The following is a 55,636-nucleotide window of genomic DNA, read 5'->3' on the forward strand; positions in this document are numbered from 1 at the left end:
TGATTGCAGGGGCGTAGCCTCCACGACCTTCTGCGTCTCCACACTCGAAACCGTATCGCCGCGCTCGTCCTTATAGGTGCTCATGGGATGTTCCTCGTTTACACCTCTTGTAACCAATGGGGTGCTGAATGTTCCACCGCCTTCAGTAGCCTGCGGAATCCGACATCCGTCCGATCTCCTCGAGAAGATCGTCGGAAGATGAATACGCCCCTCCAGATGGTGCGAAGACAGTAGTACAGCGGGCAGTTCTACGCTCTGAGAGCCGACACTCGCGAACTTGGCGATAACGCGCGCGCATCTCTGCGATATCTATCTCGCCGTCGATCCAACGCTGCGCCAGCATCATGAAATCTGCGTCACCGTCGATTGGGCTGCCGGATGCGCCGGCCTTCTCGATCAGATGTTGCATGAAGGCTTGCCGGTCGGTCGTGGTCATGTCTCTCTTTCAATTTCCAGATACAGTCCGATTTCGATGTTGAGCACCGGCGGCTTCAAGCAGGTTGAGAGGCTGAGAATGCAACGCGTCACAGGGCGATAACGCTTCGCTCGAGGACAGCCTCACTTGAGACCGGTCGCTGCGGTCTGCGATCACTTCATAAGGCCTGCGGCCCGAAGGGCTTTCTCGATCGTCTGCTGGATTCCCGTTCCATTTTCTGAAGCATATGGCGATTGAAAGGTACTCGCGGGCGGCTCGTGCGACTTTCCGGGATCAAGGTTCACCCGTTTTTCGAAGGATGCGATCAAGCCCCAGGAGCGGGCGATGTGCTGGGTCGAGGAGATTCCGACATCCAGCATATAGGGGCCAGCTTTGCCATAGCCCGATGGAACGTCGATCGGCGTTCCATGTCCCATCCCACCCAGCTGGTAGAGCTCAAGAGCTTCCCGCCCGTCCGCACCTTTCCAGACGGTCCTTTGATGGCGGTTGGTCCGTTCGGTTACGGGCGGGTGCTGCACCCCATGCACGCTGCGCCACTGCTCAATAATAGCAAGAGCATTCGCGGGGACGACCGTATGGTCGTTGGTGCCTTGCCAGACCGATATCGACGGCCAAGGTCCCGTATGGGGCGACGCAGACCGAAGAAGCGCTTGGAGGCCATCCGGTCCCGGTAGGCCATGGCCGCGCATGCGGTCAAACGCTTCCGAAACCTTCGTCGCAGTACCGTAAGGAAGGCCCGCAATGATTGCGCCACCTGCAAAAAGCTCCGGATGCGTCGCGAGCATGACGTTCGCCATCGCTCCACCTGCCGACAGCCCGGTGATGAAGATGCGGCTCCGATCAATGTCGTATTGCGAGGTTACAGTTTCGATCATCTGACGGATGGTAACCGCCTCTCCCTGGTCACGCCGGAAGTCGCCGGGCTCAAACCAGTTGAAACAGGTGTTGGCATTGTTGCTCCGCGTCTGCTGCGGGAATAGCACTGCGAAGCCATAGTCGTCTGCGAGGCGAGACCATCCTGAGCCCTGGTCATAGGCACTAGCGGTCTGAGTACATCCATGAAGAACCACGACCAGTGGCGCGCGCGGCATGAGCCCCTTTGGGATGTGAATTTTCGCCTCGAGGCCACCGCGGTTGGAACCGAACGGTCCGAGATCGGTCAGCCTGTCATCGAACAGCGGGGAGGGACCGTGGGCCGAGCGCAATTTGCTCAGTCGTTCAATCGTGTCGGAAATGGATCGCATCTGGTGCTCCTAGCAGCCTGAGGCGAGAACCGCCCGATCCCCAACGCACCATGTGCCAGAAGGTTGCTGCGCTGCACAAATAATTAACGGCAAAAGCATTATTTTTGTCCGTGAGCAAGCGCCCTAGAACTTCGGCCACGAACCCAGACGAGGGCCTGTCACTCCTCGGTCAGTTGAAGGGCGAACCTGCGGGGGCGGCAGAATGGGAGTTCGGCTTAATGCAGAATCTTGGCCTGCAGTATGGTTTCCATTTGGCCACTGGGCGATGGTCGACGGAACTTAAGGACCCCCGATCGATGCAACTCGGCCAGACCTTCTTCGATCGGAATGTTGTTTGCCGTCAACATGAGCTTCACATCATCAATGGTCTGGGATTGCGAGCCGATGGCAACGGCATCGTTTTCCAGGCGTGTCAGGTAGTAATGCATGCCGTTCGTGCTCATGTCAGCAATCCCGTGTTTGGCGATGCGGTCCGGCGGCATCATACGATAGTCGGCTTGATCGAGGGAACCGATGTCGCCCGCTCTTCTGCCTGCTGGTCGCCGACTTCAACCGGGAGCGTCCCTTCGGGTTTGAGACCATCGACCGCCTTCGGAAGATCGCGCGATACCTGATGAGGATTTCTTCCTGCGACGGCCCGGTTCGTGCAGCAATGTCTTTGAGAACACCAGGACCGAGAGCCTCGGACAGCGTTCGGTATCGATCTCGGAATGTGGGCCATCCTGGACCCACGACTTCGCCGTCTCGCCATGGCCGGTTTGGCTAAACTGGTCGAGCAGGCCACCGAGCCCGCCGCTCAGGATACCACCTGCGCCGGCGGTTCCCCGAAGCAAGTCGCCAAGGCCTTCTCCCCCCGAGTACCACTCAGTCCATCCAGCAAATCGCCCGTGCCGCCCGACTGCCGTGCAGTCGCTGGATCGCTCGCGGACGTTCCACTGGGAACCGCGCTGCGCCAGGGATTCCCAGCGAGACCCTCGAGCATTGCAGCTATTTTGTCCCGGTTTTTGAAATCCGGCGACGGCGAGGACGCTGAGAAGTGCGGTCATTGCGCTGCGCGACATAATGATCTCTCGTATTTCGTGAACTGCTCATCAACTCGATCGGCGGCCGCATGTTCCGTCAGGAGATTAATGTTGGGGATTTCAAAAGTTTTCCCGCTGGGGCCACGGCGATTGGAACCTTCACGACCTTCGAAAGTTGTCTGACCCGAGGATCATTTCAGCGATCCTGCAAGGAGATAACCATGAAGAATATGCTCATCGCAACGGCGGTCATCGCTTTTTCCGCAACGTCGGTATTTGCACAAACCGCGACCCCCACGCCGAATCCGGATGGCGACACTCCTGCAGTTGCGACGCCTTCCGACCAGAACGCCACCGCACCTGTAGAAGGCGCGAACAGCTTCACGGACAGCCAGGCCAAGGATCGTATCGTCGAAGCCGGGTATTCCGACGTCACAGAGCTGAAGCTCGACGACAAGGGCGTCTGGCAGGGTAAGGCCACGAAGGACGGCAAGGCGGTGATGGTGTCGTTGGACTACCAGGGCAACATCGTCGCCAAGTAAGCGCAACCAAGAACAACAACAAGGAGAAACACCATGACGAAGACAGTCACAGGACTATTTGACACCTATTCCGATGCGACATCCGCAGTCGACCAGCTTAAAGCCGCGGGCATTTCAGATAGCGACATCAGCATCGTCTCGAACAATGCGGATGGCGGCTATACGGACAACGAAAATGATGTCGGTGACGACGCCGGCACTGGCGCTGGCATTGGTGCTGCAGTTGGTGGCGTCGGCGGTCTGCTGACAGGTCTCGGCATCATGGCCATTCCAGGTGTCGGCCCGGTCGTTGCCGCGGGCTGGTTGGCTGCCACGGCTGCCGGTGCTGTCGCTGGTGCGGTTGTTGGCGGAGCTGCTGGCGGCCTGATCGGGGCGCTGACGGATTCAGGTGTCGATGAGCGCGATGCCCATGTCTATGCGGAAGGCGTCCGGCGCGGCGGCACGCTGGTCACCGCCAAGGTTGACGAAGGGCGCGCCGCCGAGGCCGAGGCAATCCTGCAGCGGTCGAACTGGGTCGATCTGCCGGCCCGACGGAGCGCGTACGAAGGACAGGGCTGGACCGGCTTCGATCATGCGTCCGAACCTTATAGCCAAGCGGAGATCGACGCAGAGCGCGCTCGATACGCGGGCCGTGCCTCTTCGGTCTAATTTTTCCAGGGTTCAGGGCCGCCATGCGGCCCTGAACACCGATTGCTATCTGCGTGGCGGAGGTGTTCCAGCTCTTCTTTAGTTTCTGAGCGTCAATAACACTCTACGGTGGCAAGGCATGCCTCAATCATACCGGAATTAAAAAGGCATCGGTGCCACATAAATTGGCTTGCAACCGTTTTGTCATAGTCCACATCGATAGGCTTGGAGCCGATGGTGGTGGTAATCTGGCCGCATCGGAAGAACAGTCTCCTTTTGGATATGGCGCGTGTTCGCAAGGCAGACTGCGGCAGCGCGAGTCAGGCTGTGCTTGATAGCCGTCTCACTCCTTCAGTTCTGAACCCATGGTTGACAGATTTTCAACGCGGCAATCTGGGCAAACGAACACACCAATCCGGTATGGTCTCGAATCTAAATCGGTTCAATTCATCTTTTCTTCGTCAGCCTGATTGGTATCGTGTCCGGCGTATGGTGCAGAATTGAGGGTGGATCGCGCCAAGGCAGACGCTTTGCAGGAAGCACCGAAGCTGCTGCAGAAGCCGCTGGAGTGCTGGCTGACCTAGCCACCCACCGCCTTCACGTAGCAGAGACTTGCGTTTCGAAGCAGGGGCCTTGCGAACCGCCGAACAACTGATGGGTGCTATCCAAGGCGTGAACGCTGCAGTCGATTACATGACCGTCCGTGTTGATGGTATCGTAGAGAACCACGCCAACAAGCCACTGCCGCGACGCACCACATAGAACCATGATAACTTGCCGCCAACTATGGCGGACCTAACCCCCTATCCCTAACCGGGCAGGCGGTCCTTTATTGTTTTGCGTTTGGTGCAGGCGCCGACGAATCCAAAGCCGAAACGAAAAACCCTCCCGCATTTCTGCAGGAGGGTCTGGGTTATATGTCCAGCCGCTTGGGTGTTCCGCCTCCAAGCTCATGCTAATGTTGCCATCAAGCGGTTAACGAAAGGTTAACGGCGTCAGTCGATGACCTCAGTTTCGCCATCCACCTTCGTCCACGTCAGCGACCACTCGTCAATGCTGCCTTCGGCGTGGTGATAGGTGCCATGGTCGGACACTTCCGCGTCCAGCGTGACGAACTCCGGCGGCGCGACGCCGGTAAGATCCATGACGCGCAAATAATCGCATAGCTCCGCCAAGTCCGTGACATGCTGAACGTCCTTGCGGCCGGGCACTTTGATGGCCCAAGCATAGACCGTCATGGCTTTTCCCGCCCACCCACATACGCTTTGACCAACCCATCGCCTGCCGGGAACGCATCGAAGTCGTTAGCATCACCGCTGTCTGCTGGTGGCGGGTCTTCGGCCAGGTCGCGCCCAGGTTTTTCAGCACTTCTTCCATGGCGGTGATCGTCTCGATCGTGCCCCAGCCGTGTGTGGTCGCACGATCTAGTATTTCCTTTAGCGGCCCATCTACCGCCTCCTGACATGCAAGATGACGATCCTCACGGGTTACCGAGCACTTGGATTCTTGAACCATCATGCTGTCCTCCATGTCGCTGGAAACCAGACTGGGGTCGAATTGTTGCTGTTGGAATAGGGGCAGTCGACTTGATGAAAGTCAGAAGCGTCGGCGCTATCGCTAATCTCTTTGAATAATGAGTGCCGTCTCGCTGTTGGCCGAGCGGCGCCATTCACCTTACCAAATAACCCTAACGCGGGGTAAGTAACATTAGGAATATAAAATATGCCATGGTGCTCACGTCGAGCAGAAACGCTCGGTGCATTTGAGCACCAAAGCATTTAGGCCCTCGCTGGAAACTGCGGGGGCTGTCTTTTAATATTCTTGTGAAACGGAAGCCGCGGTTAGCGCGTGTTGATTTGGAAGTGAACGCGGCGCCACCTTGCCACCCCGCGCGTTAATTTCGCGGGGTGGCCACGTCTTGCAAGCTATTGCTTCACAGCCTGTATGCTGGGGTCCATAATTTCTTGATCGAGATGCTCGACCGCCTCGACGGCAAGCTCTTTAGAGGCTGCATAGCCTTGTTGGATACCGAATCCGCTGACGTCAGCTCGGGGTCTGTTTGACCACTGCCAAGCCCCTTCAGCTCCCAGCCTTCCTTCCAACGTCACTCGCCCAATTATCCTCTCGCCGTCATACCCAACAAAATCATAGTCGGGCGTAAAGTAAGTTGGTAGCCATCGATAGTTATGTTGCGCTGTCTTCGGTGACATCGCTCTCCACTCCTTCCCCTGAGAAATTAGTCCAAGACCGCCCGGCCCCTAATCGACTAAGGGCGGCAAAATGCGCCTCTCTGAAGCGGAAAGAAAGTGGTTTTGTTAACTAACTTTGGCTGCAGCATTTTTTAGCTTCTCAGCCGGAACATGTTTGGCTCAATTGCGCGCCTTCTTTCGCCCATCTCCATAGTAGCCGGCCAAGTGCTCCAGCCAACGCTATTGGCCCTTAATCATTTCTTTCGTCCCATCCAGCACAATCTTTAGCGTCCGGATCATGTCGGCGGTCTCCAACAGGACTTTTTTGGCGTCTTCTTCAGTACCATGTTCAGCTCGTAGGGCAGCAATCTCCAGGTCACGGAGCATATCGCGCCGATACCCGTGCCGGACGCCGTTTCCAGCCGCAGCTCTCGTATTATATGGAAGGCGCGAAGCAGCAAATTTATCCGTTCGCCGGCCGTCAGCTCTGACACCTCGTTCGCGGCCCGGAGGAGTTCCGCAATGAAAGGCTTTTGCCGACCTCTCCAAGCGCCACACAGCAAGTGCCAGTACATCCGTGGTCAAATGCTGTGGGCGAGTTCTGCAATTGGATAGGAGCGCCTCTTAGCCGGTTGAAGGCATTGGTCGCCGAGGTGGGGATGATACCCGCAACTCATTGTTGGGCAGAAGCTCGATGATCTTGTCTTGGTTCAAGCCAACGGGACATTGAGGATCTCGTTCTCACTGAATCCCTTTACAGCCATCGGTACGCCCACAGCAACGAGACTTGTGGCTTCAGTCCCCAGTCCTGCCAAGATATCGATCAGCTCCGTCCTGATCTCGTTGTAACGGCTCATCTCAATCCTGCGCGATCTGCATATTAAGGGTGACGCGTCGAATCTGCAGCGCGTCTTCGAGAGCACTGATCGCGTCGTGCTCGCCCATGCCTTGAGCCATCAAACTGTCGATCGCATCGGCCACCAGCAGCGATGCAGCACTTCGGCTTTCCCACTGTCGATCAACACACTCAAGATTGTTCGGCATGAGTACTCTCCTCTTCAACGTCCCGTTCAAAGCTCGGCTGCCAACCACGCGTGAAACCGATCATCCCGATCTGGGTGACGGCCAGCTGCTTTTTTAGAAACTTGATATCTGCGAGCAATGTTCCGATCGTGGCGCCTACGTCCCCATGATGGAAGGAAAGCGCTGCGGCAATTTCATCGACCGGCCCGGAATATTGGATGTCGCACGCGGCGGCGCTGATCGTAGGCATGGCTTCTCCTGCCACTGTGCATAACCCAGTGAATATCGTGTGGATATCCTGTTGAATGAGCGGCCGCATCGACAGTGATGTTCTTATTAAGTTCTCATTATGTTCTGATGGCGATGAGAGTCAAGAAGGCCAGCCAAGCATTCGTAAAATAGGTCCTATGAATAGCATCAACGCCACGCCGACGGCGAGGAAAATCAGCGCAAGAAGGATGATCTCAGGAAGGGCGGCTCGGCATGGAGATCAGGATAGGGCACTAGACGAAATTGGCAACTCGAGGATGGAAGTCAGCCGCAACGTGTAGGAGCAGCCAGCTTCCGCGTCGCTCCGCCTTAGCGACGAGAGTAAGTGTATTTCGCTGCGTTCGGATCGGCAATTAGGGGAACATTTCGGCGGGAGCGAGGTTCATAGGCGAAGGAGATCAACATGCAAATCCCCCCACCAAAGCATGCGCCTGGCGAGATGCAGCGCACGATGGAATGTGAAGAATACATCCACCCTTTAGTGAGCGCAATAGTATCTACAGCCGTCGCCTCAGGCTGGACTTCTGATGAGGCTCTGATCGCTGTGGAAGAAGTCGTTAAGGATATCAGGACGGGAAAACCCGCCGGTTAGCTTCACAATAAAAAGCCGCCATCCGTTGCCAGATGGCGGCGAAATATGACCACTGAAAACGCTCACAATAAGAAATTGCAATATGGATTGCCTGCTTTTCTCCCAAGAATGAACATATTACACTGCAATTTTAGGGGTCATTCAAGGAACATTTTTGGGGTTGTTGTTCATTTGTATAGTATTTGATGGCGAAAACGGCGACTGGCGAGGGCGTTGTTAACTTTTGAAGTGGCGCCAAACTTCGCGTCATGCTCCCGCTCAATTCTGCAGATCCGTTTCTTTATCCTGCCCCTTTACGTCGATCTCATTTAGCCGAGCGTCGATCGCGCGCTTGTCCCGTTTCCGCGTGCAGTGATTGGCGGTGGCATCCTGTGAGTGGACAGCAACAGGCTGAAGGTCGACTCGCCGATGCCGCAATAGTCAGCCGCCTCTTTGCGGCCAATGCAGGCGACAGATCACAGTACGCCGTGGTCTGTGATTTTGTGAGAAGGCGGGCTCATCTCTTGCCTCACTTCACGTGGTTGCCTGTCGCGCCTTCGGTGCAAAAGCTGCGTGACAATTGTGGGGTCACCACGGACTGCCGGGCGATGTTATTGCCGGAGGCCCTCCATAACTGACGTTCACGTTCGGCGCGCTGACCGTCCCCAACATTAACGACGGGTTCACATCGGGTTCATAACCCCAGGCGCATGGTCAGTTATCACCTTGAAAGGATGACCATGAGAAAGATGATTCAGACCGTCGGCGCCGCTGCAATTGCCATGGTAGTAGGTCTCACGACCTTCACGCCAGCGTCAGCCGCTCCATTCGTTCCCGCAAAGGCTCAGGTAACGTCTGACGTACAAGCCGTTCAAGACCGCTACGGTGATGATGACGCGCCTCGCTGGAAGAGGCGCCAGAACGACGGCCAAGATCGGGTAGAGCGCCGTCACGACAGGCGCAGCGATCGTTTTGATCGACGATACGAACGCCGCCACGATCGCGCCGAGCGGCGCCAAGAACGCCGCGGATACTGGAATGGACACCGTGGCTATCGTGAGCATCGCCGCGGTTACCGCCGCCACAGCGACGGCTACTACTATTCGCAGGATGTGTTCCAGCTGTTCCTTCGCTAGGTACCATTGGATTTGAAAAAGCCGTCATCTGAAAGGGTGACGGCTTTTTTGTCACACTTCCGTGCATCCTTTTGCCTGCAGTCGCGTTGTCTCGCAGCGAAGATATGGGAGCAGGGACATCATGCGCAGAAGTATCAAAAGACCCGGTAAGTCGAACCTCTCGGGCCATGAAAATGATCTAGAGGAATATTTCGCGGAGTTCGAGGACGAAGAGCCTAATGCACCTCAGCCGAATCATCCCAGTATTGGTCTATCCGACGCTGAAGAATTTCGCCGGCTCACCGCTTATGTTGCCCATCTCCGAGAGGAGATTGCTCGATTTCAGCAGCCCCAGCCCCCATCAAAGAGACCGCTGCCCAATTCAGTAAGAGCGATTTTCGCCGTCACGGTCATGGTCGGATTCGCTTCAGTTTTGGGTATCATTGCGCGCCGTTTGTCGCGACTTGGTTAGGCTGGCCTGCATGTTGTCGCCAGGCGCGCGTCGCGGTCGCCAGCAAACTTGCCGTGATCCTGCATCGCAGGTGGAGCGACGGGCAAGACTTCCGATTCGGAAAACAGGCCGGTATCAAGATCGACCCCGCCGCAGCTTGATGACGAACAACCGGAGAGGAAAAGTCGGATCGTTCCCGTGGGGACGATAAGCAAGGTGATATGAGCAAGTGATCTCGTTAAAAGCCTCAACCCAGAGGGCGAAAACCCAAGGTCGTGAAATTGGGACACCCTGTCGTCTAGACACCATCATGCGGCGGCCCCCTTACTATAGAAGGGGAGCCCCGACACTATAAAGGGGAGCGCCGACCGCGAAGTGAAGTGAGTGGCCTGCGGGGCGGTATCATCCGAAATTTAGATCGGGAGCAGCTTGACTTCAACGACCCCAATCAGACAAGCATCTTGGGCAGCTATCACCGAAGTCCGAAGAACGACAAGATAATGATGACAATCACGACAAGTCCAACGATGTAAACGATACGGTTCATGACGGGTTCCTTTCTATCTGAACGTGTCAAAACGCACAGCTAAGTCGTTGGTTCCTTGTGGTTGAGCCATCGGCGGGAGGCCCAGCAACTTAGGCGTCGGCTAAAGTGCACCCATTTCCGAAACCTTAGTATCTTTAGGCAAACCTTCTCGTTGTAACGAGATTGTGAGTACGGGAATCTAGCAATCGCCCAACATGCGCAAAGTTTGCGGGAACAACCTTGCTTTCAGCAAGTTTACATCGCGCGATCGGCCGCAATCCCGTGGCTGGTCCGGGAGGAGACAAACCATGTTGAAAATTATACTCGCTGCCGCCCTGCTTGGCACTGCCTTATCCAACGCAGCGATCGCTCAGGACGCCACGATGAAGTGCGATGAGGCGTCCATGATGAAATTGGAAACCGACACCACCGCCATGACTGACGCGGCCAAGAAGGATACGGCGATGAAGGAAATGGCCATGGCCAAAGAAGCTATGGCTGCAAAGGACATGGATAAATGCGCAACTCACATGAATAATGCCATGACAGGTAAGTCTTCGATGTAATCCGATGGATGGAAACGGCGGCGACTGCCCTCCATCCCATTCGCGTGTCGACAACGTGTTAGCTGCAATGAAAAAAGCCACACCGCAGTTTCGGGCAGCGGTGTGGCAAGGCGGGATATCTCATCCACGTATATGATGACACTCGAATATATTGGTTTCAACAAAGATACGGTGGCAACCGTCAATCCGCCACGACGCTCTCCTTGGGGTCGATTGTGCCATCCTGATCCGTCACGGGTAAGCTCGCGACGTAGACCAGAACGATCTCAATTGCGGAAATGGCGAGGACGACGAGAACTGCGTGATTGCCATTTCTGACCATAGCCGGCTCCTTGGAGCGCAAACGGCCGAAACTGGCACTAGTTCCATTGAGGTGGTGTGCGTCAGGGCTTCCTCATCAAGAAATACCCGCAGGCCGCACCATGAGCTATTCCCATGCCGGTCGCGGCATCGGCGAGTAGGGCGGTGGAAATCGCGGCCCCAATCGCGACGCCTATGACCATGCCAGGAGTCATCTCATACCTCACGACAGCTCAAAGACCAGCGGTCGGGGGCGACCGCTGGTCCGCTTACCGCTGCCGGATCGTCGGCGACGGAAGCTGCCGGCGCTGAAGGGGTCTTCGCAGCCGGTTCGTTATAACGCGATGGCAACTACGGAGTTCCGAGGGCGCGCCGAATCAGGGTTTATGGGCCATCGATCCCTTTATGCCTGGGCTAAGTGCGGCCGTCGCTCGATGCGTTTCCGTCGTCCCAACAAGCAGGACAGGGAATGATTTATGCGCGCGATATGGAAGTCCATCATGTTCAGTATTTTTGCTGATTTCTGATCAGGGCATCAAAATCCGAACCGACAGACCGCCCTCTTTTCGGTTGCTCAGGTTCAGCGTTGCACCGATTGCCCGCGAAAGCTCCTGGACTATTGCAAGTCCCAGACCCGTGCCGCCGGTCTCCCTGTTTCTCGAAGTCTCGATGCGAAAGAAAGGTTGAAGGACGTCTTCGAGATGTTCTGGAGGAATGCCGGGACCTTTGTCTAGTATTTCAATTGCTATCGAACCGCCGTCCGTTCTTTCGATGCGAACCTCGGCGGCTGCACCGAATTTCAGGGCGTTGTCGATGAGGTTTGTGAGGATGCGACGCAGGGCATGGGGACGCGTAACCAAGGTGATGCCGGACTTTCCACTCAACTCAACAGCTTTGCCGGTGTCCTGATAATCATAGACGAGGCTCTCGATGAAGGAATCGATGTCGATGCGGGAGGGCTTCTCATCATTGCCATGCGCACTGCGCGCGTAGCTCACCCCTTCGTGAACCAGCCGCTCAATCTCGGTCAAGTCCTTCAACAGCTTATCCTTTTCAAGGGAATCTTCCGCAAGTTCCGCCCGCAGTTTCATTCGGGTGATCGGGGTTTGCAGGTCGTGGGAAATCGCCGCGAGGATCTGAACGCGCTCCTGGAGATACCGGGCAATCCGGTCGCGCATCGCATTGAATGCGTTGGCGGCGTAGGCGACTTCGCGGGGGCCCCTCTCGCTGAGCTTCGCAACGCTCTTGCCGGGATCGAGTGCATTGACGGCATCGGCCAGATTGACCAGCGGGCGGATAGCCAGCCGGACAGCAAACCAGGTGCACAGAACAAGAAGGAGGAGCTGCGCCAAAAGCACATAGGGCAACCATTTTGCCAGCGGCATTGTCGTTGGATAAACATCGATTGTCAGCGGCGCGCCATCGCTCAGTGTTACATGCGCCTGCATACGTTCGTCGGCTCCTGGGATCGACACAACCGTTACGGCAAACCGGTCGCCGACCGCCTTACGGATGGTATCGGCCATTTCTGCGCCAAGCCCCGTCACGTCGGGGACACCGGGCACGCCCGGTCCCAACACATAGCGATAGGTCCTGCGATCAAGCTGGCCCACCCAGTCTGGCCGTTCGCTCGCCGGCAAACGGTCGAGCAGCGCGATGGCCGTGGTCACATCCTTGTCGAGATTGTTGAGCAGCATCGCCTCCACCATGACGTAGCGCTCGAAGAAGAGGACACCAAAGGACAGTCCGTTGGCGATGATAAGCCCTGCCAGGAAGATCAGGAACAACCTTGATCCGAGCGTCGTTGGCCAGGAACGAAACGGCTGTCGCGGGGCCGACGAAACGCTCACGATCTCGCCTCGATGATCTGGACCGGCACGGAGAACACGTAACCTTCGCTGCGGACCGTCTTAATATAGTCCGGTTCGCGGGCATCGTCGCGTAGGCGCTGGCGAAGGCGACTGACCAGAAGGTCGATGGAGCGATCGAACAGCTCGGCATCGCGGCCCTGGGTCAGGTTCAAAAGCTGATCCCGGTTCAGGACGCGCTGCGGATGATCGACGAAGACGCGCAGCAGCCGGTATTCGGCGCCGCTAAGCGCCACGATGGTTCCCTGCTCGTCGAGCAGATGGCGGTTCGATGTGTCGAGTTGCCAATCGCCGAACCTCAGCAACTGTCCGGCTTCGGTGATCTGCAGATTGGGAGGAAGCATCCGGGTGCGGCGCAGGACCGCATTGATGCGGGCAAGCAACTCCCTCGCAGAAAATGGTTTTGCCAAATAATCGTCGGCGCCCATTTCCAGGCCGATAATGCGGTCGGTTTCGTCGCTACGCGCCGTCAGCATCAGGATGGGGGTTGCCTTGTGCTTTCCGGCCCGCAGCTCCCGGCAAAGCACAAGCCCGTCATCCCCCGGCATCATCACATCGAGAACAATCAGATCGACCGAGTCGGTTTCAAGAAAGGCCCGCATATGCCGGCCATCGGCGGCAACGGTGACGCGCAGACCGTTCTTCTTGAGGTAGCTCGAAACCAGCTCGCGGATTTCGCGATCATCGTCGACGATCAGGATGTGGTCGGTATGATCCATGGCTTCGCACTTTCTGTCGGGGGCCTGGCATAGCTTTAGCAGCATAGTCCCGTGGTTGGTCGAGGTGCAATTTCGGAAGAATTGTAAGCCACTGTATCAGCATTTCTGCTCGATACATTGCCTGACAAAATTGTCGTCCCAAGCCGTCCGCCCATCCTTCACCCAGGTGGAAAAGCGTGTGAATGACACGCGTCTCTGTCGCCGCCGCGATCCCTGCGGTGGCGCGAACCTGAAGGAAATGTCGCAATGACAGCTTCTTTCTCTCGCGATTGCCGGTCTTGCGCTCTCTGCCGCGATATCCTTTTCCGCCGCCTCGGCTGCCGAGGTGAAAAATGACGTCATTGCCCATGGTGCCTTCGCTGCCGGTTCAGGATGGCGTAATGTCGCCGACGCCTGACAAAAAAGGGCTACAGGGTGACCGTTGTTCAACAGCCTCTGACATCCCTCGAAGACGATATTTCGGCCGTCAAACGGGTGCTTGCACTTCAGGACGGGCCGGCTATCCATGTCGGATGGAGGCATGGTGATCAGCGATGCCGGCCATGCGCTGGCCCAGAGCAAACCACATGATCAACATGAAGAAGGGCGGATTTCTCGTAACCAAGGACCATTTCTTCTATTTGGATACCGAAGCGTTTCCAGAACTTTTCGCTGCGGATCTGCCGAAGGCCGATGCTGAATTTCTGGCGCGGTCGCAGGTCTTTGCGTCGCGGAAGGCGTTCACGACAGAGGCAAGTGCTCCGGCCTGGAAGGCCAAACCAAGCTGGGCACTCGTTGCAACGGAAGACATCTGGTGCTCGGCACGGGCGCCGGTGGCAAACCGGTGCGGTTCCAGGTGACGGTCGACGGCAATGTGCCAGGCGAAAACCACGGCATCGACGTCGATGCCGATGGCAACGGCACTGTCTCGCAAACCCGGCCCTATCAACTCGTACGGCAGGCGGCCAAGGTCCAGGAGCGGACCTTCGAAATCCGCTTTCTCGACTCGGGCGTCGAGGCCTTCGTCTTCACGTTCGGATGAGAGGCATCGGCGGTTACAAGCCTCGCTACCGGTGACAAAGGCCTGCCGGCAGATCCTGCGTCTTTGCAGGCAGGCGTCTCATCGGGGTTTGGCACCAGACTGTATCAGCCCACCGCCTGACACACTGGCTTACACTTTCGCTCAATCCGGACACATGCGCGATACGTCCCGCTCGCCTTATGCCTTCCATGGCTGGTGAGCAGTCATTGCGCCACGGCGCAAACGTTCAAAGGAACCCATGTGATGAGCCAGATCGAAAAAGTTCTTTACACCGGCAAGACCCACACCACCGGCGGCCGTGAGGGCGCGTCGCGCAGCTCCGATGGCAATCTCCAGATCAAGCTGTCGTCGCCCGGTACATCCGGCGCCGGCAACAACCCGGAGCAACTGTTCGCAGCCGGCTGGTCGGCCTGTTTCATCGGGGCCATGGGTCTTGCCGCCCGCAAGATGAAAATTACTTTACCGGCAGAGACTGCCGTGGGTGCGGAAGTCGATCTGGTCAACGTTGATGGCGCCTACTTCCTGCGGGCCCGCCTCAACGTGATCCTGCCCGGTCTTGAACAAGACGCAGCCCGGGAACTGGCTGAGGCGGCACATCAGACGTGCCCGTATTCCAAGGCCACACGCGGCAACATCGATGTCGTGATCACCATCGTCTGACCGAGCGCTCTCTGAACCGGTCACGCGCCGCCTGGGAGGTACGGGGAACTTTTCGCCGCCGGGCGTCAGATCAGCTCTTCTGTTGCTGCGGTGAAGCCGATTCCGGGCGTCGGGTCTGAGGTTTTTAAACCCTGCAGAAGTGCTTTGCGAAAAGACTTCGGCAGTCACCAGGTCAATCGAAGGACAGCCGCCATGCGTTTTTTCATTATGAGCCTTGTCGGGCTAGCCGTGCTGGCCTCGCCATGCGCATACGACACCGATCCGCGGCAACCGCCGGTCTCGTTTGCAAGCGATACCGGCACTGCCTCGCCCAAAGTGCCACTTGCGTTTTGTGCCCAGAAAACAGGTTTCATCAGCGCGTTCTCTGGTGATGTCTCGTGGAACACCTAACCTGTGGCCAGGTATCCGTGCCCTGGCGGCAACCCGCCAAGTTAACGCAAGCCCCGCAGAAGTGTCGGGATAAGCTCCGATACTGTGGGATGGATCGGGACCGACCATTGGAGATCGGTGTATCGGGTTCCGGCACTCATCGCATCAATGATCCCATGGATCGCTTCGTCGCCCTCTATACCGAGGATGGCGGCTCCGAGAATTTCTCTGGTATCGGCATCGGCGACTACTTTCATGAAGCCCTTGGTTTCGTCACGTTCCTTGGCCCGCCCAACGCGAGCCATCGGACGCGTGGAGACAAGGACGTTGCGGCCAGTGGCGGCCGCATCTCTTTCGGTCATTCCAACCCGGCCAAGCGGGGGATCGGTATAAAGCGCATAAGCCGAGATCCGGCTCGACACCTTGCGGTCTTCGTCATCCAGAAGGTTGGCGGCAACAATCTCGAAGTCATTGTAGGACGTGTGGGTAAAGGCTCCGCGCCCGTTGCAGTCGCCCAGCGCCCAGATTCCGGGGACATTGGTGGCAAGCTTGTCGTCAACCACGATGTAGCCGCGGCCGTCTACATTAACGCCCGCAATGTCGAGGCCGAGATCGTCCGTGTTCGGCTTGCGACCGGTCGCCACGAGAACGTGACTGGCGTCAATGTCGATGCCATCCAGGGATATCCTTGTCCCGTCGCTATGACGGGCAAAGGCGATGCGTTTAGCGCCCGTGCGGACAGAGATATCCTCTGCCTCAAGAATTTCCCGAAGGGCTTCGGAGACGTCCTCGTCCTCGCGCGAGGCGATGCGGGCTCCGCGCTCGATCACGGTGACTTGCGATCCGAACCGCCGATACATCTGCGCGAACTCCAGGCCGATGTAGCTTCCGCCGATAATCGCGAGGTGGCGGGGGAGGGTGTCGATGTCGAGGATCGTCGTGCTGGTAAGGCAATCGATGTCTTCGATTCCAGGCAGATCAGGGATAACCGGGCGAGCCCCAACGTTGAGGAATATTCGTGGGGCGGTCAGGGTATCACCGTTGACGGCGATCCTGTCGGGGGCCGCAAACCGCGCATGGCCATAAATAATGACGATGCCGTCCGTAGTGCCGAGCCACTCCGCCAGCCCATTGCGGGTGTCCATGGTTATTTGGTGCGCGCGTCGCCTGACGACTTGCATGTCGACGGAGATTTCGCCCACAATCGTCACGCCAAACGCGGCGGCGCGCCGGCTGACATGGGCCGCGCGGGCACTGGCGACCAATGTCTTGGTTGGCATGCAACCGGCATTGACGCAGGTTCCGCCGAGAAATTTTCGTTCGACAAGCGCAACCTTCATGCCGCGCTCAGCCATCCGGGCTGCGAGAGAGGGACCGGCTTGGCCAGCACCGATGAAAATTGCATCGAACCCTTGCATCAAACTGCTCCAAACTAAGCCGTTCCGTGGTCATCGAGGCTGACCGAGCGAAGGTACCACATGGGCCTGCTCCAGCACACGTGGATGCGATCAACACGATGTCATCCCACAACACTCCCCAGCAAGCTGCCCATGGCTTCCGGATCTTGTCAACAAGTGTCCTGAAACGATGGATACATGACATTTGAGACAGAGAAGCAGGGCGTTGATATCAAGACTGAAAATCAACCTCGTGGAGATTGCTATGACTGAGAATACAAGGGCGCCGCACTGACCACCGGATTCCTCTGGTATCGGCGCTATTTATGCAGGTCGCGCCGGGGATATGACCTGATCCTGGTGGCTCGCAACAAGGCCCGCCTTGACGCGCTGGCCGAACGTCTTGTTGACGAAACAGGCCGCGCCGTTGAAGTCGTCGCGGCAGACCTTGGAAACAAGGATGACCTCGGCCGGATCGAGAAAGTACTTCGGACCGACGCCAGCATCACCACGCTGGTCAACAATGCTGGTATCGGCGCGACAGCACCACTGCTCTCGTCCAATATCGACAAGATGGAAGAGATGATCACGCTGAACGTCAGCGCGCTGACGCGGCTGACGTATGCCGCGGTGCCCGGCTTCGTAAAGCGTGGCTCAGGCTCGGTCATCAACATCGCCTCTATCGTCGGTATCGCGCCTGAGCGGCTGAACGGCGTATACGGTGGAAGCAAGGCCTTTGTACTGGCCTTTACTTTGTCGCTTCAAAAGGAGCTTGAGGACCAGAATATCCGGGTGCAGGCTGTTCTCCCAGGGGCTACGGCGACCGATTTCTGGGGCATCGCCGGTACGCCCCTGGAGCATCGAGATCGTCATGTCGGCCGAAGATATGGTGGATGCCGCGCTTGCCGGCTTCGATCTCGGCGAACGCGTGACCATCCCGTCGCTGCCGGACATTGCCGACTGGGAAGCGTACAAAGCAGCGCGCCAGAAGCTGATGCCAAATCTCTCCCGCAGCGGGCCGGCCGCCCGCTATCGAGTAACGCGATAACGCACCTGCTCGCCGTCGCGGCGTTCCGCCGACCTTGAAAACAAGGAGAATGATCATGTCGAGACCACCGTATTGGCTGGAGCGATCGCAATCGTTCTTCCCACAGTCATGGTCCAGGCAGAAACGAATGATCCGGAGCGGAGCGCCGTCCAGCTTGCCCAGGCTTCTACAAAGGCTGCGTCCAAAGCTCAGCCGGCTATTGACGAAGCCGCCCATCCAGTTTCCAATAAACGTCGTGTCTTTTTGCCATGGCTTCATCAAAGCTCCGTTTCTGGTGACCATCGATTTGACCAACCTCCACTTCACATGGGAGGCAGAGGGCTGCCCGCCGTGGCGCAAATGTGATAGGTACGGCCGTTTCGGATAAGGGTGGTGCACCATGCACAAGATCGGCTACGTCGTCTTTCCGGGGTTTCAGCTCCTTGGTTTGGCAGCCGTAACGGCCTTCGAGATGGCCAACCTGCAGCTTGGCGAACCTGCCTACGAGATCGAGCTGCTGTCCGAGCCCGGCGGCGAGTCGTCGGCCGGCTTCGGCGTCATCACAAAGCCCTTCAACGATACGACCTATGACACCGTCATGTTTGGGGCGGGTACAACGATCGAGCCGATGACGCCGGGGCTTCTCGAATTTGCCCGCCATTCCCTGCAAACCGCGCGGCGGCTGGCCGCCCCTGTACCGGCGCCTTCATCCTTGCGGAATCCGGGCTGCTGGAGGGACGCCGCGCCACGATGCACTGGCTTTTTGCCCGTCAGCTTCGCGAGCGTTTTCCGGCCGTCACGGTAGAGGAGGATCGCATCTTCATCGTCGGTGGCGCAGTGTGGACGTCGGCGGGAATGACGACAAGCATCGATCTCGCTCTCGCCATGGTCGAGAAGGACCACGGCCATGACGTCGCTCGATCGATCGCGCGCAAGCTCGTGGTTTATCACCGTAGGGCCGGGGGGCAATCGCAGTTCTCGGCGTTGCTTGAACTTGACCCGAAGTCGGACCGGATCCAACAATCGGTCAATTATGCCAAGGCCAACCTGCGTCGTGTTCTGTCGGTAGAGGAGCTGGCCGATGCGGCGGGTTTGAGCGCCCGCCAGTTCAGCCGGGCCTTCCGGTCAGAGACGGGACAGTCGCCCGCCAAGGCGGTGGAGAATTTGCGCGTGGAGGCAGCGCGGCTGCTGATGGAGTAGGGCCGCCACTCCATGGACGTGATCGCAGAGGAAACCGCCTTTGCCGATAGTGATCGCATGCGCCGGGCGTTCCTACGCACACTCGGACAGCCACCCCAGGCGATCCGGCGCAATGCGCGCGAAAGCGCAATGGCATCCTCAATCGGAAACGAGGCGCCTCTTACGGCGCTGGACAATTGGCAATGAGGGAGGATTTGTAGCTCAATGTATCCTTCGGGCCGAATGACACATCGGCTTTCAATTCTGCTCGTCCAGAACACGATGGAGATACTTGAGGGCTGTTTTCTGCCTTTCGTATAAGAACTCGGAGAAAAGCGATGACAGAGGAAATCAACCAGACACGGCGGAGCTTCATGGGAGCAACGGCGCTGGCCGTGGCAGCCGCGCAGTTTGCAGCGATCGGCGCTGCTCAGGCGCAGTCGGGCGGCCAAGCGGGCTCCAGCGTCCTTGCGGTTGCGCCAGGGACGAACACGTCCTTCGCATCGCTCAGGCAGATCGATGCGGGCGTCTTGAATATCGGCTATGCCGAAGTGGGAGCGAGCGAGGCACCCGTGGTCATTCTGCTGCATGGCTGGCCCTACGACATCCATACCTATGTCGATGTGGCGCCGCTCCTGGCGACGGCCGGCTATCGCGTGATCGTTCCTTATCTGCGCGGCTATGGCACAACGCGGTTCCTGTCAGACGAGACGCCGCGCAACGGCCAACAGTCCGCGATCGCAGCCGACGTTATTGCCTTGATGGATGCGCTCAGGATCGAAAAGGCCACCATCGCCGGCTGTGACTGGGGCGCACGGACCGCCAATATCGTCGCAGCACTCTGGCCGGAGCGCTGCAAGGCCATGGTGTCCGTCAGCGGCTATTTGATCGGTAACCGTGAAGCCAACAAAAAACCGCTACCGCCGAAGGCCGAATTTGCCTGGTGGTACCAGTTCTATTTTGCCACGGAACGTGGACGCGAGGGCTATGCAGAAAACCGCAGAGAATTCGCCAGGTTGATCTGGCAACTCGCATCGCCAAAATGGAGCTTCGGCGACGCCACGTTCAATCGTAGCGCGGCGGCATTTGATAACCCGGACCACGTCGACATCACCATCCACAACTACCGCTGGCGCCTCAGCCTGGCGGAGGGTGAGCAGAAGTATGACGATCTGGAAAACCGGCTCTCCAAGTTGCCTGTCATCGGCGTGCCAACGATTACGTTGGAGGGAGATGCCAATGGCGCACCCCACCCGAAACCAGCGGCCTATGCCAAGAAATTCTCAGGCAAGTATGAGCATCGGTTGATCACCGGCGGCATCGGTCACAACCTGCCGCAGGAAGCACCGCAGGCGTTTGCTCAGGCGGTGGTAGATGTCGATAGCGTCTGACTGCCGGAAGAGCAAAGTTATAGAGCGTATCGCAATTCTATCTGGGTCCGATAGCCTCCAAGGCAAATCATATACCGGACGTGGGAGCCCGCTAACATTGCTTTGCGTAAAGGTTGCGGTCATTCGATACCGCGTTCCACTTGAAATCGTCTTCAGCAGACATAACCTTCCCTTGAGCTTCAATTGACACACAGATTCCTATGAGCAGCGCGATGGGCGATGGATGGTCGTCTGATCGCAAGCAAGCCACTGCCATTAGGTAGCAGGGTAGCATCGCCTTAACATATAAGGCGGGATTTACCGGCATAAACTCGACAGATTCACGGCGTTGGTGCGGCAGGAGGCCGTCATTGCTGAAAGCTTTGACGCGCGGAAGTAGAAACTTTTTCAAAAGCGGTCAGTTCGTATAATTGCGTGATTGCGGCCCCCATCCTGTCAAATCGGTCCATGGTCTAGGCGCGGCAGAACGTGACGTGCGAAAAGATCGGCCTCGGCAGCGTGTGGATAGCCTGACAGGATGAATGCCTCGATCCCTTCGGCGCGGTAGGCCTCCAGTTTTGCCAGAACTTGATCGGGATCGCCGACGATCGCCGCACCGCAGCCGGAGCGTGCGCGGCCGATACCGGTCCAGAGGTTGTCCTCGACATAGCCCTCGTTGCCGGCCTGTTCGCGCAGTTCGGCCTGGCGCCGGACGCCAACCGACTGGCTGTCGAGTGATTTCGCCCGGATGACCGCTCCAGTGGCGTCATCGAGTTTCGACAGTAGGCAGTCGGCAGCCAGTCGCGCTTCGGCCTCGGTTTCGCGCACGACGACATGCACGCGGTAGCCGAAGCGGAGCGCGCGGCCGCGCTTTTCTGCTCGGCAGCGAAGATCGGCGATCGTGGCACGGACGGTTTCCATTCGATCCGGCCACATCAAATAGATATCAGCACCTTCCGCTGCTGCGTCGCGGGCATCCTCCGACAGGCCGCCGAAATAAAGCTGCGGGCAGCGTCCCGACAGCGGAGCGATCCGCGGCGGATCGACCTTCAGCTTCCAGAACGCGCCATCGTGATCGAGCGGCTTTCCGTCAAGCAGCGTGCGCAGGATCGACATCGCCTCGATGGTGCGGGCATAGCGCGGGCCGCTTGGAAGGGTTTCGCCCGGCATCTCGCTGGAGATGATGTTGACCGACAGGCGGCCATTGGCGATGCGGTCGATGGTGGCGATCTGGCGTGCCAATTGCGGCGGCCAGTTTTCGCCAATGCGAACCGCCATCAGGAGTTTGATCCTGCGGGTTAGGGCGGCCATAGCCGACGCAAAGGATGTCGTATCGATGCCCAAGGCATAGCCGGAAGGCAGCAAAATATTGTCGAAGCCACCGCTTTCGGCTTGCAGGACGATATCGCGACAGTGTTCGAAGCTCGATTGCAGCCTCGGATCAGGAACCCCGAGGAACTCGTAATCGTCGTCACAAAGGGCAGAAAACCAGCTTACTTCGCATCCGGTGGTCATGAAGTGATATCTCCGGTCTCGTCGGCGCATTCTTGCGCAACGTTTTTCTATCGGGCCTGTCTCTTGCGCAAAGCGTTTTGGGTATCATCTCGTGCATAGATGTAACGACGGTTTTGGGCTTCCCCCGTTTCGTAGATCAATTTTCGAGGCCGAGTTGCCCTGCGACTAGATTGTTTTTGCTCAGCTGCTTTGCCGGTGAAGCAGCGTAAAACGGGTATCGATGACCGTGGGCGTTCTGTCGCCACCCTGGGCGATGCGCTCGAGGATGAGACGGGCGGCTTCGGTGCCGATCAGGTCTCCCGGCGGGCGGATGGTGGTGAGCGAAGGATTGGATGCGGCGCTGAAGCTGAGATCTCCGAAGCCGACGACAGAGAGTTGTCCGGGGATGTCGATGCCGAGCCGCTGGCATTCGAAAATCACGCCCAGGGCCACATGGTCGTTCGAGCAGGCGATACCATCCACCTGCGGAAATTTCCGCATGGTTTCGCCCAAAAGCATGGCGCCCACTTCGGCACTTGAAGGCGCGGGATGCTGGATGATTTCGGCGGTAACACCCAGGGTCTTGCGCGCCTCCTCCACAAACCCCTCGGCGCGATGCGTCGCTCTTTTGTCTTCCTGCAGGCGGGCGCCCAGAAAGACGAGGTTGCGGCGATTTCGCTGGACGAGATGTGCGGCGGCCGAGCGTCCAACCTGTTCGTGGTGGAAGCCGACGGCCATCTCGATTGGCTCAGAGCCAAGCTCCCAAATTTCGACGACCGGAACGCTGCTGTCGCGCAAGAGCTTTCTGGTGGCGTGGCTGTGGGAAAGGCCCGTCAGAACGATTGCAGCGGGTGCCCAGGAGAGCGCCATGCGCACAAGGTTTTCCTCCTCGCGCTCGCTGTATTCGGTATGGCCGAGCAGGACCTGTAGCCGTTCCTTGCCGAGTTCAGCCTGCATCGTGGCCACGGTTTCGGCAAAAAAGGCATTGCGCACAGAAGGCACAATGATGCTGACTGCGCGCGATGAGGCGGCCGCAAGGCCGCCGGCCATGAGGTTCGGTACGTAATTGAGCGCGTCTATTGCTTTGGCGATCGCCTCACTTGCCGCGGCCGAGACCGCATCCGGCTTTCGCAGATAAAGCGAGACCGTGGAGGGTGATGTCTGGGCCCGCGCCGCAACGTCCATCATGGTCACGCGCTGCATCTTGCGGCGTTTGCGCGTCGGCTTCGCGGTTCGTCCGGTATTCACCATTCTTCCTGTCTGTATAATAGCGCTATTATTCACAGGCATCATAACGCATGGTTTTCCACCGGACAATTCCTCCTTTCCGAAAAAGGCCTACTTCACTGAAGTAACTTGATTTTCCAACTGATGAAAGAGTTTGATCCGGGCTCGTCAGCGCTTCAGCGGGTGATTTTAGAGGCGCACGCTTGCCAAAATCGAATCGTAGCGCTATTATAACTGCAAGAAATAACGATCGGCACTGGATGGGTTGCCGCTTTCGGGAGGTTGAAATGGCGGGAGTGAGCCTGCGGGCGCTGGACAAGAGTTACGGCGCCCTTCGGATCGTCAAGGGAATTGATCTGGAGATCGCCGACGGCGAGCTCGTGGTTTTCGTCGGCCCTTCGGGCTGTGGGAAATCGACCACCTTGCGCATGGTGGCCGGTCTGGAGACGATCACCGGCGGCGAGGTCATGATCGGCGATCGTGTCGTCAACCGGTTGGCGCCGCGCGAGCGCGATATCGCCATGGTCTTCCAGGATTACGCGCTCTATCCGCATAAGACGGTTCGTGAGAACATGGGGTTCAGCCTCAAGGTGCGTGGGATTGCCGCCGGAGAGGCTGCGACACGGGTCGATGAGGCCGCCAATATGCTGGGAATTTCCCATCTGCTCGATCGCCGGCCGGGCCAGTTGTCCGGCGGCCAGCGGCAGCGTGTCGCCATGGGACGCGCCATCGTGCGCCGTCCGCAGGTATTTCTTTTCGACGAGCCACTGTCCAACCTCGATGCGAAATTGCGCGGTCAGGTCCGCACCGAAATCAAGAAGCTGCATCAAACGATCGGCACGACGATCATCTACGTCACGCATGATCAGGTTGAGGCCATGACGCTCGCCGATCGGATCGTCATCCTGCGCGGTGGAGAGATCGAGCAGGTGGGGACGCCGGACGAGGTCTACAACCGCCCGGCCAGTGTCTTCGTCGGCGGTTTCGTCGGATCGCCCGCGATGAACTTTGCGAGAGCCAAGGCTGAGGGCAGCGATCTGATATTTGCCAATGGAGACCGTTTGCCTCTGTCGGCGATCCAGGCTCGCACTGACGAAGGCCGGGACTTCATCGTTGGCATCCGACCAGAGCATTTCACCGCGAACCCATCCGAGGTGTCGCTGACCTGTCACGTTCAGGTCGTCGAGCCGCTTGGCTCCGATACGCTGGTCCATTTCGCCGTCGGCAACGAGACGCTGACCGCCCGGATGCCGCCCGAAACGCGCATCAAGGCCGGCGAAACGCTGAAGATCGGCCTGGATCCCGCGAAAATTCATCTCTTCGACGCCGCAACGGAACGCGCCGTCCATTGACGACCCCGCGCGGGGAGGATGCCAAGGCCGCGCGACCAAACACCCAAAGGGAGGAAAATCATGATCTTTAAGAATTTATCCGGTGCATTGCTCTGCGGCACGATGCTGGCTTTCGCGATGCCGGCTTCGGCCGAAACGGCGCTGAACGTCTACATCTCCAGCCAGCACCAGCCGGACGTCTGGCGCAAGGCGCTCGACAAGTATGAAGCGGCCAATCCCGACGTGAAGGTCAAGATCGAGACCGGGGGCAACACGTCCGAAGCGCAGGCACAGTATCTGAATACTGTGATGTCGGCCAAGGATACCTCGCTCGACGTCCTCATCCTCGACGTTATCCGCCCGGCGCAGTTTGCCGCTGCCGGCTGGACCAGCGATTTCGCGGATAAAGACATGGCGTCCTACCTGCCAGCCTATGCAGGCGCCAACACAGTCGATGGCAAGGTGATCGCGCTTCCGGCCTTCGCGGACTCTCAGTTTCTTTACTACCGCAAGGATCTTCTGGAGAAGTACGGCATCGAGCCGCCCAAGACCTGGGACGAATTGAAGGTGGCTGCCAAGAAAATCGCCGAAGGCGAGGGCAATGCCGATCTGCAGGGCCTGTCCTTCCAGGGCAAGGCGATCGAGGGTGCGGTCTGCACCTTCCTCTTGCCTTACTGGAGCCAGGGCAAGATGCTGACCGACAACGGTCGCCTGACCTTCGATCGCGATGCGGCCATCAAGTCGCTCAGCCTCTGGAAGAGCTTTGCCGATGAAGGCGTTGCCAAGAAGAACATCGCCGAAGTCGGCACTGACGATACGCGCAAGGAGTTCCAGGCCGGCAACGTGATCTTCGCGGTCAACTGGTCCTATGCCTGGGCGCAGTCGCAAGGTGCTGAATCCGCAGTCGCCGGCAAGGTTGGCGTTGCCAAGCTGCCGGCCATGACGGGCGGCGAGCAGGCGACCTGCCTCGGCGGCTGGGAATGGGGCGTGTCCGCATATTCCGAGCACCAGGATGAGGCCAAGAAGCTGGTCGAATACCTGTCGTCTGAGGACGTTTCGAAGTTCATGGCCATCAATGCCTCGCTGCTGCCGACCTATGCCAGTCTTTATCAGGACGCAGAGGTGACGAAGAGTGCGCCGTGGTTTGCCAATGCGCTGCAGGTGGTACAGACCGCCAAGCCGCGTCCGGTGACGCCGCGCTACAACGAAGTCAGCGAAGTTATCCGCACCACGGTCAACGCGGTTCTCGCAGGCGTCACGACGCCGGAAGATGGCGCCGACCAGATCGAGGCACGCCTGAAGCGCATCCTGCGGTGAGGAGCCCTTAACTCCTTGCTCAATCCCCTCCCTGTGCTGCTGGGAGGGGAGACCTTCTCAAGAGATGTGACGAGCTGCCTTTCGGCGGTGCAGGGCAAGGAATAGGCCTTGCCGTCCAGACCTCTCAACGTTTCGGAACGAAACCATGGCGACGACAACCACATTCAAGGCAACGGACATACAGGAGGCCCCGCCTGCAGGCTGGACACGCTGGCTCGATCTCAGCGACCGTTCGCTGGCCGTGCTGCTTCTGGCGCCGGCCGCGATCCTTCTGGCGCTGATCATCGTCTATCCGGTCTGCCGGCTGGCCTATACGAGTCTTTTCAACCTGTCCCTGACATCGGGGTTGCCGGCTGAATTCGTGGGGCTGGAAAACTACCGGTTGATGATCGATGATCCGGTCTTTTGGGAAACCACCTGGAATACGGTTCTGATCACGCTGATCACTGTTCCTGGCGCTTTGCTGGTCGGGCTCTGCCTTGCGCTCATGGCGAACCTTCCGTTTGCGATGCAGTGGCCCGTCCGCCTGTCGCTGTTGATCCCATGGGCGCTGCCGCTGTCCTTCGCCGGTCTGATCTTCGCCTGGTTTTTCCATTCGGAGTATGGCGTCGTCAACGACGTGCTGAACCGTTTCGGGTTTGAAGGCATCATCTGGTTCAACTCGCCGAACTGGGCCTTCGCCGCGATCTGTCTCACCATCATCTGGAAGACGTCGTCCTTCATGGCGCTGATCATCCTTGCGGGCCTGCAAACCATCCCGCGCTCGCTCTATGAAGCAGCGGACGTGGACGGCGCCGGGCGCCTGCGGCAGTTTTTCGAAATCACGCTGCCGCTGCTGAAACCGTCGATCGTCGTTGCACTGATCTTCCGCACCATCACCGCTCTGCAGACCTTCGACATTCCTTACATGATGACGGGTGGCGGGCCGGGCACGTCCACCTCGACGCTTGCCATGTACATCCACCAGAACACCGTGTCCTTCCTCGATCTCGGCTACGGATCCGCGCTCGCCGTCGTCATGTTCGCGCTGTCGATGTGCGTGACGGCGGTCTACCTCCGCATGATCCGGACCAAGGAGTAATCACCATGAGCACGCTAACCGCCCCCGGTTCGACATCCTTCCTGTCCGGCAAGCCGTTGCGGTTCATCGCCGCCGGCATCCTTCTGGTGAACGGCATGTTCCCGGCGCTCTGGATCCTGTTCACCTCGCTGAAGACCGAGGCCGAGCTGACCGCCAAGCCGATCACCTGGATTCCACACGCGCCCACCGTGCAGAACTATGTGCAGGCCTTTTCCGACCAGCCGTTGCATGTTTTCCTGTTCAACAGCTTCATGGTGGCGCTGCTTTCGACCGCGCTGACGCTGCTCGTTTCGGTGCTGGCAGCCTATGCGCTCGCCCGGCTCAACCTGACCTATCGCGGCCTAATCCTGTCGCTAATCATCGCGGTCTCGACATTTCCGCTGGTGACGCTGCTGGTGCCGCTGTTCGAAATCATGCGGACGCTCAATCTTTTGAATAGCTGGACGGCGCTGATCCTGCCCTACACGGTGCTGAGCCTGCCCGTCTGCACGCTGATGCTGGTCTCCTTCTTCGAGGGCATTCCGCGCGATCTGGAGAATGCCGCGATGATCGACGGCTGTACGCGCATGGGAGCGCTGTTCAAGGTGGTGGTGCCGCTCTGTGCGCCGGGCGTGTTCACGGCGGGGATACTTGCATTCGTCAACGCGTGGGACGAATTCCTGCTGGCACTGTCCTTCAATTCCAATCCGTCGCTGCGCACTCTGCCGGTCGGCATCCAGCTCTATCAGGGCGAGTTCGCCTTCCCCTGGCCGGTGATCTCTGCAGCGCTGGTCGTCGGCATCGTACCGGTGGCCATCCTCATTGTCATCTTCCAGGAGCGCGTCGTCTCCGGCCTGACCGCGGGCGGCATCAAGGGATGAGCGACGTGAAGAAAAGACGCGATCTTTCGGAATTGCGCAGCCAGCGCTGGTTTGCCTCGGACGACATGCGCGGCTTTGCCCACCGGCAGCGCACTCAGCAGATGGGTATGCGCCGTGACGAGTTCATGGGCCGGCCGGTGATCGGCATCATAAACACCTGGAGCGAGATGAGCCCCTGCCACGCCCACTTGCGCGATCGGGCGGAGGCGGTAAAGCGTGGCGTTTGGCAGGCCGGCGGCTATCCGGTCGAGATGCCCGCGCTCTCCGTCGGCGAAGTCATGGTCAAACCTACTACCATGCTCTACCGCAATTTTCTGGCGATGGAATGCGAGGAGCTTTTGCGTTCGCATCCGGTCGATGGAGCTGTGCTGCTTGGCGGCTGCGATAAGTCCACGCCCGCGCTGCTGATGGGCGCGATCTCCATGGACATTCCGGTGATCTATTGTCCGGCGGGGCCGATGTCGAACGGCCAGTGGCGTGGCATCAAAACCGGGGCAGGCACTCACACCAAGAAATATTGGGACGAGCTGCGCGCCGGCAATATCACGCAGGACGACTGGGTCGATCTCGAAAGCCGGATGACCCGCTCGGCGGGCACCTGCAACACTATCGGGACGGCCTCGACTATGACCTCGATTGTCGATGCGATGGGGCTGACCTTGCCGGGCGCATCCTCGATCCCGGCGACGGATTCCGGCCATCCGCGTATGGCATCCTTATGCGGCGTGCGGATCGTCGAGATGGTTTGGGAGAACTTGAAACCGTCCGATATCCTCGACAAGGCGAGTTTCCTCAACGGTTTGGTCGCCTATATGGCACTCGGCGGCTCAACCAACGCAGCTGTGCATCTGGTCGCCATGGCGCGGCGCGCCGGTGTTGATCTCTCGCTGGACGATATGGCGGCTATGGCCGGCAAGGTGCCGGTCGCCGTCAACGTGTTTCCGTCCGGTGAATACCTGATGGAGGATTTCTACTTCGCCGGCGGTCTCCTCGCGCTTTTGAACAAGTTTTCCCGGCACCTCGATCTGACCCGACCGACGGTCAATGGCCACACGGTTGGTGAAAACATCGCCGGGGCGGAGTGCTGGAACGATGATGTCATTCGCGACGAGGACAAGCCGGTAGTGCCCCTGTCGCGCGGCAAGACGCTGGAAGTTTTGCGCGGTAATCTGGCGCCGAACGGCGCGGTGATGAAGTCCTCTGCCGCCAATCCGAAATTCCTCAAGCATGTCGGCCCGGCCATCGTCTTCGACAATCCCGGCGTCATGAACAAGACCCTGGACGACCCTGATTTGGATATCACCGAGGATACGGTGATTGTTCTGCGCAATGCCGGTCCAGTCGGTGCGCCCGGGATGCCGGAATGGGGTAATTTGCCGATCCCCAAGAAGTTGCTCAAGCAGGGAGTGCGCGACATGGTGCGCATCTGCGATGGCCGCATGAGCGGCACGCATTACGGCACCTGCATTCTGCACGTCTCGCCCGAGGCCGCAATCGGCGGACCACTGGCATTGTTGAAGACCGGCGACCTGATCGAACTCGACGTAGCGGCAGGGACCATCAACATGAAGGTCGATGAGGCGGAAATCGCCCGCCGACGGGCCGAGTGGAAACCCGCCCCGCCGGTCTATCAGCGGTCTTTCGCGGCACTTTACCAGCAACATGTGAGCCAGGCCGATCAGGGCTGTGATTTTGATTTCTTGAGCGGAACGGCCGTCGTGCCGGATCCCGCGATCTATTGAGGAGACAACAATGACCAACCCTTTCAAGGCATGGCTTGCCGAAAAGGACCGGGCAACACCGCTCGGCACATGGCTGATGGCCGCGGCACCTGCAACGGCCGAAGCGCTCGGTTATGCCGGGTTTGATTTCCTCGTCGTCGATATGGAACATGTGCCGATCGAGGTCTCGGATGTCGCAGGCATTCTACGTGCCATCGGCTGCACGCCGGCCGAGGCGGTGGTGCGACTTGCCTGGAACGATCAGGTTCTGGTCAAGCGCGTCCTCGATGCAGGCGCCCGCACCGTCATGCTACCGTTCGTGCAGACCGCGGAGGAAGCGCGTGCGGCCGCATCCTACACCCGCTATCCGCCGCAGGGCATTCGTGGCGTCGCCGCCGTTCATCGCGGATCGAAATTCGGCACGATCCCGGATTACCTTAGGCGGGCAAACGGCGAGGTCTGCACCATTGTGCAGCTCGAAACACCCGAGGCGATCGAGCGGCTGCCTCAGATTGCGGCCGTCGATGGTATCGATGCGCTGTTTGTCGGTCCCGGCGATCTGTCCGCCGCCATGGGCCATATCGGCAATATCGCCCACCCCGAAGTACAGGCGCTGATCGAGAAGGCGGCAAAGGACGCGCGTGCGGCCGGCAAGCCGGTCGGCATCGTCGGTCCCAATCCCGACATGGTGAAGCGCTTTGTCGGATACGGATATGATTTCGCAGCCATCGCTTCCGACATCGCGATGATGACCGGCCGCGCCAATGACTGGCTGGGTGTCCTGAAGGGGCACGCGGCTCCTGTTGCCGCCCCAGCCGCTGCCTACTGAGGATATTATCGTGCAAACCGGCTTCAAGCTCGTTCTCGACGCAAAGACGTCTCTCGGCGAATGCCCCTTGTGGTCGGTGGCCGAGCAGGTGTTGTATTTCGTCGACATCAAGCGCTGCCGCATCCATCGTTTCGACCCTGCGATGAGCGATTTGAAGACCCTCGAACTTCCAGAGGAAGTCGGCTGCATCGGTCTTGCCGAAGGCGGGGGCTTCGTCGCGGGCCTGCGGTCGGGGATATGGCTGGTGGATGCGGATGGCAACCCGTTTCGCAAGCTGGCAGACAATCCCGAGGACCAGGCGATCAGCCGCTTCAACGACGGCATGGTCGATCCGATGGGTCGGTTCATTGCCGGAACCGTCGATGAAAGCCGCGAAAAAGGCATTGCAGCTCTTTACCGGTATGACCGCAACGGACTGGCGCGACTGGCCGATGATCTCCTGACGTCCAACGGTGTCGCGTTCTCGCCCGACGGAAGCCGCCTCTATCACGCCGATACGCTGCGCTACACGCTCTACATGTATGATTACGCTCCGGAAACTGGGACCGCATCCAACCGGCAGGTCTTCGCCCGGTTCGGCAGCGACACTGACAAGGGTCGCCCGGATGGCGGCGCGGTCGATCTCGAGGGCTGCTACTGGACGGCGCTGTTCGAGGGCGGGCGGGTACAGCGCTACAGCCCGAACGGCGCCTTGCTCACTGAGTATCCGGTGCCAGTCAAATGCCCGACGATGGTCAGTTTCGGCGGTGCGGACATGCGCACGCTCTATTGCACCAGCGCCAGTGTCGGCCGGCCCGAGGCAGAGCTTGAAGCCTTCCCGATGACCGGCGGCCTTTTTGCAATGCGCACCGATGTTGCTGGGCTGCAAAAACCCCTTTTTAATCCGGAAGCCTGATCCATGCCATCCACCTATGACACTGTCCGCTATGCATCTCTTCAAGGCCGCACCGTGCTGATCACCGGGGGCGCTTCGGGGATCGGCGCTGAAATGGTCAAGGCATTTTCAGTGCAGGGCGCGAATGTCTCCTTCATCGATATCGACGCGGTCGAAGGGGGAAAGCTTGCAGCAGAAACCGGTGCCACCTTTTCCGCCTGCGATATCACCGACATTGCAGCCTTGCGAGTTGCCATTGCCGGGATCGAGCAGGCGTGCGGCGGCATCGACACGCTCGTCAACAATGCAGGCAAGGATGATCGTCACGCGCTGGCCGATGTCGAGCCGGACAGCTGGCGCCGGGCGCTGTCGCTCAATCTCGATCATCAGTTCTTCGCCACGCAGGCCGTCAGTCCGCGCATGGCGGAGAAAGGGTCGGGGTCGGTGATCATGCTTGGTTCGATTTCCTGGATACGCGGGCGTCCAGGCATGGTCGGCTACACGACGGCCAAGGCGGCCATCAACGGCATGACGAAAACGCTTGCCCGCGAACTTGGCCCTTCCGGAATACGGGTCAACTGCATCGTGCCCGGTGCGATCGTAACCGACCGGCAAATGAAGCTTTGGACCTCTCCGGAGCAGAACCAGCAGTTCATTGACCTGCAGGCGCTGAAATTCAGGCTGGATGCGACCCATGTGGCGCGCATGGCGCTGTTTCTCGGTTCGGACGAGAGTGGCGGCTGCACAGGCTCGAATTTCATCGTCGATGCCGGCCTGACCCAGAATTGACCCCGTCGATGCAAGACTCGAAAGACATAACCATGAAACTCGAAAAGACAGAAACCGGATTCACGCTGTCGATCAACGGACGGACGATCCTCGATCATAGTACAAGTGCACCCTGCATCTTTGCTGGGATCGGGGAGGAGCGCATGGATATGTATCGCGGCAACTTCGAAATTGAGGATTATGTTATCGAGCGTAGCCGGCTTGCACATGCGAGTGTCGATGGAAACCGGATCGCTCTTTCGGAAAAGCCGGGCCAGAAGCCCCGACTGGTGCTGACAGTCACAGGACGCTCCATCGAATTCGAAGCAATGGACCCGTTGCTCAATCGGCTCTGGATTCGTATCGCCGCTGATACCGACGAGCACGTCTGGGGCGGCGGCGAGCAGATGTCCTATTTCGATATGCGCGGCCGCCGTTTCCCGATGTGGACATCCGAGCCTGGCGTCGGGCGCGACCGGACCAGCGAGATCACCTTCAAGTCTAACGTCAAGGATCGGGCGGGCGGAGATTATTTCAACACGAACTATCCCCAGCCGACCTATGTTTCCTCGGCGCTCTATGCGCTGCATGTGGAGACATCGGCCTATTCCGTCTTCGATTTCCGTCGCAAAACCTTTCACGAGATTGAGGTTTGGGCGATCCCTGAGCGGATCGAACTTTTCGCCGCGCCGACATTTGTCGAACTGGTCGAGGTGTTATCGGACCGTTTCGGCCGGCAGCCGCCGCTTCCCGATTGGGTCTATAACGGCGCGATCATCGGCCTCAAGGATGGGGAGAATTCTTTTCTACGGCTTCAGAAGATGCGCGATGCCGGCGTCGCTGTGTCGGCGCTCTGGTGCGAAGACTGGGTGGGGCTGCGCCAGACCTCTTTCGGCGCCCGGCTTTTCTGGGACTGGCAGGCCAGCGAGGATCGTTATCCCGGTCTGCGTCAGAGGATTGCCGAGCTGAATGATGACGGTATCCGGTTTCTAGGCTATGTGAACCCTTATCTTTGCGTCGATGGCCCTCTGTTTGAGATCGCCGAAGCGGCCGGATATTTTGCGACGGATGCAGCCGGCAAGACCGCGCTCGTGGATTTCGGCGAGTTCGATTGCGGCGTCGTGGACTTCACCAACGTGGCTGCTGCGGAATGGTTTGCCGAGGACATCATCGGCAAGAAGATGTTGGACTATGGGCTTTCCGGATGGATGGCTGATTTCGGCGAATACCTGCCAATCGACGTGCATCTTTCGAATGGGATCGATGCCAAGCTGATGCACAATCAATGGCCTACCCTTTGGGCCGAGGTCAATGCGAAGGCGGTTGCAAGCCGCGGCCAGACCGGCGAGGCGCTGTTTTTTATGCGTGCCGGTTTCACCGGCGTCCAGGAACATTGCCCGCTGCTTTGGGGCGGCGACCAGTCGGTGGATTTCTCCCGTCACGATGGCCTCGTCACCGTGATCTGTGCGGCGCTGTCTTCTGGTTTGCTCGGCAATGCCTATCACCACTCGGACATCGGCGGCTACACTAGCCTCTTCGGCAATGTCCGCACACCGGAGCTTTTGATGCGGTGGGCCGAGATGGCGGCGTTCACGCCCGTCATGCGCAGCCACGAGGGGAATCGCCCGCGCGAAAACGTGCAGATCGATCAGGAGCCGCAGGTGCTGTCGCACTTTGCCCGGATGACGCGGATCTACACGCATCTTGCCCCCTATCTCAAATCCCTGTCCGAAGATGCAGTTGCGCGGGGTTTGCCCGTGCAGCGGCCGCTCTTCCTGCATCACCAGGACGATCGCGAGACCTATGCGATCCAGGACAGCTACCTCTACGGCGCCGATATGTTGGTCGCGCCGGTCTGGGAGGCCGCGCAGGCGGATCGTGTGGTCTATCTGCCCCGGGGCGAGTTTTGGGTTCACGCCTGGACGGGCGAAACCTTTGCCGGCGGCGAAAAGCTGCGGATTGCCGCACCGCTCGGGCAGCCGCCCGTCTTCTATCGGGCAGGCTGCGCAAACGAGGCGCTGTTTGCCGGTCTTCGAGGCCTGTAGCGATGAGCGCTGCCGGTCTTGCGGGGGTTCTGGTGCTGTCGGGCATTGCCGCTTATATGCAGACCCTGACCGGTTTCGCCTTCGGCTTGATCATGATGGGCGGCATCGGGCTGTTCACGCTGATGCCGCTGCCGGAGGCAGCAGTGCTCGTCAGTTGCATGGTGCTCGTCAATGCCGCGCAGGTTCTGGCCCGTGGCTGGCGCGATATCGCCTGGGCTGAATTCTGGCCGGTCGTCATCTCAAGCCTTGGCGCTCTTGCAGCCGGATACTGGCTACTGGGCGTGATGGCTTCGGTGTCGATCGACTGGCTGAAGCTTGTGCTCGGCATCGTCATCATTGCGTCAAGCCTGCAGCTTGCACTGAAGCCTCAGCCGCTGGCTCTGCGCTCGTCGAGCGCGTCTTTCGTATTTTTCGGCGCCCTTGCGGGTCTCATGGGCGGCCTGTTTTCCACCGCCGGTCCTCCGCTGGTCTACCATCTCTACCGGCAACCTTTACCGGCGGTGAGCATCCGCGAAACGCTGGTGGCGGTCTTTGCCGTCAATGCCGTCATCCGGCTGGCGATAGTCGCAGCCGCCGGCGATGTACCGCATGGCGGCATCTGGTGGGGGCTACTCTGTATTCCGGTCGTGGTGATCATGACCTTCGTTGCCAAACGGTGGCCACCGCCGCTGTCTGCCCTGTCCATCCGCCGCATGGCCTTCGGCCTGCTTCTCATGTCTGGCCTGTCCCTGGCCATTCCCGCCCTATTCAAGATCATAGGAGATTACGCATCATGACCGAGCGCCGCACACTTGCCCTCAGAGACCCCGCCCTTCTGACAGACAAAAGTTTCGTCGCTGGCGAATGGATCGCCGCACCCGATGGTAAGTCGTTTGCAGTGACCGATCCCTTCGACGGAGCGTTGATCGCCCATGTGCCGGATCTCGGCCAGGCGGTTGTCGCACAGGCGATCGATGCTGCGGCGGACGCGCAGAAACTCTGGGCAAAGCGCACTGCCAAGGAGCGGGCGCAGGTGCTCAAGCGCTGGTACGAGCTTATCATCGAAAACGCCGACGATCTGGCGCTGATCCTGACGACTGAGCAGGGCAAGCCGCTTGCGGAGGCGAGGGGTGAGGTCGTCTCCAATGCCGCCTATCTCGAATGGTTCGCGGAAGAGGCAAAGCGCATCGACGGTGATATAATCCCTGGCCCCAATGCCAGCCAGCGCATCTTGGTGCTGAAGCAACCGGTCGGCGTCTGCGCCGCAATCACGCCATGGAATTTCCCGAACGGCATGATCACGCGCAAGGCGGGCCCGGCCCTTGCCGCTGGCTGCAGCATGATCCTAAAACCCGCATCGCAGACGCCGCTGTCGGCGCTGGCGCTCGCGGTTCTGGCCGAGCGAGCCGGCGTGCCGAAGGGCGTGTTTTCTGTTGTGACCGGTGAGGCCAGGCCAATCGGGCTTGAGTTCTGCCACAATCCGAAGATCGCCAAGATCACCTTCACCGGTTCCACTGGCGTTGGCCGTTGGCTGATGAAGGAAGCGGCTGACGGCATCAAGCGCCTGTCGCTGGAGTTGGGTGGCAACGCGCCGTTCATCGTTTTCGACGACGCGGATCTGGACGCCGCCGTAGAAGGGGCGATGATCTCCAAGTTCCGCAATGCCGGCCAGACCTGCGTCTGCGCCAACCGCATCTACGTACAGGAGAGTGTCGCTGCCGCCTTCACTGAAAAGCTCCTTGCCAAGGTTTCGAGTCTTGTGCTCGGTCGCGGCACCGAAGCCGGCGTCAGCCAGGGGCCGCTGATCGACGAGAAGGCCGTGGCGAAAATGGAAGAGCATGTCGCCGATGTGCTCGCAAAGGGCGGGACCGTGCTGGCCGGCGGCAAGCGCAGCGCCCTCGGCGGCACATTCTTCGAGCCGACGGTCGTGACCGGCGTGACACAGGCGATGAAGGTGGCCAGGGAGGAAACCTTTGCGCCGCTGGCGCCGATCGTTTCCTTCAAGGACGAGGCAGACGTCATTGCCATGGCTAATGATAGCGAATTCGGTCTCGCCTCGTATTTCTATGCCAAAGATATGGCTCGTATTTGGCGTGTGGCGGAAGCGCTTGAAGCTGGAATGGTCGGCGTCAATACCGGCATGATCGCCAATGAAATGGCGCCCTTTGGCGGCATCAAGCAGTCCGGTACCGGGCGCGAAGGATCGAAGTACGGCATAGAGGGCTTTCTGGAGTTAAAGTATGTTGCGCTCGGGGGTCTCTAACACTCTTCGTTAACAAAAGACCAACGCGCCCCCTTCGAGACTTTCAGAGGCCGGTGTCAAGAGGCGTTGCAACGAGATTGTGGCGCCTCTGTCCACAAGGATAGTCCGCGCCTCCGGAACATCCAATCGAGGCTTATACATTCAGGAAGCGTTACAATAATTTTTTACAATAAACGGGCGCTCGATCGTCCAGTAACGTGCGGCCATTTACTAGACTAGATCTCAGTGAATTTCGCTGAAATGCAATGAATTTTGGCCATGGGCGAACTAATTCTGTTTTTAATTGTCAAATATCCGGAGCACACGGAACAAAACGAGACATGATGCGTTTGTGGGCATGATCGAAGCGTGACGCGGTACGCTCTTTCCGGATTGACGTGCTTCACACCACGACGTCGAAGCATCATCCGCCGATCGGACCCGTTTCATGACTTTTATCAAAACAGCGGCTGTCGCCGCAACCTTCGCGTATGCCCTGTCCAGCGCGCCTGCCTTTTCTGCATGCAACATCTCCGACGCCAGGCTCGAAGAAGCGATAATGCAGAAGCCGGAACTGCGTGATCCCAACAATCGCTACCTCGTCCTCGACCTCCGGAGCTTGCGGGATTCAGCATTTCTTCTCTGGACCTACGGTCTCGAAGACGATTGCGAGCGTCTTCTCGGTAATATCCGCGAGCTTATTGCAGCGCCGTCGCTCGGCGAGCGCGGCACGAGCGACGAGGACGCCGTCGATCAGCAGCAGGCCGCTGGGGAGCCTTTGCAGCAACGACTTGGTAAAATAAAGGGCAGCCGCGGCACTCTCAACGAAGGTCCTCTGGTGCCGATAAGTGCGTTGGATCCCGGTCTGCTTGTCAGCGAAATTGTCGGGGCAGAGGTCCGGACATCGGACGACCGCATCGTCGGAGAAGTCCGCAACGTCGTGATCGGCACGAAAGATCAGAAGGACTATGTGATTGTCGCCTCTGGCGGGTTTTTTGTGCCGGGGAAAGACAGTTTTGTGGTTCCGCTTTTGTCGTTGGTCATCGACCGCGCGAGGACAAGCTTCTTCCTGCCGATTTCCAGCGCGCAGCTGCAATCCGTTCCCCTGATGCCTGACCAGGATTACCTTTGGCTCGACGACAAGGCATGGCGCTCAAAGAATGACGCCATCTTTCAGAACCTGATGTTAAAAACCGCGCGTCTTGAACAAGATGACATACCGAAGGCTGACAAGAAGTGAGTGCGCCGATCCAAATAGCGCTGGTGGTCGAGGACGAACCTTTGATCGCCATGCTCGCTTGCGATTTGCTCCAGGAATTGGGGTATATCGTTTTTGAAGCGCGGACCTGCAGGGAGGCGATGGCGCTTCTGGCAACCGTTGAAGGAATTTCACTCGTCTTCACCGATGTCGATCTTGCCGACGGCTCTTCCGGCGCAGAGTTGGCGGTCGTGGTAAAACACGCGTTTCCATCTGTCCATATCGTGGTTACGTCTGGGCGCGCCAAGCCGCCAACCTTGCTCGATAGTATTCCGTTCATACCAAAGCCCTACACCCGGGCATGTCTTTCCAGAGCGCTGGATGTCCAGATTGCTCTGTCAATTTTTGGCATCATGAACAACGAACCATACCAGCGACATCTAGAAGCCATCTAAAAATTGTCCTTAGCTCTCGGAATTGCGCGCTGTTCCCCCTGTCCCAGCGCTCCCTTCATCGGCTCACATCAGGTTTATCGTCATCTCACAATCATCATCACTGTTGCCACGTCGCCGCTTTTTGCTCTGTGTAGGCTTGGCATCCCTGTCTGCGCTGCAAAGCTGCAGTACACCTGATATCGGCTCTCTCATGCCGGAATTTCTGAAACCCGACGCTCGGCTAACGAGTCAGCCCGACCCCGCCCTAATATATGCGGCAACCACCGACGAAGGCTTCAACCTGCCGGCCATTCCGTATCGTCAAATCGAAAGGCGCTTTTACCGACAGCGCATCGTCGACCCGACAGGCGAACGGCCTGGCACTGTGGTCGTCGACACCAAACGCCGGTTTTTATACTTGGTCGAGCAGGGTGGCACCGCAATGCGCTATGGCGTCAGTATTGGCAAAGACGGCTTTGGGTGGCAGGGGGAGGGCGTCATTCAGTGGCGGAAAAAATGGCCGCGCTGGAATCCCCCCGACGAAATGGTGGCACGGCAACCAAAGCTGACCCGATACTCGATTGGAAATGGCGGCATGGCGCCCGGTGTTGACAACCCGCTTGGTGCCCGTGCCCTCTATATCTTCCAAAATGGGGAAGACACACTTTACCGCCTGCATGGAAATTCCGACTGGCGATCGATCGGGAAGGCACAATCGTCGGGTTGCGTTCGACTGATAAACCAGGATGTCATTGACCTCTACAATCGCGTTCCTGAAGGTGCTCGAATTGTCGTCAAGCAGTGACATCATGCGAATAGCAGAAATCGGGGGAAATGCTTTTTCATCGGCGAAATCTGTCTTAACACCCGTTGCGCACTTGCGCTTTCGGCCCTATCGGCAGTGGATCGGTGTTCGCTGGTTCTGTTGAATAAGCAAAACGTGCATTGGCCAGGTGTGTTGCAGCACCGCTGACGCGTAAGCGTATCGGCAACCCGGTTCTATTCAACGGAGCGGTCATGGATCCTTACATCGTAACGCTGACCATCCTGGGGATCGTCATCCTGTTGACAGCATGGCTGCCGATGGTGTTGCGGCGCATGCCCTTATCGTTACCGATCTTGTGCATCGGCATGGGCATGCTTCTGGCCTGGTCTCCGTATCCGCTGTTGCCGCCGTTCAACCCACTGGAAAACAGGGAGTTCACGGAGCGGATGACGGAAATCGTCGTCATCGTTGCGCTGATGGGTGCCGGTCTTAAAATTGACCGCCCGATTGGATGGCGACGGTGGATGACGACCTGGCGCCTCTTGGGCATCGCGATGCCGCTCACGATCGCCGCAATCGCCTGTCTCGGGTACTCGATACTTGGCCTTGGGCTCGCCTCTGCCTTGTTGCTGGGCGCGGCGCTGGCGCCAACGGATCCGGTTCTTGCCAGTGATATTCAGGTTGGACCACCCCGGAGCGGGATTGAAGATGAAGTCCGGTTTGCGCTGACATCCGAGGCCGGCCTTAATGACGGATTGAGCTTTCCATTCGTCCATCTCGCCATCGCTATTGCGCTGGCCGCCAAGGACGGCTCGGCGGTTTTCCAGCACTGGGCTGCCGTCGATATCCTTTGGCGGCTTGGGGTTGGGGTGGCATTGGGATGGGGGGCGGGAAAACTGTTCGGTTGGCTGGCGTTTAGGATTAGCGTGAGAAGTTTGTCCCGGACCAAGGACGGTTTTGTCGCGCTTGGGATGACATTTACGGCCTATGGGGTCACGCAGCTCCTGGGCGGCTACGGGTTCCTTGCCGTCTTTCTGGCCGCAGTGGCTTTCCGTCAAGCCGAAAGAGAACACGACTTCCATGAGCAGCTCCACGACTTTGCAGAGCAGGTTGAGCGATTATTGATGATGGTTCTTCTCGTCTGTCTCGGAGCCATTGCAGCCAGCGGACCATTGTTCGCAAACATTGACTGGAAAATCGTGACGTTAGCCGTCCTTACGCTCGTGATCGTCCGTCCTGTCCTCGGGTGGCTCAGCCTGATAGGCACGGGTCATACGCTCGGCGAGAGCGTTATCATTGCGATATTCGGGATCAGAGGCTTGGGATCGATCTATTACCTCGCCTATGCGACCGGGCAGGCCAACTTCGACAAGGTTGAGATTGTTTGGGCCACTGTCCTCTTAATTATTCTCGCTTCCATCGTGGCTCACGGTGTGGCGGTCACACCGACCATGCGATGGATAGATCGAAAAATGGCGCACGCCCGCCGAAGCAATACGTCGCCAGCAGGCCCTCGGAGCGAGTGAGAGAACTCAGGCTTTGCGGGCCTTCCGGTTTGCATACCGGCGATCGCGTTCAGCTTTGCGGGCTGCATCATCTTCAAGGACACGCGCAATGCGATTTTTATCAGCCAGCTCGCGCGCATCGCTTTCGGCTCTAGCGGATGCTGCAAGGGCGGCATCACGTTCCGCTGTTTCAGCGGCGATGCGGGTCTGTGCGTCGAGTTTTATCTGCTCGCGCCCAGTGCGGCGGGTTTCACGAGCTTCGGCGACCGCAGCGCGTTCTGCCTGTTTTGCCTCGCGGCTCGGCTCGGCCGCTTCTTTCGCAGCGCGGTAGGCCTGAAGGAGAGCGGCCCTTGCATCGTCTGAAGAACTGCGACGGTCGGAAAATTCATTATTTCTAATGTTTCTCAAATCTCTGATCCCGTTTGAATGCTTTAACCCGATGGCTCAGGCTTTTTTAATCCGTCGCGAAGCGGACTTTTTGGCCGGCACCAGAGAGTCCTGCAATTCCTTCGCAAGACGTGCTTCGCGCAGGCGCATGGTTTTGTCCTCGCGGGCCTCGACGATCGAATTCATTTCTTCAACCGCGTGTCCCTTCGCGAAAAATTGCGATTGCGTTGCGCCGAAGGCGATTTCGGCCTGTTGGCGCGATTTGCTGTGTGTCTCTGTCATGGGAATTCCATTCGAGCTTGGCCGGAGACCGGCATTAAAAAAGGCCAGGCAATGTGCCTGACCTTGGTTGGTGATTTGCTTTCGACAGTGCCAGTACATCCGTGGTCAAGGGAAAGCAGATACCGATTTAAGCAGCCTGAAGATTGCAGGCCGACATCTTGCCCGACTTGCTGTCGCGCTCCATATCGTAGCCGATCTTCTGGCCTTCGACGATTTCGCGCATTCCGGCGCGCTCGACGGCAGAGATGTGAACGAAGGCGTCAGCGCCGCCGTTGTCAGGCTGAATGAATCCGAAGCCTTTGGTGGAATTGAACCATTTAACTGTGCCAGTGGTCATGATGAACCCTTTCATAGCAATATAGACGACCGCGACGCGAAAGCGTTGCGGATGATGATAGCGATTGTTTTAAAGGGAGGGTTCGTTCAGGGCGCGGTGCTAATCGCGCAATAACCAAAGCTCAGCAAGAAAATATCGACACAGGTATGACTAGGAGCTTTATCGTCTTCTGTCAACTTTTAGTTTTGTCACATCGGCGATCTACTAATGGATGTGCCCGCATAAACTACACTCTCCCTAACACTTCGGCTTCGTGACGAGATGGCCGCGTCCAGCTGGGTTCCAGCGCGGAATGATATGACAATATGGCTTTTCCTGTGGATCATTTCCTCGCTTCGGGCGTTACCGGGGTTCGTCCTATATATTAAAAAAAGACATACCAACGGCACAAAGGGGCAGGGTGAGGGATGGCGCATAATGGGATCACGGTGCTCGTCGTCGAAGACGAAATCGTCATCCGCATGGATATAACGACTTTCCTGGAGGATGAGGGGTTTACAGTTCACGAGGCAGCTAACGCCGACGAAGCGATCGCCTTGCTCAATGAATACCCTGCCATCAAGGTGATGTTCACCGACATCGACATGCCAGGCACCATGGATGGGCTGAAGCTTGCAGCGGCGGTTCGAGACCGATGGCCACCGGTACAGATCATCGTGACCTCTGGCCATCGGCAGCTGAGTGACGAGTTGCTCCCCGTCCAAGGTCGGTTCTTCAGCAAACCCTACGACCATTCCCGCGTCATCAGCGCCATCCGGGAGATGGTTGCCGCCGGCTAAATACGCCAAAACAAAAGTGGCCCGCCCTGCCGGACGAGCCTCCCTCAATTCACACTCGATCTGGTAGAAATCCATGCCAGCTCAGGCCGGGAGCGCAGCTGATGCTTCCTTCTTCGGCTTTTCGGCAATCATCGCCTCCGTGGTGATCAAGAGGCCGGCCACAGATGCGGCATCCTGAAGTGCGGTCCTGACAACCTTTGCCGGATCGATGACGCCCATGGCAAAGAGATCGCTAAATTCGCCGGTCTGGGCATTCCAGCCGAACTGCAGATCCGGCGTTTCACGCAGCTTACCCACCACGATCGATCCTTTCGGCGCCGGCATTTTTCGGCGATCTGGCGAACCGGCGCTTTCACCGTGTCATCGGCCCTGAAACTGCAACAACAGGGGTCAGCGGTACGATTTCGTTCAACGCGTAGCATTTTTGACTTTAGATCTTTGTTGTAATCCGCTCCTCGCCATTGCGCCCATATTCCCCGATATAGCGGCTGAAGCCAATGTCTGCGGACGTCGCGCGGCGGTGAATTTCAGCCATCGTTTGCTCAAATATCGCGTTAGCGCGCTCCAGCTTCGCATGCGTAGCCTGGTAGGCCGGCATTCTCTCACGAATTTCGGCAAGAATTGCCACCTCGTCTATTGTCGTCATCCGATCGTTCTCGACGACGATTTGTCCATCGACCATGACCAGTTCGATGGAGCGGCCGTTCTCGCTATAGACCAGATGCCTGCCGATATCGTTCGGCGGCGTGAAACCGACACCATTGAGATCGAGCATCAGAAGGTCGGCCGCCTTACCGACTTCGAGCGAACCTGTAACCTCGTCTAGCATTGCCGTTCGTGCGCCGCCGATCGTTGCCATGTTGAGGACTTCGTCGGCTTTAAGCCAACGCTCATAATCAGGCCCCGATGCACTCTGCACCAGCGCGGCAACGCGCATCACGTCGAGAATTCGGGCGGTATCGTTAGAGGAAAGACCATCGGTGCCGAGGCCCACGTGTACGCCGGAATCAAGCAGGCGACGGATAGGCGCAACACCTGCACCGAGCTTGAGGTTTGAAATCGCATTGTGCGCGACGGAGCATCCCGCTTCGCCCATCAAGTCCACGTCCGCATCACTGACCCAGACGGAATGGGCGATCGTCGTGTTCGGCCCAAGGACACCGAGATCGTGAAGGTGGGCGATCAGGCTTTTCCCGTAGAGTTCCGGGCCGGTCACCGCCTGGGTCTTTGTCTCCAGCACATGCGTGTGCATGGGAACGCCGTGACGAAGGGCAAGCGTATAGCAGGCCTGCAGCATCTCCGCAGTGCAGCGTTGCGGCGCGGAGGGCGCCACCATGAAACGAAGCCGGCCATTGGCCCGCCTGTGCAGGGTGGAAAGCACCGTGTCGCAATAATCCATATAGGCGGCGGCCGTCATCGGTGGTCCGAACTCAAGCTTCGCCTTTAGCTCCTCCGGCATGATTTCACGCGCATAGGGCAGGGCGTCCAGCGTATGAATGTTCATCACGGCACTGGAGACATTGGCGCGAATGCCCACATCCTCATAGGCAGAAAAGGCGCAGGCGAGTCGTTCGATATCGTGGCCGGGCGGGTCGAAGAAATCGTCGCAGAGTGTGGTAACACCGCTTTTCAGTGATTCCATGGCCAGCAGCGCGCTCCGTAGATACACGAGCCGCTTCTCCACCTGCGGACCCATCAGGAGCGGATAAGCATAAAGCAGCCATATTTCCAGCGGCATCCCTTCATAACGGCCGCGCAAGAACGTTTCGCTGGAATGCGTATGCGCGTTGACAAGGCCGGGCATCAGCAGTTTGTCGGTCGCATCGATTATCCGCGCGCCATCGGCCGCGAGGTTCGGGCCGATGGCCTCTATGCGGCCGTACGAAACCAGGAGATCTCCGCCAAAGGCCAAACTTCCATGTGTCTTGTCCATCGCCAGTATGGTTGCGTTGCGAAACAGCGTTTTCATGGACGTTCTCCGCTAAGATTTTGGGACTCACCCGTTCAGTTGTCCCGTAACTCGGTGATGCCGCCAGTTGTACCACCTCTAAGGCGGCTGCTGAGCCAGAGGCCGAAGACCGTCGCGAGATAGGGGAGCGCCTGAATGAGATCATGCGGCACGCTATCGCCGAACACGAGTTGCGCGCGGATGCCGATGGCGCTCAGCACGGAAAAGAACATCGCCGATAGTGTGGCGCCGATGGGATGCGCAGCCCCGAAGATGACCGCGGCAAACGCCATGAAGCCACGCCCCGCCGTCATGTTCTGCCCGAAAAATTGCAGGCTGCCCGCTGCCAGCTCTGCGCCGCCCAATGCTGCCAGAACACCGCCGATCGAAAGTGCGGTCAGGCGCATGATGGATGGGTTGACACCGACACTGCGGGCCGCGAACGGATGTTCGCCACAGGCCGATAGTTGCAGGCCGAAGCGTGTGCGGCACAGAAGAAACCACAAAGCCAACACCACCACGGGCATTAGCACCACGAGGATCGAGAGAACACCGTAAGCGCCGAAGGCAGGCCCGAGGCGAGGGAGGCCAAAAGGCGCGTTGACCGCGGACTGGCTGCCGAAGAAGGATTGGATGGCAAGCGCCGTGCCGCCAAGCCCCAGGCCCGTCAACCCAAGTCCGGCGATGATCGGATTGGCTTTGAGCTTCTCGACCACGAACCAGAGGAGAATTGAAGCCAGAACCGCAAAGAGCATGGCGATCAGCAGTGCAAGAGCGACCGAACCGGTGACGACGATGCCGAGGATCGTAGCGCAGGCGCCAATGATCATCAGCCCCTCAAGGCCGAGGTTCCAAATGCCCGCCCGCTGGGCGATGACACCTGCAAGAGTGACGTAAACGAGCGGCGTACCGGAGCGCAAGATGGCGATGATGATATCATTCATGATGAACGTCCCCCGATGCGCAGGATCTTGTCGAGCAGTTTCGACCGAGCTGTGATGAAGAGCGCGATAGCAGCGTTGATAACGTCGATCGCAGCCGACGGCAGGCCCGCCATGACCGGCAGGTAGAGCGCCGCTGAGGCGAGCCCGCCGAAGAACAGCGCAGTTATCGCCGTTCCCGCCACGGAGAAGTTGGCAACAAGAGCAATCAGGATGGCAGTGAACCCATGTGCTGGCAGGAAGCCGCCGGCGATGCGCCCGTTCGGTCCCATGAGCTCGATCGTTCCGGCAAGGCCCGCCAAAGCACCGCTCAACAGAAAGCTGGTGATGCCAAGCTTCCAGAGACGCGCACCCTGCCAGCGCACCATGACCGGGTTACGCCCTGCTAGGCTTGCCAGCATTCCGAAGGTCGTGCGGTTGACCAGCAGCCACATGCCAATCCCGACGGCTACAGCAATGGCGATGATGGTGACTGAGAGGCCCGACGACGTCGAGATGCGATAGGCTGCCTCAAGCGGCCGACTGGAGGCCTGTTGCCCGGAGCCCGACGGGTCCTTGAGCGGCCCGGAAGTGACATAGACCAGCAGCAGGCCTGCCATGAAATTTCCCATCAGCGTGGTGATAACCTCGTCGGTCCCAGAGCGGATGCGAAGGTAGCCGGGCCAGAAAGCCCAGAATGCACCGCCAGCCATTCCGGCGAGCATGCAGGCAGGAATGACGATGTACGCCGGGGCCTCGGAAAACCATTCCGCGACAAAGGCCGCGCAAATGGAGCCGACATAGAACTGTCCCTGCGCGCCGATGTTGAAGAACCCGGCACGGAATGAAATCCCAACCCCAACGGCGGTAATGAAGAGCGGCAACGCCCATCGGAGGCTCTGCTCCAGAGCGCCGGGCCGCAGGAATGCTCCATCTGCCACATTGGTCAGCACCATGGCCGCAGAATACCCAGCAATCTGAAAGACGATGGAACACAGGACCAATGCGAAGATGACAAAGATCAAGCTGCGAAGAATATAGGAAACGCGCGCCATCATCGGGAAACCCCAGTCATTGCGGCTCCGACCGCACCAATGTTGTAAGGAGCCGTGAACGTCCCGACGACCCGGCCCGTTAGCATCACGACGACGCGGTCGCTGATATCGAACAGTTCATCCAGATCGGACGAAATCAGAATGATGCCGCAGCCACGATCGCGCGCTTTGCGCAGTGCGTCCCAGACAAAGGCGGTGGCGCCGATATCGAGGCCGCGTGTCGGCTGTGCCGCGATGATCAGCTTCGCATCCGGGTCGATTTCGCGTGACAGGATGACCTTTTGCGCGTTGCCGCCAGAAAGCGCTCCCGCCTTCTGGGCGACATTGTCATAACGGACGCCCCATACTTTCAAAGCGGCGTCGCATTCGCTGCGCAACCGCGCCGGATTGACCAGGCGCAGAAGCGGCTTTTCAAGAAGCGCGCGGGCAGTCCAGTTTTCCCACAGGCTGGAGGTGAGGCTAAGCCCTTCCGTGTTGCGCTCGAAGGGAATGATGCGCAACCCCTTGATGCGGCGCTGAGCGAGGGACTGGGTGGTAATATCGTGCCCTGCAAGATGGACTTCGCCGCGGCTCGCCTTGGCAAAATCCGCGACGAGGCGGACGAGAGTCCGCTGGCCGTTGCCCTCGACGCCAGCGATACCGACGATCTCGCCGGGGCGAACGTGAAAGTCCACATCCTGTAACGCCGGGCCTTCGTGATCGACAAACGTGGTGATGTTTGAAAGCTTGAGAACCGGCGCCGCCGTTGCCACCTCTGCGACAGTCGAAGTGTGTTCCACCGTGCCAGCACCGGTTAGCGCCTGCGCGTCGGCGGCTGCGAGCCCGCGGTTTGCCTCCCCGATGATGAGCCTGGATAGCCGCGCGCCATCCACATCTGTCGTCATCAGCGGACCATCGACAAGCCGCCCGGCGCGCAGCACAGTTACCGTGTCGGCGACGGCGAGAACCTCGCGAATTTTATGAAGAATGAGAAGAACGGTAACGCCTTGCGCTTTCAGCCGGCGCACGCGCTCGAACAGTTTCTCGATGCCGGACGGTGACAATACTGCAGTCGGCTCGTCGAGGATGAGAACCTTGGCTTGCGTGACCAGCGCCCGGGCGATTTCGATCCCCTGCTGGCTTTCCACCGGCAGGTCGCGAATGCGAGCGCCGAGATCGACCGATAAGTCGAGACTTTCGAGGTGCGGGCGCCAACGCGCAAACAGGCTCCTGCGGGTGAACAACCGCCCGGTTCCCGTTGCACCGAACTCCATGGCCTCTGCCACGGTGAACGATGGCGGCAGCGCGAAGCTCTGGTGAACCAGTTCGACGCCGGAAGCGCGTGCCTCACCGACATTGCCACCGCGCATGACCCGGCCACCGATCGCCACATGGCCGGCGGCCGGCGGCACGAGACCGGATGCGACACGGGCGAAGGTGGTTTTTCCAGCACCATTCTGTCCGACCACGGCATGAATAAGGCCGGCACCGAAAGCGGTGGATACTGAATCGAGAGCGGTGACCGGCCCATAGGTCACCGAGACGTTCTGGCACAAAAGCGCCGGGGCATGAGGATCGGTCATGGGAGGCCCATTCACGTGGCTGATACGGCGGACGGCGTGAACGCCACCCGCCTGCTCATCAGATGGTCGTATTGAAGGGAACAGTAATCGAGCCGTCGAGAATGCCCTTTTTGGCAGCTTCGATTTCCGGCATGATTTCCTTGATCCTGGCGACGGCGTCCCGCGGACCCTGCTCCAGAAAGAGCGGCGATACAATGAAGTCGATAACGCCGGTATCCAGTCCGGTCTTCTCATGCGTTCCGCCTTTCCAGTCCGGGCCGAGCGCCTTGGTCACTTCGTTGTAGAGAGAGATGCCGAAGTCAAGCTGAACGATGCTGCTGATCGATTTCGGCCCTTGCGGGAACTGCGCCTTGTCGAGAACGCTGACCAGGCGGCCTTCCTTCTCGTTTGCCGCAGCGATGATGCCGGCGTCGGTCGCAGCTGAATCGGTCTGAATGAAGTCGATACCGTCATTGAACATCTGCGCGGCGATTTCCTGGCCCTTCGCCGGGTCCTGGAACGAGCCCGCAAAAGCCACGGTCACCGTTGCCTGCGGGTTGACGGAGAGAGCGCCCGCCTTGACGGCGTTGAAATCCGCGTTGATTGGCGGGATGGAAATGCCGCCAATGAAGCCGACCTTGCCGGACTTGCTCATCCGCCCGGCGAAAATGCCCGAGAGGTAGCAACCGAGATAATAGTCGTAAGATACGGTGACGACGTTGGGGATCGCGGGCTGCATCGGATCACCGAAAAGCTGGATCCATTTGACCTCGGGGTAGGATGGTGCCAGGGCCTTGAATGGCTCAGCCACCTCATTGAAGGTCGAGACGATGACGGTCGCACCGGCATCGCAAAGCGTGCGGAAGATCGTCTCGTAGGTGGCTGGATCCTGCGCATAGACGGCACGATACTCGAAGCCCTTCTCTTCCGAGAGTTTCTTCAGATTGGCGATCATCGTATCGACGGGGCCGCTATCGCCTGCCGATTGCGTATGGACGAGAGCGACAAGTCCGCCTTCGGCATGGGCGACCGCAGGTAGCAATCCACCCGCCAATGCCAGCACTGCTGTGCCGGCTGTGATTTTCAGGAAGTCGCGTCGATCGAACGAGGTCTGGTTCAAAATACTGTCTTTCATCTTGCTGTTCCCTTTTTTATGGTTGATTGGGCGGGCAGTATCGCTGCCCGGTTTTCGTCAGACTTGCGGAGAGTAGGAAGCCGGGTTCATGATCATGACATCCTGGCGCTCGATGGCGTTCAGCGCCCAGATTTCGCCGATGAATTTCTGCCAGTCGGGGTCGGCGTACATCGCCGTCCGGCGGGCTTCGCGGTCCGCAAGGCTTTCATAGGCCCACATCAGCACAGTCGTGTGCAGGGTACCGATCTCCGACACATAGAGGCCGACGAACCGGTTGAGATGCCGCTTCTGCACCGGCAGTCCTTCTGCCTCGTATTTCTTCATCCAGCCATCGACCGTGCCGGGGCGAAAAGTATAGGTGCGGTGTTCCAGGATCATTGCCGGTCTCGCTTCAGTTGTTGAGAATGAAATCTGCGCAACGCTCGCCGATCATGATCGCGGGTGCGTTGGTGTTGCCGCTGGAGATGATTGGCATGATGGAGGCGTCGGCGACCCGCAGTCCTTCGACGCCGCGCACCTTCAAGCGCGCATCCACCACGGCCATCGGATCGTTGCCCATTTTGCAGGTTCCAACGGGATGGAACGTCGTCATCGCGGTTGCCCGCAGCCATTTCGACAGATCGGCATCGTTGAGCGCTGCCGGTCCCGGCGCAAGTTCCTTGCCGCGATAACCGTCGAAAGCCGGTTGGCTGATAATGTCGCGGGTCAGCCTGATGCCGCCGATCATGGTGCGCATGTCGAAATCAGTTTGCAAATAATTGGCAAGAATCTTCGGAGCGGCCATCGGATCGGAGGAGCGCAGAGTGATTTCGCCACGGCTTTCCGGATTGACCGGACCGACACGCAGGGTGAAGCCGTGGTTGGCCTCGACCGTCTCGCGCTTGAAGGGATTCGGAAAGTGCAGGTTGGCGGTCTTCTCCAGAGCTGGCATGAAATGAAGCTGGATATCCGGTGCGACAAGGTCGGGCCGCGAGCGAACGAAGGCGCCAGCCTCATAGGGAAAGGTCGTGGTGATGCCTTCGCCGAACAGCATACCCTGGATGACGGACAGCGTTAGTTTGTCGGCACGCAGATCCGAATAGAGCGTCACCGGCTTGCGGCACTCCCACGACATCACGCAGTCGACGTGGTCCTGAAGGTTCTTGCCCACGCCGGGGAGGTCCTGCACAGTATCGATGCCATGCGCGCGCAGTTCGTCGGCCGGGCCGATGCCTGACAGCAGCAAGGTCTGCGCCGAATTGACGGTTCCGGCGGAGAGCACCACCTCGCGCCCGGCATAGGCCTTCTGCATCGTGCCGCGATGAAGATATTCCACGCCGACGGCGCGGCCCTGCTCGACAATGACGCGGTGGGTGTGCGCCTGCGTCATCACTGTCAGGTTGGGACGCGACAGGGCAGGGCGCAGAAATGCAAAGGATGTCGACCAGCGCTTGCCCTTACGGATCGTAAAGTCGTAACGCCCAAAACCCTCCTGTTCGATGCCGTTGAAATCATCGTTGAGCGGATAGCCGGCCTCGCGGCCAGCCTCGTTGAAAACATCCAGCAGGCTGTTCCAGCCGCGGGCGCGGCAGACGGTCAGCTCACCATTCTTCTCGTGGAAGGCGTCGTCGCGCTCGATGTGCCCTTCGGAGCGGCGGAAGGCGGGCAGTACCTCATCATAAGACCAACCTGGAAGACCCATCTGCGACCAGCGATCATAATCGTGGCGGTTGCCGCGCACGTAGATCATGCCGTTGATGGTTGACGTTCCACCCAACACCTTGCCCCGGGGCCAATAGAGAGAGCGGCCGTTGAGATAGGGCTCGGGTTCCGTATGGTAGTGCCAGTTGTAAATACCGGAGTGAAAAAGCTTGCCCATGAGCATTGGCAGACGGAACAGCGGATTGCGGTCTTTGCCACCCGCTTCCAACAGCAGCACTCGGTTGGCCGGGTCTGCCGAAAGCCGGTTCGCCAGTACGCAACCCGCTGAGCCCGCACCGATAATGATGAAATCGAAATGGTCGCTTCGCGCCATGGTCACCACGCAATGGGATTGGATCCCATTTCCTCTAGAAAGTCATTGCAGAGAATGAAGGGGTTGGGGCGTTCGAGCACCGCATCGGCGCGCGCTGGATGATCCCGCAGGATGGCGGTGATGTTACCGTTGCGCCCCTCGCGAATACCGGCTTCAGTGAATGCCTCGGCGGCCACATCACCAAAGGCGATGAAAACCATTGGTCTACTGCTGCCCGCCAGCATCGCAAGTGTCTTTTGAATAATGGGTCGCCAGAGGGGAATGTGTGCTCGGGATTGATGTGGGTCGATGCCCACCTGAAAGCGTGTCAGCGTCAAGGAGGCATTCAACAAAAGCACACCCTGGCGGACCCAACGATCTGCGACCGCTGACGGTGCTTCCATTTCGACCGAGCCCTGTTCGATATCCTGAAGTGTTCTTGGCCATTCGGAAAAGCCGCAGGTGTAGGAGGTGTCGCCGGTGCGTGCCGCGACGATCAGTTGCGTGAAGGCGCGGATGCTAAGCGAAAACATCTTGTCGAGTTCACGCCATTCGGCAACGTTGCCGGCCTCGAAGGCCCGGCCGGTGGCAAAGCCCGGCTCGGGGTAAGGGTCCTGGCCGAGAATGACGCAAGAGACCTGTTCTGGTGCAATGTCGTCATAGGCGCGAAACAGATGCGCACCCTTGGGCATGCCAGGAAAATGGCGATTGCGGCGAACAGGAAAGATCGGCTCCCAGATCTCAAGCTCGAGATCGCCGCCGATCGCTTCAAAGTCGGGCGCTGCACTTGCGCAAAGATCCCGCCAGGCTTGCGGCATATCTGCCTGCCACCCATCCAGAAACTCCCGCATCGCATCTCTCAGTGACGAAGACATTTCGACACCCCTCCTTTGTCATCGACTGTGATGCTAGTCAAAAGCTGACCAAAGTGTCAACTTATTAAACGAGAAAACCTGACAGAATCGTCAGATTATATCGACGTGTGCGATGAAGTGTGACAGGTTATGGTTGCGGGTCGGCAATCACTGTCTGTGTTCACCGCAATAATCTGGAATAAATGAGCGACGTAAGATGCCAAAGATGCCCGCGACCAAAGCCCGGAAAAATGGGGGCGACACCGATGAAAAGATCCGTGCCCGCAACATCCGCGAGATCCTGAAGGCCGCAACGGAAATCTTTTCAAGAAAGGGCTTCGACGGCGCGCGCATCGCCGAGATTGCCGAGGCGTCCGGCCTTCCAAAGGCCAATGTCTACTACTACTTCTCCTCGAAGGAGGAGATCTACCGTGCCGTCATCGAACACCTGATCGAAGGCTGGGACGACGCGTTCGCCCATATCTCGGTAGATCGTGAACCGCAGGATGCGATCCGGTCATATGTCGCGGCCAAGCTCTCCTACACCCGTCGTAATGTCATCGAATCGCGCCTGTTTGCCAACGAGATCATTCGCGGCGCGCAATTCCTGTCGCGCAAGGATCGCCAGCATATGCGCACCATCACCGATGAAAAAGTGAAGGTCATCGAGGATTGGATCGCTGCCGGAAAACTTCGGCCCGTAGATCCAAGGCACCTGTTCATCATGCTGTGGTCGGCAACTCAGTTTTACGCGGATTTCGAGCCGCTAGCCTGCGACGCTCTGCACACGACTAAACTTAAGGGCGTGGATTATGCGCATGCCGCCGAAACGATCAGCGAAACTGTATTGCGGGGTCTTCTTCCCGCGGGGCAGATCTGACGTTTAGTTTTCATTTGATGGTCGATATCGATTTGTCACACGGTAATATGAGAGAACCATTGATGCGTGATTGTTTTGAGCAAGGGCTGCGATGGCGGCAAAAAATCTTTGCCTTCTGGACGATTGACATGACCATAGGACGGTCATCGGTGATTGCCTTAGTCGCGGCTGTCGGCTGGTCGGGGTTTGGTAGTCAGGCATTTTCTCAAGAGACGCTTTATGACGGGCGGCCGGGGCTCGCTGGGCCGGAAGGTACGCCGCCTGAAATTGCGACCTGCGATACTATCAAACAGACACTGGATGGCTTCCAGCCAGAGCGGGATCGGGTTGACCTTTGGATTTCCGGGCCGCTTACTCTGGTGCATACCGACAAGGTCCTCTGGTATCTCGCAGTCTGTCCCGACACCGGAATTCGCGTGATGTGCGTCACCTATTCGAACAATGGTATGAAGACTGGCGATCACGTCGTTCTGGCGGGAGCGTTGGAAATTCAAGATCGTAAGCATGCGGTCCTCGACCCCTGCCTTGCCTCACGCGATTAGGTGGTCCCGGCCGCAAGCCGGCGCTTCTCTAATCGGCGGGGTGAGGTCAAGCTCTTTTCGGCTTTTCCTGGGCGGGACGAGGCAAGATCATCGTCCGCAGTTGGCCCGAAGCGGTCATTCAACCGCCGCAAAGGTTGGCCACTCGGGCGGACCTTTGCGAGCGGGTTTGGTGAAGATATTTCCCTTATAGCAAAGGGTGATTCTTATCAGAAATCCTAGGATTTGCGCGGCATGTGGTGCCCGATACTAACGTTTACCTTGGAAGCGGGTGTTCGATAGATTGCTCCTGCTCACTGAGTGTGGGGGACCGGGCAGCGAAGACTTCCTTGGCTGCGAACAGGCCATTAAGCGCCGCAGGAAAACCAGCGTAAACGGCCATTTGCATTATGGTCTCAGTAATTTCCTCCTTGGTTAGACCGACATTCAGGCCGGCTTCTATATGAACCTTCAGTTGCGGAGTAGCGGTTCCCATCGCAGTCAGCGCCGCGATAGTGGCGATCTCGCGGGCGCGCAGATCGAGGCCAGGGCGGCTGTAGATGTCGCCAAATGGAAACTCGAACACGTAGTTTGCGAAATCGGGGGCGATGTCCGCCAGAGCGGCGATGACATTGTGGCCGGCCGCGCCGTCAATTTCAGCGAGCGCCCGCTTGCCGCGTTCCAGCCGGCTTTCGCCGGCGTTGGGCGATTGGTGCGTCATGGTCATTGTTCCTCTGCTCCTTGCCGGCATATCCGGCAATCTTGGTGTCGAGGACGAGAAGGCAGGCTTGCAGTTCTGCCACATGGGCACGGACACGCTCACGGTGCTGTTCAAGCAACGCGCTGCGCTCGGATTCCGTGCCGACGCCACGCTCCCGTAGGGCTGCGTAGTGCAGCATTTCCCGAATAGGCATCCCGGTCGTTTTGAGACGGTCGAGAAACTCTATCCAGATCAGGATTGACGCGTCGTAATCACGTTGGCCCGATTGGTCTCTGTCGGCATAGGGAAGCAACCCGATCCGCTCATAATAACGAATGGTGTAGGCTGACAGTCCTGAACGCTTTGCCAGTTTGCCGATCTTCATAAACGCCCTTCTTTCGTCACGACGCATGGGAAGCTACCGGTTAGAGCGCACTCCAAGTCAACCCACTAAATACGGATTCACAAAAATTTGCGAAACCGGCACTTGTTTCCCGACTTTTGCGACGGTCGCAAAGGCCGCTTCTGGCGCTTTCCCGCCCAAATCCCTGCTCTACAGAAGCAGGCGTTCACTGTCTGCGTCCGCGTTTAACATCGTTTCGCGGCCCGCGCTTCTGTGGTCCAATCTATGCTGCATCCAACCGATTTATCGCCGGTATAAACGCCGCCACGAACTTACATCAACATCGTCCGCGAAGGACGTCTTCCGCCGCTACGCGGAACCTTGAATTCGCTCTCTCAATTGCCTCTATGGCTGAAGGTTATGCCGACGTGGTCGAGATTTCTCCTCCTTCGTCCATCGAAACTCTGAGCACATGCGATGCATGACCACCGCGAGCCGGCGCGCCAAAGCAACTTTGGCCTTCTTACTACCATGGCCAGCCTCAATGCCCACCCCGTCCAAGCTGAACAAGGGATCGCACAAGATGGCAACGAGGTCATCCGGGTGGGAGACGACCTTGCGTTCCCGGCATAGCTTTCATCGACGATACAGACGTTCGTTTCTGACCGAGACATCGAGGCCGCATAGTGTTTCATGGCTGCGCTCCTCTGCATGATGGTTGTGCCTGGTTCCGACAGACTACGTTTTATCATCTGCGGTGGTGCAGCACCTTCGTTCCGGTCGGAAGAGACGGGGCACGAAGCCGATTAGCCCATCTATGCTGATTTCTGCGATGCTCTTCATTGTTTCCGGATTGCGCCGGGCTCGTTTCACGTCGCGCCGGCGTGGTCGCTGACATCTTCCCGAACCTGCAGAATGCGGTCGATAAGGCCCCATTCCAATGCCTCTTCCGCCGTCATGAAGCGGTCGCGATCCATCGCTTGCTCGAATTCTTCATAGGTGCGGCCGCAATGCTCGGCGTAGAGCCGTGTCATACGATGCTTGGTCTTCTGCATTTCCTCGGCATGGATCAGCATGTCCGATGCCTGCCCCTGGAATCCGCCCAGCGGCTGGTGAATATGGATGCTGGCATTGGGAAGCGCAGTGCGCTCGCCCGACTGGCCGGACATCAACAGGAACGAGCCCATCGAGCGGGCGGTTCCCATGCACAGCGTATGCACCGGGGCGTGAATGTAACGCATCGTATCGTACATCGCGAGGCCGCTGGTTATGACGCCACCTGGCGAATTGATGTAGAGATGGATCGGCCTTTTGGGGTTTTCGGCTTCGAGAAACAGCAATTGTGCGCAGACAAGCGCCGAGATCGTGTCGTTTACCTCCCCGTTGAGGAAGATGATCCTCTCACGAAGCAGGCGGGAATAGATGTCAAAAGACCGCTCTCCCCTGCTGGATTGTTCGACAACCATAGGGACGAGTTGCATTGCTTCGCGCATCGGCGAACTCCAATCATTCGCTATTTTCGGGAAAGCTTGCCGCGTCAGGCGGCGAGCAAGAGGGTCGGGCCGTTGCCGTTGGCGACCGTTTTCGTTAGCCGCTCGAAGGTCGCGTCGGTCAACTCGTGGACGATCCGCAGGCTGGTTCCGCCCGATCCATTCGGGGTGATCGTGAAGGTAACGGTGCTCTCGAGATGGGGCGGGGTATCGTCGCGCAATATGTAGCGGACTTCCTTGCCCGACGTTTCGGAGAGCGACTGTGGATCGGCGAGTGCCTCCCTCGGCAGCCACTTTTCCCGGAATTCCGC

General features: G+C 58.6%; 56 protein-coding genes and 4 pseudogenes (1 of these 60 cut by a window edge). 30 read left to right on the plus strand and 30 right to left on the minus strand.

From position 1 onward, the window contains the following. Positions 1-142: 142 nt before the first annotated feature. The 4 genes from ACP7E0_RS24005 to ACP7E0_RS24020 form a co-directional block, all read right to left on the minus strand. Complete coding sequence (locus tag ACP7E0_RS24005) at positions 143-436, minus strand: hypothetical protein (RefSeq protein WP_426128455.1); 294 nt, start codon at positions 434-436, stop codon at positions 143-145. A 152-nt stretch (positions 437-588) separates the two neighbouring features. Further along, entirely contained in the window at positions 589-1,680 is a 1,092-nt protein-coding gene (locus ACP7E0_RS24010) for an extracellular catalytic domain type 1 short-chain-length polyhydroxyalkanoate depolymerase (RefSeq protein WP_426128457.1), read from the minus strand. Positions 1,681-1,895: 215 nt separating this feature from the next. Beyond that, a complete protein-coding gene (locus tag ACP7E0_RS24015; RefSeq protein WP_426128458.1) occupies positions 1,896-2,123 on the minus strand; it encodes a hypothetical protein in 228 nt (75 codons plus the stop codon). 105 nt (positions 2,124-2,228) lie between these two features. After that, entirely contained in the window at positions 2,229-2,741 is a 513-nt protein-coding gene (locus ACP7E0_RS24020) for a YidB family protein (protein ID WP_426128459.1), read from the minus strand. A 182-nt stretch (positions 2,742-2,923) separates the two neighbouring features. Here ACP7E0_RS24020 and ACP7E0_RS24025 point away from each other — a divergent pair, with 182 nt between their 5' ends. Both ACP7E0_RS24025 and ACP7E0_RS24030 read left to right on the plus strand, forming a co-directional pair. After that, positions 2,924-3,244, plus strand: coding sequence for a PepSY domain-containing protein (locus tag ACP7E0_RS24025; RefSeq protein WP_426128460.1), 321 nt, complete (start codon positions 2,924-2,926; stop codon positions 3,242-3,244). A gap of 33 nt (positions 3,245-3,277) precedes the next feature. Continuing rightward, positions 3,278-3,892: a general stress protein gene (locus ACP7E0_RS24030; RefSeq protein WP_426128462.1), complete on the plus strand. Its 615-nt coding sequence runs from the start codon at positions 3,278-3,280 to the stop codon at positions 3,890-3,892. Between the two features lie 974 nt (positions 3,893-4,866). Here the strand turns inward: ACP7E0_RS24030 and ACP7E0_RS24035 are convergent. From ACP7E0_RS24035 to ACP7E0_RS24050, 4 genes are all read right to left on the minus strand, one after another. Further along, complete coding sequence (locus ACP7E0_RS24035) at positions 4,867-5,109, minus strand: hypothetical protein (protein ID WP_426128464.1); 243 nt, start codon at positions 5,107-5,109, stop codon at positions 4,867-4,869. A gap of 687 nt (positions 5,110-5,796) precedes the next feature. Then, on the minus strand, positions 5,797-6,081 hold the full coding sequence (locus ACP7E0_RS24040) for a hypothetical protein (protein WP_426128466.1): 285 nt from the start codon (positions 6,079-6,081) through the stop codon (positions 5,797-5,799). Between the two features lie 837 nt (positions 6,082-6,918). Beyond that, complete coding sequence (locus tag ACP7E0_RS24045; RefSeq protein WP_426128468.1) at positions 6,919-7,104, minus strand: hypothetical protein; 186 nt, start codon at positions 7,102-7,104, stop codon at positions 6,919-6,921. Beyond that, complete coding sequence (locus tag ACP7E0_RS24050) at positions 7,088-7,333, minus strand: hypothetical protein (RefSeq protein ID WP_426128470.1); 246 nt, start codon at positions 7,331-7,333, stop codon at positions 7,088-7,090. The genes ACP7E0_RS24045 and ACP7E0_RS24050 overlap by 17 nt, the downstream gene beginning before the upstream one ends. A 55-nt stretch (positions 7,334-7,388) precedes the next feature. Between ACP7E0_RS24050 and ACP7E0_RS24055 the strand changes: the two genes are divergently transcribed. From ACP7E0_RS24055 to ACP7E0_RS24070, 4 genes are all read left to right on the plus strand, one after another. After that, on the plus strand, positions 7,389-7,634 hold the full coding sequence (locus ACP7E0_RS24055; RefSeq protein ID WP_426128472.1) for a hypothetical protein: 246 nt from the start codon (positions 7,389-7,391) through the stop codon (positions 7,632-7,634). 1,030 nt (positions 7,635-8,664) lie between these two features. After that, positions 8,665-9,060 carry a hypothetical protein gene (locus ACP7E0_RS24060; RefSeq protein ID WP_426128474.1) on the plus strand — a complete coding sequence of 132 codons (396 nt, stop codon included), beginning with the start codon at positions 8,665-8,667 and terminating at the stop codon, positions 9,058-9,060. A 121-nt stretch (positions 9,061-9,181) separates the two neighbouring features. After that, positions 9,182-9,511 carry a hypothetical protein gene (locus ACP7E0_RS24065; RefSeq protein WP_426128475.1) on the plus strand — a complete coding sequence of 110 codons (330 nt, stop codon included), beginning with the start codon at positions 9,182-9,184 and terminating at the stop codon, positions 9,509-9,511. A gap of 813 nt (positions 9,512-10,324) precedes the next feature. Next, entirely contained in the window at positions 10,325-10,582 is a 258-nt protein-coding gene (locus ACP7E0_RS24070) for a hypothetical protein (RefSeq protein ID WP_426128477.1), read from the plus strand. A 181-nt stretch (positions 10,583-10,763) separates the two neighbouring features. Here the strand turns inward: ACP7E0_RS24070 and ACP7E0_RS24075 are convergent, their stop codons facing one another. From ACP7E0_RS24075 to ACP7E0_RS24085, 3 genes are all read right to left on the minus strand, one after another. After that, the gene (locus ACP7E0_RS24075) at positions 10,764-10,904 is read right to left on the minus strand and encodes a hypothetical protein (RefSeq protein WP_426128479.1); all 141 of its coding nucleotides are present in this window, start codon (positions 10,902-10,904) and stop codon (positions 10,764-10,766) included. A 505-nt stretch (positions 10,905-11,409) separates the two neighbouring features. Continuing rightward, positions 11,410-12,732: an ATP-binding protein gene (locus ACP7E0_RS24080; RefSeq protein ID WP_426128481.1), complete on the minus strand. Its 1,323-nt coding sequence runs from the start codon at positions 12,730-12,732 to the stop codon at positions 11,410-11,412. After that, complete coding sequence (locus ACP7E0_RS24085; protein WP_426128483.1) at positions 12,729-13,469, minus strand: response regulator; 741 nt, start codon at positions 13,467-13,469, stop codon at positions 12,729-12,731. Before ACP7E0_RS24085 ends, ACP7E0_RS24080 begins: the two co-directional genes overlap by 4 nt. A 787-nt stretch (positions 13,470-14,256) precedes the next feature. On the opposite strand from ACP7E0_RS24085, the pseudogene ACP7E0_RS24090 reads away from it, so the two are divergent. The 3 genes and pseudogenes from ACP7E0_RS24090 to ACP7E0_RS24100 all read left to right on the plus strand — a co-directional run. Continuing rightward, positions 14,257-14,490 (plus strand): annotated as a pseudogene (locus tag ACP7E0_RS24090) (cytochrome c biogenesis protein DipZ); the annotation flags it as partial. A gap of 243 nt (positions 14,491-14,733) precedes the next feature. Beyond that, a complete protein-coding gene (locus tag ACP7E0_RS24095; RefSeq protein WP_426128485.1) occupies positions 14,734-15,150 on the plus strand; it encodes an organic hydroperoxide resistance protein in 417 nt (138 codons plus the stop codon). Between the two features lie 192 nt (positions 15,151-15,342). Continuing rightward, the gene (locus ACP7E0_RS24100) at positions 15,343-15,540 is read left to right on the plus strand and encodes a hypothetical protein (RefSeq protein WP_426128487.1); all 198 of its coding nucleotides are present in this window, start codon (positions 15,343-15,345) and stop codon (positions 15,538-15,540) included. Positions 15,541-15,581: 41 nt separating this feature from the next. On the opposite strand, the gene ACP7E0_RS24105 is transcribed toward ACP7E0_RS24100, so the two are convergent. Next, a complete protein-coding gene (locus ACP7E0_RS24105) occupies positions 15,582-16,937 on the minus strand; it encodes an FAD-containing oxidoreductase (protein WP_426128489.1) in 1,356 nt (451 codons plus the stop codon). Positions 16,938-17,207: 270 nt separating this feature from the next. On the opposite strand from ACP7E0_RS24105, the pseudogene ACP7E0_RS24110 reads away from it, so the two are divergent. The 3 genes and pseudogenes from ACP7E0_RS24110 to ACP7E0_RS24120 all read left to right on the plus strand — a co-directional run bounded on the left by ACP7E0_RS24110 (position 17,208) and on the right by ACP7E0_RS24120 (position 20,513). Continuing rightward, positions 17,208-17,964: pseudogene (locus tag ACP7E0_RS24110) on the plus strand (SDR family NAD(P)-dependent oxidoreductase). A gap of 379 nt (positions 17,965-18,343) precedes the next feature. Continuing rightward, positions 18,344-19,329: pseudogene (locus tag ACP7E0_RS24115) on the plus strand (GlxA family transcriptional regulator). A 131-nt stretch (positions 19,330-19,460) separates the two neighbouring features. Beyond that, positions 19,461-20,513 carry an alpha/beta fold hydrolase gene (locus tag ACP7E0_RS24120; protein WP_426128490.1) on the plus strand — a complete coding sequence of 351 codons (1,053 nt, stop codon included), beginning with the start codon at positions 19,461-19,463 and terminating at the stop codon, positions 20,511-20,513. 435 nt (positions 20,514-20,948) lie between these two features. Here ACP7E0_RS24120 and ACP7E0_RS24125 read toward each other — a convergent pair whose 3' ends face one another. Both ACP7E0_RS24125 and ACP7E0_RS24130 read right to left on the minus strand, forming a co-directional pair. Then, positions 20,949-22,007, minus strand: coding sequence for an LLM class flavin-dependent oxidoreductase (locus ACP7E0_RS24125; RefSeq protein ID WP_426128492.1), 1,059 nt, complete (start codon positions 22,005-22,007; stop codon positions 20,949-20,951). 180 nt (positions 22,008-22,187) lie between these two features. Further along, positions 22,188-23,237 carry a LacI family DNA-binding transcriptional regulator gene (locus tag ACP7E0_RS24130; protein ID WP_426128494.1) on the minus strand — a complete coding sequence of 350 codons (1,050 nt, stop codon included), beginning with the start codon at positions 23,235-23,237 and terminating at the stop codon, positions 22,188-22,190. 263 nt (positions 23,238-23,500) lie between these two features. Between ACP7E0_RS24130 and ACP7E0_RS24135 the strand changes: the two genes are divergently transcribed. The 15 genes from ACP7E0_RS24135 to ACP7E0_RS24205 all read left to right on the plus strand — a co-directional run bounded on the left by ACP7E0_RS24135 (position 23,501) and on the right by ACP7E0_RS24205 (position 40,184). Beyond that, positions 23,501-24,565, plus strand: coding sequence for an ABC transporter ATP-binding protein (locus ACP7E0_RS24135; RefSeq protein ID WP_426128495.1), 1,065 nt, complete (start codon positions 23,501-23,503; stop codon positions 24,563-24,565). A 60-nt stretch (positions 24,566-24,625) separates the two neighbouring features. Further along, on the plus strand, positions 24,626-25,861 hold the full coding sequence (locus ACP7E0_RS24140; RefSeq protein ID WP_426128497.1) for an ABC transporter substrate-binding protein: 1,236 nt from the start codon (positions 24,626-24,628) through the stop codon (positions 25,859-25,861). A gap of 145 nt (positions 25,862-26,006) precedes the next feature. Beyond that, entirely contained in the window at positions 26,007-26,942 is a 936-nt protein-coding gene (locus tag ACP7E0_RS24145) for a carbohydrate ABC transporter permease (RefSeq protein WP_426128499.1), read from the plus strand. A 5-nt stretch (positions 26,943-26,947) separates the two neighbouring features. Beyond that, positions 26,948-27,802, plus strand: a complete 855-nt coding sequence (locus ACP7E0_RS24150; protein WP_060509334.1) for a carbohydrate ABC transporter permease — start codon at positions 26,948-26,950, stop codon at positions 27,800-27,802. After that, positions 27,799-29,544 (plus strand): L-arabinonate dehydratase, encoded by a 1,746-nt coding sequence (gene araD / locus ACP7E0_RS24155; RefSeq protein WP_426128501.1) that lies wholly within the window; start codon positions 27,799-27,801, stop codon positions 29,542-29,544. The genes ACP7E0_RS24150 and araD overlap by 4 nt, the downstream gene beginning before the upstream one ends. A gap of 10 nt (positions 29,545-29,554) precedes the next feature. After that, the gene (locus ACP7E0_RS24160) at positions 29,555-30,352 is read left to right on the plus strand and encodes an HpcH/HpaI aldolase family protein (RefSeq protein WP_426128503.1); all 798 of its coding nucleotides are present in this window, start codon (positions 29,555-29,557) and stop codon (positions 30,350-30,352) included. Between the two features lie 10 nt (positions 30,353-30,362). Continuing rightward, the gene (locus ACP7E0_RS24165; RefSeq protein WP_426128504.1) at positions 30,363-31,247 is read left to right on the plus strand and encodes an SMP-30/gluconolactonase/LRE family protein; all 885 of its coding nucleotides are present in this window, start codon (positions 30,363-30,365) and stop codon (positions 31,245-31,247) included. A gap of 3 nt (positions 31,248-31,250) precedes the next feature. Next, positions 31,251-32,015, plus strand: a complete 765-nt coding sequence (locus tag ACP7E0_RS24170) for an SDR family NAD(P)-dependent oxidoreductase (RefSeq protein ID WP_426128506.1) — start codon at positions 31,251-31,253, stop codon at positions 32,013-32,015. 8 nt (positions 32,016-32,023) lie between these two features. Further along, positions 32,024-34,039 carry an alpha-glucosidase gene (locus ACP7E0_RS24175; protein WP_426128508.1) on the plus strand — a complete coding sequence of 672 codons (2,016 nt, stop codon included), beginning with the start codon at positions 32,024-32,026 and terminating at the stop codon, positions 34,037-34,039. Between the two features lie 2 nt (positions 34,040-34,041). Further along, positions 34,042-34,815, plus strand: coding sequence for a TSUP family transporter (locus ACP7E0_RS24180; RefSeq protein WP_426128510.1), 774 nt, complete (start codon positions 34,042-34,044; stop codon positions 34,813-34,815). Further along, entirely contained in the window at positions 34,812-36,281 is a 1,470-nt protein-coding gene (locus ACP7E0_RS24185; RefSeq protein WP_426128512.1) for an NAD-dependent succinate-semialdehyde dehydrogenase, read from the plus strand. The genes ACP7E0_RS24180 and ACP7E0_RS24185 overlap by 4 nt, the downstream gene beginning before the upstream one ends. Positions 36,282-36,708: 427 nt before the next feature. Beyond that, a complete protein-coding gene (locus ACP7E0_RS24190) occupies positions 36,709-37,500 on the plus strand; it encodes a PRC-barrel domain-containing protein (RefSeq protein WP_426128514.1) in 792 nt (263 codons plus the stop codon). After that, the gene (locus ACP7E0_RS24195; RefSeq protein ID WP_426128516.1) at positions 37,497-37,913 is read left to right on the plus strand and encodes a response regulator; all 417 of its coding nucleotides are present in this window, start codon (positions 37,497-37,499) and stop codon (positions 37,911-37,913) included. The genes ACP7E0_RS24190 and ACP7E0_RS24195 overlap by 4 nt, the downstream gene beginning before the upstream one ends. An 82-nt stretch (positions 37,914-37,995) precedes the next feature. Beyond that, positions 37,996-38,697, plus strand: coding sequence for a L,D-transpeptidase (locus tag ACP7E0_RS24200; protein ID WP_426128674.1), 702 nt, complete (start codon positions 37,996-37,998; stop codon positions 38,695-38,697). Positions 38,698-38,909: 212 nt separating this feature from the next. Next, on the plus strand, positions 38,910-40,184 hold the full coding sequence (locus ACP7E0_RS24205) for a cation:proton antiporter (protein WP_426128518.1): 1,275 nt from the start codon (positions 38,910-38,912) through the stop codon (positions 40,182-40,184). Positions 40,185-40,190: 6 nt separating this feature from the next. On the opposite strand, the gene ACP7E0_RS24210 is transcribed toward ACP7E0_RS24205, so the two are convergent. From ACP7E0_RS24210 to ACP7E0_RS24220, 3 genes are all read right to left on the minus strand, one after another. Continuing rightward, positions 40,191-40,571 carry a DUF6481 family protein gene (locus ACP7E0_RS24210; protein ID WP_426128520.1) on the minus strand — a complete coding sequence of 127 codons (381 nt, stop codon included), beginning with the start codon at positions 40,569-40,571 and terminating at the stop codon, positions 40,191-40,193. Between the two features lie 36 nt (positions 40,572-40,607). Beyond that, positions 40,608-40,832, minus strand: a complete 225-nt coding sequence (locus tag ACP7E0_RS24215) for a hypothetical protein (RefSeq protein ID WP_426128676.1) — start codon at positions 40,830-40,832, stop codon at positions 40,608-40,610. A 127-nt stretch (positions 40,833-40,959) separates the two neighbouring features. After that, positions 40,960-41,169, minus strand: a complete 210-nt coding sequence (locus ACP7E0_RS24220) for a cold-shock protein (protein ID WP_426124535.1) — start codon at positions 41,167-41,169, stop codon at positions 40,960-40,962. Between the two features lie 407 nt (positions 41,170-41,576). On the opposite strand from ACP7E0_RS24220, the gene ACP7E0_RS24225 reads away from it, so the two are divergent. Continuing rightward, entirely contained in the window at positions 41,577-41,948 is a 372-nt protein-coding gene (locus ACP7E0_RS24225; RefSeq protein ID WP_426128522.1) for a response regulator, read from the plus strand. 81 nt (positions 41,949-42,029) lie between these two features. Here the strand turns inward: ACP7E0_RS24225 and ACP7E0_RS24230 are convergent. From ACP7E0_RS24230 to ACP7E0_RS24270, 9 genes and pseudogenes are all read right to left on the minus strand, one after another. Continuing rightward, positions 42,030-42,304: pseudogene (locus ACP7E0_RS24230) on the minus strand (TCP-1/cpn60 chaperonin family protein); the annotation flags it as partial. 74 nt (positions 42,305-42,378) lie between these two features. Continuing rightward, positions 42,379-43,917 carry an amidohydrolase family protein gene (locus tag ACP7E0_RS24235; RefSeq protein WP_426128524.1) on the minus strand — a complete coding sequence of 513 codons (1,539 nt, stop codon included), beginning with the start codon at positions 43,915-43,917 and terminating at the stop codon, positions 42,379-42,381. A 35-nt stretch (positions 43,918-43,952) separates the two neighbouring features. Beyond that, on the minus strand, positions 43,953-44,840 hold the full coding sequence (locus ACP7E0_RS24240; protein WP_426128526.1) for an ABC transporter permease: 888 nt from the start codon (positions 44,838-44,840) through the stop codon (positions 43,953-43,955). Continuing rightward, positions 44,837-45,874 carry an ABC transporter permease gene (locus tag ACP7E0_RS24245; protein ID WP_426128528.1) on the minus strand — a complete coding sequence of 346 codons (1,038 nt, stop codon included), beginning with the start codon at positions 45,872-45,874 and terminating at the stop codon, positions 44,837-44,839. The genes ACP7E0_RS24240 and ACP7E0_RS24245 overlap by 4 nt, the downstream gene beginning before the upstream one ends. After that, the gene (locus tag ACP7E0_RS24250; protein WP_426128530.1) at positions 45,871-47,433 is read right to left on the minus strand and encodes an ABC transporter ATP-binding protein; all 1,563 of its coding nucleotides are present in this window, start codon (positions 47,431-47,433) and stop codon (positions 45,871-45,873) included. The genes ACP7E0_RS24245 and ACP7E0_RS24250 overlap by 4 nt, the downstream gene beginning before the upstream one ends. A gap of 58 nt (positions 47,434-47,491) precedes the next feature. Beyond that, positions 47,492-48,547: a BMP family ABC transporter substrate-binding protein gene (locus ACP7E0_RS24255; protein ID WP_426128532.1), complete on the minus strand. Its 1,056-nt coding sequence runs from the start codon at positions 48,545-48,547 to the stop codon at positions 47,492-47,494. 57 nt (positions 48,548-48,604) lie between these two features. Next, positions 48,605-48,925 (minus strand): NIPSNAP family protein, encoded by a 321-nt coding sequence (locus tag ACP7E0_RS24260; protein WP_426128534.1) that lies wholly within the window; start codon positions 48,923-48,925, stop codon positions 48,605-48,607. Between the two features lie 13 nt (positions 48,926-48,938). Next, entirely contained in the window at positions 48,939-50,561 is a 1,623-nt protein-coding gene (locus ACP7E0_RS24265) for a GMC family oxidoreductase (protein ID WP_426128536.1), read from the minus strand. 2 nt (positions 50,562-50,563) lie between these two features. Beyond that, positions 50,564-51,415, minus strand: a complete 852-nt coding sequence (locus ACP7E0_RS24270) for a uracil-DNA glycosylase (RefSeq protein WP_426128538.1) — start codon at positions 51,413-51,415, stop codon at positions 50,564-50,566. 205 nt (positions 51,416-51,620) lie between these two features. On the opposite strand from ACP7E0_RS24270, the gene ACP7E0_RS24275 reads away from it, so the two are divergent. Further along, the gene (locus ACP7E0_RS24275) at positions 51,621-52,274 is read left to right on the plus strand and encodes a TetR family transcriptional regulator C-terminal domain-containing protein (protein ID WP_426128540.1); all 654 of its coding nucleotides are present in this window, start codon (positions 51,621-51,623) and stop codon (positions 52,272-52,274) included. Between the two features lie 17 nt (positions 52,275-52,291). Continuing rightward, positions 52,292-52,816: a hypothetical protein gene (locus ACP7E0_RS24280; protein ID WP_426128542.1), complete on the plus strand. Its 525-nt coding sequence runs from the start codon at positions 52,292-52,294 to the stop codon at positions 52,814-52,816. 253 nt (positions 52,817-53,069) lie between these two features. Here ACP7E0_RS24280 and ACP7E0_RS24285 read toward each other — a convergent pair whose 3' ends face one another. From ACP7E0_RS24285 to ACP7E0_RS24300, 4 genes are all read right to left on the minus strand, one after another. Further along, complete coding sequence (locus ACP7E0_RS24285) at positions 53,070-53,513, minus strand: carboxymuconolactone decarboxylase family protein (protein ID WP_426128543.1); 444 nt, start codon at positions 53,511-53,513, stop codon at positions 53,070-53,072. After that, on the minus strand, positions 53,449-53,877 hold the full coding sequence (locus tag ACP7E0_RS24290) for a MerR family transcriptional regulator (RefSeq protein ID WP_426128545.1): 429 nt from the start codon (positions 53,875-53,877) through the stop codon (positions 53,449-53,451). Before ACP7E0_RS24290 ends, ACP7E0_RS24285 begins: the two co-directional genes overlap by 65 nt. Positions 53,878-54,704: 827 nt before the next feature. Further along, complete coding sequence (locus tag ACP7E0_RS24295; RefSeq protein ID WP_426128547.1) at positions 54,705-55,328, minus strand: ATP-dependent Clp protease proteolytic subunit; 624 nt, start codon at positions 55,326-55,328, stop codon at positions 54,705-54,707. A gap of 44 nt (positions 55,329-55,372) precedes the next feature. Further along, positions 55,373-55,636 carry the 3' portion of an SRPBCC family protein gene (locus ACP7E0_RS24300; RefSeq protein ID WP_426128549.1) on the minus strand. Its footprint extends 108 nt past the window's final position, so only the last 264 of its 372 coding nucleotides appear in the window; its start codon lies off the right edge, out of view; it ends in the stop codon at positions 55,373-55,375.

Origin of the sequence: Pararhizobium sp. PWRC1-1 (assembly GCF_049897905.1) — a bacterium.
GTDB lineage: Bacteria > Pseudomonadota > Alphaproteobacteria > Rhizobiales > Rhizobiaceae > Pararhizobium.

Bases quoted from the DNA above. Each gene is read 5' to 3' on its own strand.
- ACP7E0_RS24255 (WP_426128532.1), bottom strand. From the start codon at position 48,547: ATGAAAGACAGTATTTTGAACCAGACCTCGTTCGATCGACGCGACTTC.
- ACP7E0_RS24250 (WP_426128530.1), bottom strand. From the start codon at position 47,433: ATGACCGATCCTCATGCCCCGGCGCTTTTGTGCCAGAACGTCTCGGTG.
- ACP7E0_RS24260 (WP_426128534.1), bottom strand. From the start codon at position 48,925: ATGATCCTGGAACACCGCACCTATACTTTTCGCCCCGGCACGGTCGAT.
- ACP7E0_RS24045 (WP_426128468.1), bottom strand. From the start codon at position 7,104: ATGCCGAACAATCTTGAGTGTGTTGATCGACAGTGGGAAAGCCGAAGT.
- ACP7E0_RS24205 (WP_426128518.1), top strand. From the start codon at position 38,910: ATGGATCCTTACATCGTAACGCTGACCATCCTGGGGATCGTCATCCTG.
- ACP7E0_RS24095 (WP_426128485.1), top strand. From the start codon at position 14,734: ATGAGCCAGATCGAAAAAGTTCTTTACACCGGCAAGACCCACACCACC.
- ACP7E0_RS24140 (WP_426128497.1), top strand. From the start codon at position 24,626: ATGATCTTTAAGAATTTATCCGGTGCATTGCTCTGCGGCACGATGCTG.
- ACP7E0_RS24105 (WP_426128489.1), bottom strand. From the start codon at position 16,937: ATGCAAGGGTTCGATGCAATTTTCATCGGTGCTGGCCAAGCCGGTCCC.
- ACP7E0_RS24085 (WP_426128483.1), bottom strand. From the start codon at position 13,469: ATGGATCATACCGACCACATCCTGATCGTCGACGATGATCGCGAAATC.
- ACP7E0_RS24020 (WP_426128459.1), bottom strand. From the start codon at position 2,741: ATGTCGCGCAGCGCAATGACCGCACTTCTCAGCGTCCTCGCCGTCGCC.
- ACP7E0_RS24245 (WP_426128528.1), bottom strand. From the start codon at position 45,874: ATGATGGCGCGCGTTTCCTATATTCTTCGCAGCTTGATCTTTGTCATC.
- ACP7E0_RS24175 (WP_426128508.1), top strand. From the start codon at position 32,024: ATGCAAGACTCGAAAGACATAACCATGAAACTCGAAAAGACAGAAACC.
- ACP7E0_RS24225 (WP_426128522.1), top strand. From the start codon at position 41,577: ATGGCGCATAATGGGATCACGGTGCTCGTCGTCGAAGACGAAATCGTC.
- ACP7E0_RS24190 (WP_426128514.1), top strand. From the start codon at position 36,709: ATGACTTTTATCAAAACAGCGGCTGTCGCCGCAACCTTCGCGTATGCC.
- ACP7E0_RS24015 (WP_426128458.1), bottom strand. From the start codon at position 2,123: ATGAGCACGAACGGCATGCATTACTACCTGACACGCCTGGAAAACGAT.
- ACP7E0_RS24215 (WP_426128676.1), bottom strand. From the start codon at position 40,832: ATGACAGAGACACACAGCAAATCGCGCCAACAGGCCGAAATCGCCTTC.
- araD (WP_426128501.1), top strand. From the start codon at position 27,799: ATGAGCGACGTGAAGAAAAGACGCGATCTTTCGGAATTGCGCAGCCAG.
- ACP7E0_RS24125 (WP_426128492.1), bottom strand. From the start codon at position 22,007: ATGACCACCGGATGCGAAGTAAGCTGGTTTTCTGCCCTTTGTGACGAC.
- ACP7E0_RS24185 (WP_426128512.1), top strand. From the start codon at position 34,812: ATGACCGAGCGCCGCACACTTGCCCTCAGAGACCCCGCCCTTCTGACA.
- ACP7E0_RS24050 (WP_426128470.1), bottom strand. From the start codon at position 7,333: ATGCCTACGATCAGCGCCGCCGCGTGCGACATCCAATATTCCGGGCCG.
- ACP7E0_RS24075 (WP_426128479.1), bottom strand. From the start codon at position 10,904: ATGGTCAGAAATGGCAATCACGCAGTTCTCGTCGTCCTCGCCATTTCC.
- ACP7E0_RS24025 (WP_426128460.1), top strand. From the start codon at position 2,924: ATGAAGAATATGCTCATCGCAACGGCGGTCATCGCTTTTTCCGCAACG.
- ACP7E0_RS24150 (WP_060509334.1), top strand. From the start codon at position 26,948: ATGAGCACGCTAACCGCCCCCGGTTCGACATCCTTCCTGTCCGGCAAG.
- ACP7E0_RS24285 (WP_426128543.1), bottom strand. From the start codon at position 53,513: ATGACGCACCAATCGCCCAACGCCGGCGAAAGCCGGCTGGAACGCGGC.
- ACP7E0_RS24145 (WP_426128499.1), top strand. From the start codon at position 26,007: ATGGCGACGACAACCACATTCAAGGCAACGGACATACAGGAGGCCCCG.
- ACP7E0_RS24030 (WP_426128462.1), top strand. From the start codon at position 3,278: ATGACGAAGACAGTCACAGGACTATTTGACACCTATTCCGATGCGACA.
- ACP7E0_RS24040 (WP_426128466.1), bottom strand. From the start codon at position 6,081: ATGTCACCGAAGACAGCGCAACATAACTATCGATGGCTACCAACTTAC.
- ACP7E0_RS24295 (WP_426128547.1), bottom strand. From the start codon at position 55,328: ATGCGCGAAGCAATGCAACTCGTCCCTATGGTTGTCGAACAATCCAGC.
- ACP7E0_RS24240 (WP_426128526.1), bottom strand. From the start codon at position 44,840: ATGAATGATATCATCATCGCCATCTTGCGCTCCGGTACGCCGCTCGTT.
- ACP7E0_RS24130 (WP_426128494.1), bottom strand. From the start codon at position 23,237: ATGGTGAATACCGGACGAACCGCGAAGCCGACGCGCAAACGCCGCAAG.
- ACP7E0_RS24070 (WP_426128477.1), top strand. From the start codon at position 10,325: ATGTTGAAAATTATACTCGCTGCCGCCCTGCTTGGCACTGCCTTATCC.
- ACP7E0_RS24005 (WP_426128455.1), bottom strand. From the start codon at position 436: ATGACCACGACCGACCGGCAAGCCTTCATGCAACATCTGATCGAGAAG.
- ACP7E0_RS24180 (WP_426128510.1), top strand. From the start codon at position 34,042: ATGAGCGCTGCCGGTCTTGCGGGGGTTCTGGTGCTGTCGGGCATTGCC.
- ACP7E0_RS24060 (WP_426128474.1), top strand. From the start codon at position 8,665: ATGAGAAAGATGATTCAGACCGTCGGCGCCGCTGCAATTGCCATGGTA.
- ACP7E0_RS24170 (WP_426128506.1), top strand. From the start codon at position 31,251: ATGCCATCCACCTATGACACTGTCCGCTATGCATCTCTTCAAGGCCGC.
- ACP7E0_RS24120 (WP_426128490.1), top strand. From the start codon at position 19,461: ATGACAGAGGAAATCAACCAGACACGGCGGAGCTTCATGGGAGCAACG.
- ACP7E0_RS24010 (WP_426128457.1), bottom strand. From the start codon at position 1,680: ATGCGATCCATTTCCGACACGATTGAACGACTGAGCAAATTGCGCTCG.
- ACP7E0_RS24275 (WP_426128540.1), top strand. From the start codon at position 51,621: ATGCCCGCGACCAAAGCCCGGAAAAATGGGGGCGACACCGATGAAAAG.
- ACP7E0_RS24270 (WP_426128538.1), bottom strand. From the start codon at position 51,415: ATGTCTTCGTCACTGAGAGATGCGATGCGGGAGTTTCTGGATGGGTGG.
- ACP7E0_RS24055 (WP_426128472.1), top strand. From the start codon at position 7,389: ATGAGCGGCCGCATCGACAGTGATGTTCTTATTAAGTTCTCATTATGT.
- ACP7E0_RS24235 (WP_426128524.1), bottom strand. From the start codon at position 43,917: ATGAAAACGCTGTTTCGCAACGCAACCATACTGGCGATGGACAAGACA.
- ACP7E0_RS24160 (WP_426128503.1), top strand. From the start codon at position 29,555: ATGACCAACCCTTTCAAGGCATGGCTTGCCGAAAAGGACCGGGCAACA.
- ACP7E0_RS24280 (WP_426128542.1), top strand. From the start codon at position 52,292: ATGGTCGATATCGATTTGTCACACGGTAATATGAGAGAACCATTGATG.
- ACP7E0_RS24035 (WP_426128464.1), bottom strand. From the start codon at position 5,109: ATGACGGTCTATGCTTGGGCCATCAAAGTGCCCGGCCGCAAGGACGTT.
- ACP7E0_RS24290 (WP_426128545.1), bottom strand. From the start codon at position 53,877: ATGAAGATCGGCAAACTGGCAAAGCGTTCAGGACTGTCAGCCTACACC.
- ACP7E0_RS24135 (WP_426128495.1), top strand. From the start codon at position 23,501: ATGGCGGGAGTGAGCCTGCGGGCGCTGGACAAGAGTTACGGCGCCCTT.
- ACP7E0_RS24220 (WP_426124535.1), bottom strand. From the start codon at position 41,169: ATGACCACTGGCACAGTTAAATGGTTCAATTCCACCAAAGGCTTCGGA.
- ACP7E0_RS24265 (WP_426128536.1), bottom strand. From the start codon at position 50,561: ATGGCGCGAAGCGACCATTTCGATTTCATCATTATCGGTGCGGGCTCA.
- ACP7E0_RS24100 (WP_426128487.1), top strand. From the start codon at position 15,343: ATGCGTTTTTTCATTATGAGCCTTGTCGGGCTAGCCGTGCTGGCCTCG.
- ACP7E0_RS24065 (WP_426128475.1), top strand. From the start codon at position 9,182: ATGCGCAGAAGTATCAAAAGACCCGGTAAGTCGAACCTCTCGGGCCAT.